General features: G+C 47.7%; 47 protein-coding genes and 1 pseudogene (1 of these 48 running past the window's edge). 26 read left to right on the forward strand and 22 right to left on the reverse strand.

Annotation, left to right across the window (positions count from 1 at the left end):
• Positions 1-261: 261 nt before the first annotated feature.
• Both NG792_RS23380 and NG792_RS23385 read left to right on the forward strand, forming a co-directional pair.
• Entirely contained in the window at positions 262-1,659 is a 1,398-nt protein-coding gene (locus tag NG792_RS23380; protein ID WP_261198552.1) for an AAA-like domain-containing protein, read from the forward strand.
• 296 nt (positions 1,660-1,955) lie between these two features.
• Positions 1,956-5,456 carry a WD40 domain-containing protein gene (locus NG792_RS23385; protein ID WP_261236982.1) on the forward strand — a complete coding sequence of 1,167 codons (3,501 nt, stop codon included), beginning with the start codon at positions 1,956-1,958 and terminating at the stop codon, positions 5,454-5,456.
• Between the two features lie 81 nt (positions 5,457-5,537).
• On the opposite strand, the gene NG792_RS23390 is transcribed toward NG792_RS23385, so the two are convergent.
• Positions 5,538-6,479, reverse strand: coding sequence for a DUF4344 domain-containing metallopeptidase (locus tag NG792_RS23390; protein WP_261198554.1), 942 nt, complete (start codon positions 6,477-6,479; stop codon positions 5,538-5,540).
• Between the two features lie 404 nt (positions 6,480-6,883).
• Between NG792_RS23390 and NG792_RS23395 the strand changes: the two genes are divergently transcribed.
• Positions 6,884-7,540, forward strand: a complete 657-nt coding sequence (locus NG792_RS23395; RefSeq protein WP_261198555.1) for a DUF3318 domain-containing protein — start codon at positions 6,884-6,886, stop codon at positions 7,538-7,540.
• Positions 7,541-7,556: 16 nt separating this feature from the next.
• Here NG792_RS23395 and NG792_RS23400 read toward each other — a convergent pair whose 3' ends face one another.
• The 4 genes from NG792_RS23400 to NG792_RS23415 all read right to left on the reverse strand — a co-directional run bounded on the left by NG792_RS23400 (position 7,557) and on the right by NG792_RS23415 (position 9,614).
• Positions 7,557-8,369 carry a 7-carboxy-7-deazaguanine synthase QueE gene (locus NG792_RS23400; RefSeq protein ID WP_261236983.1) on the reverse strand — a complete coding sequence of 271 codons (813 nt, stop codon included), beginning with the start codon at positions 8,367-8,369 and terminating at the stop codon, positions 7,557-7,559.
• Between the two features lie 38 nt (positions 8,370-8,407).
• Positions 8,408-8,971: a hypothetical protein gene (locus NG792_RS23405; RefSeq protein ID WP_261236984.1), complete on the reverse strand. Its 564-nt coding sequence runs from the start codon at positions 8,969-8,971 to the stop codon at positions 8,408-8,410.
• A 149-nt stretch (positions 8,972-9,120) separates the two neighbouring features.
• Complete coding sequence (locus tag NG792_RS23410; RefSeq protein WP_261198558.1) at positions 9,121-9,387, reverse strand: Txe/YoeB family addiction module toxin; 267 nt, start codon at positions 9,385-9,387, stop codon at positions 9,121-9,123.
• A 2-nt stretch (positions 9,388-9,389) separates the two neighbouring features.
• Entirely contained in the window at positions 9,390-9,614 is a 225-nt protein-coding gene (locus tag NG792_RS23415) for a hypothetical protein (protein WP_261198559.1), read from the reverse strand.
• Positions 9,615-9,806: 192 nt separating this feature from the next.
• On the opposite strand from NG792_RS23415, the gene trpD reads away from it, so the two are divergent.
• A complete protein-coding gene (gene trpD / locus NG792_RS23420; protein ID WP_261236985.1) occupies positions 9,807-10,898 on the forward strand; it encodes an anthranilate phosphoribosyltransferase in 1,092 nt (363 codons plus the stop codon).
• Between the two features lie 139 nt (positions 10,899-11,037).
• Here the strand turns inward: trpD and NG792_RS23425 are convergent, their stop codons facing one another.
• Entirely contained in the window at positions 11,038-11,613 is a 576-nt protein-coding gene (locus NG792_RS23425) for a retropepsin-like aspartic protease family protein (RefSeq protein ID WP_261236986.1), read from the reverse strand.
• A gap of 428 nt (positions 11,614-12,041) precedes the next feature.
• Between NG792_RS23425 and carA the strand changes: the two genes are divergently transcribed.
• From carA to NG792_RS23440, 3 genes and pseudogenes are all read left to right on the forward strand, one after another.
• Positions 12,042-13,202 (forward strand): glutamine-hydrolyzing carbamoyl-phosphate synthase small subunit, encoded by a 1,161-nt coding sequence (carA, locus tag NG792_RS23430; RefSeq protein ID WP_261237010.1) that lies wholly within the window; start codon positions 12,042-12,044, stop codon positions 13,200-13,202.
• A gap of 352 nt (positions 13,203-13,554) precedes the next feature.
• Positions 13,555-13,662, forward strand: a pseudogene (locus NG792_RS23435) (RNA-guided endonuclease TnpB family protein); the annotation flags it as partial.
• Between the two features lie 29 nt (positions 13,663-13,691).
• The gene (locus tag NG792_RS23440; RefSeq protein WP_261237011.1) at positions 13,692-14,060 is read left to right on the forward strand and encodes an STAS domain-containing protein; all 369 of its coding nucleotides are present in this window, start codon (positions 13,692-13,694) and stop codon (positions 14,058-14,060) included.
• A 129-nt stretch (positions 14,061-14,189) separates the two neighbouring features.
• Here the strand turns inward: NG792_RS23440 and NG792_RS23445 are convergent, their stop codons facing one another.
• Positions 14,190-14,333: a hypothetical protein gene (locus tag NG792_RS23445; RefSeq protein ID WP_261236987.1), complete on the reverse strand. Its 144-nt coding sequence runs from the start codon at positions 14,331-14,333 to the stop codon at positions 14,190-14,192.
• A gap of 152 nt (positions 14,334-14,485) precedes the next feature.
• Here NG792_RS23445 and NG792_RS23450 point away from each other — a divergent pair, with 152 nt between their 5' ends.
• The 3 genes from NG792_RS23450 (at position 14,486) to NG792_RS23460 (ending at position 16,577) form a co-directional block, all read left to right on the forward strand.
• The gene (locus NG792_RS23450) at positions 14,486-15,001 is read left to right on the forward strand and encodes a Mini-ribonuclease 3 (protein WP_317619523.1); all 516 of its coding nucleotides are present in this window, start codon (positions 14,486-14,488) and stop codon (positions 14,999-15,001) included.
• Positions 15,002-15,421: 420 nt separating this feature from the next.
• On the forward strand, positions 15,422-16,222 hold the full coding sequence (gene rlmB / locus NG792_RS23455) for a 23S rRNA (guanosine(2251)-2'-O)-methyltransferase RlmB (protein WP_435387609.1): 801 nt from the start codon (positions 15,422-15,424) through the stop codon (positions 16,220-16,222).
• 70 nt (positions 16,223-16,292) lie between these two features.
• Positions 16,293-16,577 carry a DUF1816 domain-containing protein gene (locus NG792_RS23460; protein ID WP_261198564.1) on the forward strand — a complete coding sequence of 95 codons (285 nt, stop codon included), beginning with the start codon at positions 16,293-16,295 and terminating at the stop codon, positions 16,575-16,577.
• A 22-nt stretch (positions 16,578-16,599) separates the two neighbouring features.
• Here the strand turns inward: NG792_RS23460 and NG792_RS23465 are convergent, their stop codons facing one another.
• Both NG792_RS23465 and NG792_RS23470 read right to left on the reverse strand, forming a co-directional pair.
• On the reverse strand, positions 16,600-17,469 hold the full coding sequence (locus tag NG792_RS23465) for an alpha/beta fold hydrolase (RefSeq protein ID WP_261236989.1): 870 nt from the start codon (positions 17,467-17,469) through the stop codon (positions 16,600-16,602).
• A 220-nt stretch (positions 17,470-17,689) separates the two neighbouring features.
• Positions 17,690-19,033, reverse strand: coding sequence for a serine hydrolase (locus NG792_RS23470; protein WP_261236990.1), 1,344 nt, complete (start codon positions 19,031-19,033; stop codon positions 17,690-17,692).
• Between the two features lie 499 nt (positions 19,034-19,532).
• Between NG792_RS23470 and NG792_RS23475 the strand changes: the two genes are divergently transcribed.
• On the forward strand, positions 19,533-21,554 hold the full coding sequence (locus tag NG792_RS23475) for a di-heme oxidoredictase family protein (RefSeq protein WP_261236991.1): 2,022 nt from the start codon (positions 19,533-19,535) through the stop codon (positions 21,552-21,554).
• Between the two features lie 132 nt (positions 21,555-21,686).
• Positions 21,687-21,815 (forward strand): hypothetical protein, encoded by a 129-nt coding sequence (locus tag NG792_RS23480; protein WP_261198567.1) that lies wholly within the window; start codon positions 21,687-21,689, stop codon positions 21,813-21,815.
• Between the two features lie 47 nt (positions 21,816-21,862).
• Here the strand turns inward: NG792_RS23480 and NG792_RS23485 are convergent, their stop codons facing one another.
• Entirely contained in the window at positions 21,863-22,507 is a 645-nt protein-coding gene (locus NG792_RS23485; RefSeq protein ID WP_261236992.1) for a DUF2834 domain-containing protein, read from the reverse strand.
• 469 nt (positions 22,508-22,976) lie between these two features.
• On the opposite strand from NG792_RS23485, the gene NG792_RS23490 reads away from it, so the two are divergent.
• The gene (locus NG792_RS23490; RefSeq protein ID WP_261236993.1) at positions 22,977-23,231 is read left to right on the forward strand and encodes a hypothetical protein; all 255 of its coding nucleotides are present in this window, start codon (positions 22,977-22,979) and stop codon (positions 23,229-23,231) included.
• A 417-nt stretch (positions 23,232-23,648) separates the two neighbouring features.
• Positions 23,649-23,882, forward strand: a complete 234-nt coding sequence (locus tag NG792_RS23495; protein WP_261236994.1) for a hypothetical protein — start codon at positions 23,649-23,651, stop codon at positions 23,880-23,882.
• Positions 23,883-23,990: 108 nt separating this feature from the next.
• Here the strand turns inward: NG792_RS23495 and NG792_RS23500 are convergent, their stop codons facing one another.
• A complete protein-coding gene (locus NG792_RS23500) occupies positions 23,991-25,385 on the reverse strand; it encodes an aminopeptidase P family protein (protein ID WP_261237013.1) in 1,395 nt (464 codons plus the stop codon).
• 176 nt (positions 25,386-25,561) lie between these two features.
• Here NG792_RS23500 and NG792_RS23505 point away from each other — a divergent pair, with 176 nt between their 5' ends.
• On the forward strand, positions 25,562-26,005 hold the full coding sequence (locus tag NG792_RS23505; RefSeq protein WP_261236995.1) for a DUF4332 domain-containing protein: 444 nt from the start codon (positions 25,562-25,564) through the stop codon (positions 26,003-26,005).
• Between the two features lie 11 nt (positions 26,006-26,016).
• On the opposite strand, the gene NG792_RS23510 is transcribed toward NG792_RS23505, so the two are convergent.
• Positions 26,017-26,640 (reverse strand): TetR/AcrR family transcriptional regulator, encoded by a 624-nt coding sequence (locus tag NG792_RS23510; RefSeq protein WP_261198570.1) that lies wholly within the window; start codon positions 26,638-26,640, stop codon positions 26,017-26,019.
• Positions 26,641-26,909: 269 nt separating this feature from the next.
• Here NG792_RS23510 and NG792_RS23515 point away from each other — a divergent pair, with 269 nt between their 5' ends.
• Entirely contained in the window at positions 26,910-28,439 is a 1,530-nt protein-coding gene (locus NG792_RS23515; RefSeq protein WP_261237014.1) for a M16 family metallopeptidase, read from the forward strand.
• A complete protein-coding gene (locus tag NG792_RS23520; protein ID WP_435387610.1) occupies positions 28,439-29,935 on the forward strand; it encodes a M16 family metallopeptidase in 1,497 nt (498 codons plus the stop codon). Before NG792_RS23515 ends, NG792_RS23520 begins: the two co-directional genes overlap by 1 nt.
• A gap of 134 nt (positions 29,936-30,069) precedes the next feature.
• Here the strand turns inward: NG792_RS23520 and NG792_RS23525 are convergent, their stop codons facing one another.
• From NG792_RS23525 to NG792_RS23545, 5 genes are all read right to left on the reverse strand, one after another.
• Positions 30,070-31,965, reverse strand: a complete 1,896-nt coding sequence (locus NG792_RS23525; protein WP_261198571.1) for a phospholipase D-like domain-containing protein — start codon at positions 31,963-31,965, stop codon at positions 30,070-30,072.
• A complete protein-coding gene (locus tag NG792_RS23530; protein WP_261236996.1) occupies positions 31,943-36,922 on the reverse strand; it encodes an AAA domain-containing protein in 4,980 nt (1,659 codons plus the stop codon). Before NG792_RS23530 ends, NG792_RS23525 begins: the two co-directional genes overlap by 23 nt.
• A 163-nt stretch (positions 36,923-37,085) precedes the next feature.
• A complete protein-coding gene (locus NG792_RS23535) occupies positions 37,086-37,598 on the reverse strand; it encodes an HmpF-related protein (protein ID WP_261236997.1) in 513 nt (170 codons plus the stop codon).
• A 122-nt stretch (positions 37,599-37,720) separates the two neighbouring features.
• Complete coding sequence (locus tag NG792_RS23540; RefSeq protein WP_261236998.1) at positions 37,721-40,462, reverse strand: valine--tRNA ligase; 2,742 nt, start codon at positions 40,460-40,462, stop codon at positions 37,721-37,723.
• Positions 40,463-40,793: 331 nt separating this feature from the next.
• A complete protein-coding gene (locus NG792_RS23545) occupies positions 40,794-41,651 on the reverse strand; it encodes a DUF4351 domain-containing protein (protein WP_261236999.1) in 858 nt (285 codons plus the stop codon).
• Between the two features lie 236 nt (positions 41,652-41,887).
• Here NG792_RS23545 and NG792_RS23550 point away from each other — a divergent pair, with 236 nt between their 5' ends.
• From NG792_RS23550 to NG792_RS23560, 3 genes are read left to right on the forward strand one after another with little or no spacing between them, the layout of a single operon-like run.
• Positions 41,888-44,182: a hypothetical protein gene (locus tag NG792_RS23550; protein ID WP_261237000.1), complete on the forward strand. Its 2,295-nt coding sequence runs from the start codon at positions 41,888-41,890 to the stop codon at positions 44,180-44,182.
• Positions 44,175-45,200 (forward strand): NAD(P)/FAD-dependent oxidoreductase, encoded by a 1,026-nt coding sequence (locus NG792_RS23555; protein ID WP_261237001.1) that lies wholly within the window; start codon positions 44,175-44,177, stop codon positions 45,198-45,200. Before NG792_RS23550 ends, NG792_RS23555 begins: the two co-directional genes overlap by 8 nt.
• A gap of 60 nt (positions 45,201-45,260) precedes the next feature.
• Entirely contained in the window at positions 45,261-45,698 is a 438-nt protein-coding gene (locus NG792_RS23560; RefSeq protein WP_261237002.1) for a secondary thiamine-phosphate synthase enzyme YjbQ, read from the forward strand.
• A gap of 515 nt (positions 45,699-46,213) precedes the next feature.
• On the opposite strand, the gene NG792_RS23565 is transcribed toward NG792_RS23560, so the two are convergent.
• Positions 46,214-46,963, reverse strand: coding sequence for a glycosyltransferase family A protein (locus NG792_RS23565; protein WP_261237003.1), 750 nt, complete (start codon positions 46,961-46,963; stop codon positions 46,214-46,216).
• A 538-nt stretch (positions 46,964-47,501) separates the two neighbouring features.
• Between NG792_RS23565 and NG792_RS23570 the strand changes: the two genes are divergently transcribed.
• Complete coding sequence (locus tag NG792_RS23570) at positions 47,502-47,873, forward strand: prefoldin domain-containing protein (protein WP_261237004.1); 372 nt, start codon at positions 47,502-47,504, stop codon at positions 47,871-47,873.
• A gap of 70 nt (positions 47,874-47,943) precedes the next feature.
• On the opposite strand, the gene NG792_RS23575 is transcribed toward NG792_RS23570, so the two are convergent.
• Genes NG792_RS23575 through NG792_RS23590 form a run of 4 tightly spaced genes read right to left on the reverse strand, consistent with a single transcriptional unit; the run spans position 47,944 to position 49,962 of the window.
• Positions 47,944-48,261 carry a gas vesicle protein GvpG gene (locus NG792_RS23575; protein WP_261237005.1) on the reverse strand — a complete coding sequence of 106 codons (318 nt, stop codon included), beginning with the start codon at positions 48,259-48,261 and terminating at the stop codon, positions 47,944-47,946.
• A gap of 4 nt (positions 48,262-48,265) precedes the next feature.
• Positions 48,266-49,009 (reverse strand): gas vesicle protein GvpF, encoded by a 744-nt coding sequence (gvpF, locus tag NG792_RS23580; protein WP_261237006.1) that lies wholly within the window; start codon positions 49,007-49,009, stop codon positions 48,266-48,268.
• A gap of 32 nt (positions 49,010-49,041) precedes the next feature.
• Positions 49,042-49,521, reverse strand: a complete 480-nt coding sequence (locus tag NG792_RS23585; RefSeq protein ID WP_261237007.1) for a gas vesicle protein K — start codon at positions 49,519-49,521, stop codon at positions 49,042-49,044.
• 33 nt (positions 49,522-49,554) lie between these two features.
• Positions 49,555-49,962 carry a gas vesicle protein gene (locus NG792_RS23590; protein WP_435387611.1) on the reverse strand — a complete coding sequence of 136 codons (408 nt, stop codon included), beginning with the start codon at positions 49,960-49,962 and terminating at the stop codon, positions 49,555-49,557.
• A 1,184-nt stretch (positions 49,963-51,146) separates the two neighbouring features.
• Between NG792_RS23590 and gvpA the strand changes: the two genes are divergently transcribed.
• From gvpA to NG792_RS23615, 5 genes are all read left to right on the forward strand, one after another.
• Positions 51,147-51,365, forward strand: a complete 219-nt coding sequence (gene gvpA / locus NG792_RS23595) for a gas vesicle structural protein GvpA (protein WP_254567340.1) — start codon at positions 51,147-51,149, stop codon at positions 51,363-51,365.
• Positions 51,366-51,549: 184 nt separating this feature from the next.
• Entirely contained in the window at positions 51,550-51,918 is a 369-nt protein-coding gene (locus NG792_RS23600; RefSeq protein WP_261198584.1) for a hypothetical protein, read from the forward strand.
• Positions 51,919-51,948: 30 nt separating this feature from the next.
• Complete coding sequence (gene gvpN / locus NG792_RS23605; RefSeq protein ID WP_261198585.1) at positions 51,949-52,887, forward strand: gas vesicle protein GvpN; 939 nt, start codon at positions 51,949-51,951, stop codon at positions 52,885-52,887.
• Positions 52,888-53,110: 223 nt separating this feature from the next.
• Positions 53,111-56,191 (forward strand): LamG domain-containing protein, encoded by a 3,081-nt coding sequence (locus NG792_RS23610; RefSeq protein WP_261237008.1) that lies wholly within the window; start codon positions 53,111-53,113, stop codon positions 56,189-56,191.
• A gap of 74 nt (positions 56,192-56,265) precedes the next feature.
• A protein-coding gene (locus NG792_RS23615; protein ID WP_261198587.1) for an ArsA family ATPase crosses the window boundary here: on the forward strand, positions 56,266-57,671 show its 5' portion. The gene runs 496 nt beyond the window's last position; 1,406 of the gene's 1,902 nt are visible here — the first part of the coding sequence; the start codon lies at positions 56,266-56,268; its stop codon lies beyond the right edge, outside the window.

The following is a 57,671-nucleotide window of genomic DNA, read 5'->3' on the forward strand; positions in this document are numbered from 1 at the left end:
AGGACAAAGGACAAAGGACAAAGGACAAAGGACAAAGGACAAAGGACAAAGGACAAAGGACAAAGGACAAAGGACAAGTGACCAATTGACAATTACTCATTCGTTACCTTTTACTCGGTTTCCTGAAATTCTAAAAAATTCGGGGTCTGTGTGTCCCCACCCGTACCCGCTGCCTTAGGCTACCTCAGCCACCTGATATAATACAAATTAATAGCTATTACCCCGGATTTTCCCTTTCTCTTTATTAAAACTTTAAGCTTTATGCAGGAAACTCCTATCAATTTTGAAGAAGCATTCAAAATAGCCGATCGAGTAATTTTTGCCAAGACGGGAAAGCATATCACCGATATCGAAATGAGAATTTTTCGGGGTGCTTGGCAAGATAAAACTTACGAAGAAATTGCGGAAAATACCGAATATGCAGCAAATTATTTACATCGAATGGTGGGTAAAGATTTCTGGCAGCGCTTATCAGATTCATTAGGAGAGAAAGTCAGTAAGAAAAATTTTAAAACTGCGTTAGAACGACATTGGAAAGCCACCTTAAACAATTCCCAAACCGGAGTAGGATCTTTGCTGAAAACCGAGGGTTGGGTCACCCCAGAAACGCTAAAGGGGTCCATTTTAGACTGTTCAGAAGGTTCGGTTCCCTTGGACTCGCGGTTTTATGTTCACCGTCCACCGATAGAAGAGCGATGCCAAGTGGCGAGCGCCCAAGCAGGGGCATTAATTCGGATTAAAGCACCCCAACAAATGGGCAAAACCTCCCTACTTGATCGCATCCTAGAAGTGGCTAGAACTGCCAACTATCACACCGTTACCTTAAGTTTTGATTTGGCGGATAGTACCGTTTTTGCGGACCTGCGGACCTTCTTGCAGTGGTTTTGCGCCAGCGTGGGTCAGTTATCCGGATTACCCAATCAATTATCGAACTATTGGGACGATATTTTTGGGTGCAATAATAATTGCACGGTCTATTTTGAGGAGTATATTTTATCTCAATTGCCATCTCCTTTAGTGTTAGCTTTAGACAAAGTTGATGTCGTCTTTGAACATCCGGAAATTGCTAACGATTTTTGTCGATTATTGCGCGCTTGGTATGATATTGCCCGCCGCAGCGATCGCCGGGGGGATATCTGGAAACAATTGCGATTAATTGTGGTGCATTCTACGGAAGTTTATAGCGCCTTGGATATCAATCATTCTCCCCTTGCCAACGTGGGCGCTGTCTTTCCGTTACCGGAATTTACAGCCTTACAAGTGCAGGATTTAGCCCAAAGGTATGGCTTAAACTGGGACAGCGAGGGAGAAGTTCGCCAGTTGATGAGTGCGATCGGGGGACATCCCTATTTAATCCGAAAATCCCTGGATTTTTTATGCCGTCAACCCATGACGTTAGACCAATTTTCCCAGATTGCGCCAACAGAAGCAGGGCCATTTAGTGACCATCTCCGCCAACATTTATGGAATCTCCAACATCATCCCGAATTGGCAGCAGCCTTTCGCGATGTAGTAATGGCAAATAAACCTGTTAAAATTCCTTCTGAACGGGCTTTTAAGTTATATAGTATGGGATTAGTTCAGTTACATGATAATAATGTTACCCCTCGATTTGAGCTATATCGTCAGTATTTTTCGGTGCGTTTGGCGGCCAATTAATAATAGGTTGAATGAATGATTAAGGGTAAAGCTATCGGATCTATAAAATTGTGTTGTAATTTCTCCCTTTGGTAATCGGATGGAACCCCACCCTAACCCTCCCCAAGAATCAGGGGAGGGGACCGGAAGTAGTAAGGCAAATCATCTTAATCCCAATTCTAATTCCCCCCCTTACTAAGGGGGGGCTAGGGGGGGTCCTCCCCATTTAATCCCAATTCTAATTCCCCCCCTTAGCAACGCCATCGGGTTAGGGGGGTCTGCCCCATTTAATCTCTATCTAACCTAGTAAATCAATCATGACAGACTCCTATATTTTCTCTGGGACCTTACCTGAAAATGCGCCAACTTATGTGAAAAGAAAGGCAGATTTTGAGCTATATGAGGGGTTAAAATCTGGACAGTTTTGTTATGTGTTGAATTCTCGACAAACGGGAAAATCCAGCTTGCGGGTCCAGGTGATGCGGCAGTTAAAACAAGCGGGAGTTGCCTGTAGTGTGATTGATATTTCAATGGACAATATCCAGCAGGGGACCGCGAATCAATGGTATGCGAATATGCTTCGCAGTCTGACCCTGGATTTGCAGCTTGAGGTGAATCTGGGGTCTTGGTGGCGCGATCGCGAGTGGTTATCCCCCCTGGGTCGATTTCGGGAGTTTATCGAAACGGTGGTTTTGGTGCAAATTCCGGGGACGATTGTCATTTTTATCGATGAAATAGACAGTATTCTCAGTTTAAATTTCCCTACCGATGATTTTTTTGCCTTTATTCGCGCTTGTTACAATCAACGGGCGGATCATCCCCCTTACAATCGCCTGACTTTCTGTTTGTTAGGAGTGGCAACTCCCTCGGATTTAATCGCCGACAAACAGCGAACCCCGTTTAATATTGGACAAGCTATTGCCTTGCATGGGTTTACTTTAGCCGAAGCCAAACCGGCATTAATGCCTGGATTATCTCAGCAGTTTACTTATCCAGAAACCGTTTTATCTCAAGTCTTAGATTGGACGGGAGGGCAACCGTTTTTAACCCAAAAATTATGTAAACTTGTGGTGGATAAAGCCCATAATTCCCAACCAGATGTTAACGGTTTAGTTCAAGCTTACTTGGTGGACAATTGGGAGTCCCAGGATGAACCGGACCATTTAAAAACAATTCGCGATCGCCTCCTTTGTGACGAAAAGCGCACCCCGCGACGATTGGGATTATATCAAAAGATACTAAGCGCGTACCCAGAAGGTTACCCAGCGGATAATAGTCCCGAACAAACTCAACTGCGCCTCTCGGGGTTAGTCGTGAAAGAACAGGGGAATTTAACCGTATTTAACCGAATTTATCAACAGATTTTTAATGCGGACTGGATTGAGAACCAGTTGGCGAATTTGCGTCCCTATTCAGAAGCGATCGCCGCTTGGTGGGAGAGTGGCGGGGAAGATTCTTCGCGCTTATTGCGGGGACAAGCGTTACAGGATGCTTTAAACTGGGCCGCTGATAAAAGTTTAAGCGATCGCGACTACCAGTTTCTTTCCGCCAGTCAAAATAGCGAGAAAAAAGCCCTAGAATTAGCCAAAATCGAAACCGAAATCACCTTAGAAGCAGAACGAAAAGCCAAGCATATCTTAGATACCGCCTACAAAAAAGGCCAACGGGTGATTACCTTTGGATTAGTCGGACTCTGTGCCATTTCTCTCCTTTCCATCACGATTATTTCTTGGGCCAATTCTCAAAAAAGACAAGCGGAAATTGCTGAAATAAAAGCCTTGAATTCTGCCTCTCAAATTCGCAATTCTTCCAATGAAAAACTCGAAGCATTAGTGAATGCAATTCGGGCCGGTCGAAAATTACAATCCAACTGGGCAACCTCAGAATTAATGACCCCGGCAGTGGTTAATTTAGAAACCATTCTGGCCAATCTTCAAGAACAGAATAGTTTAAATCGGCATCGCGGATGGGTTTGGGATGTTGCTTGGTCTCCCGACGGAAAAACCATTGCCACCGCCAGCGCTGATGGTACCGTAATTTTGTGGACAGCGCAAGGGGAATTACTGCAAACCTTAGAACATGGCGATCGCGTTTATGGACTAGCATTTTCCCCAGATGGACAAACTCTTGCTACAGCAAACGCCAATCACCAGGTCAAATTGTGGGCAATCGATGGCACTTTAGTTCATACCCTCAGCGGACATCAAGGGAGTGTTTTTGCCGTGAGTTTCAGTCCGACAGGTCACTTACTTGTCACTGGCAGTACCGATAAAACTGCTAAAATTTGGCGCATCGAACCCAACTCCCAAACTTCTCCCACCCTTCTGCAAACTATCACCGCCCATACGAAAGAAATTTCTGATATTAGTTTCTCTCCCGATGGGGAAATTTTAGCTACGGCCAGTTATGATAATCAAGTAAAACTCTGGCAAATTACCCCCAAGGGAACAGCAGAATTATTAACAACTTTAACCGGCCATCAAAGCGGTGTTTCTACCGTGAATTTTGCTCCCGATGGGCAAACTTTAGCAACCGCGAGTGGCGATGGGAGGGTTAAACTCTGGACTCGCGAGGGACAATTAATCAACTCCTACAAAGCTCATGATAATGTGGTGACTCGGGTAATTTGGTCCCCCGATGGCAATTTGCTGGGAACCGCGAGTGAGGACCACCGGGTTAAACTCTGGAGTGTCTATGACAGGACCCTGCTGAAGACTTTGACGGCCCATAGTGCTGCCGTCTGGGACATTGCCTGGTCCCCCGATGGCAAAACTTTGGCCTCTGCGAGTGGGGATAATACGACAATGTTATGGAATCCTGAAATTCGGTTAATTGAGGTGTTTCAGGGACATCAGGATTTGGTGAATACGGTGAGTTTTTCTCCCGATGGGGAGATTTTGGCCTCGGGGAGTCGGGATAACACGGTGCAACTGTGGCAACGAGACGGGACTCTTTTGCAAACCCTGCGAGGACATCGGGATTGGGTCCAGGGGGTGGCATTTTCTCCCGATGGAGAGATTTTGGCCTCCGCAAGTCGGGATAAAACGGTCAAACTTTGGGACCGCCAGGGGAAGGTTTTGCAGACCCTGCGAGGACATTCGGATTTAGTGCATAGTGTGAATTTTTCTCCCGAGGGCGATCGCCTGGTTTCTGGCAGTTGGGATGGTAGCGTTAAAGTCTGGAATCAAAACGGCAGTCTTCTGGCAACTTTCACTGGCCATCAAGGACGAGTTTTTGAGGTGAAATTTAGTCCAAAAGGGACGTTAATTGCTTCTACCAGCGCAGATAAAACGGTGAAATTGTGGGATAGCGATACTTTTAATTTAGCTGCTACCTTAGAGGGACATTTGGATGAAGTGAATAGCGTGAGTTTTTCTCCCGATGAAGCAGCGATCGCCACCGCCAGCGATGACAATACGGTGAAAATTTGGAGTCGGACTGGAGAACTATTAAACACCCTAGAAGGACATCGGGATAAAGTTTTATGGGTGAGTTTTTCATCCGATGGCAAAATTTTAGCCTCCGCCAGCGACGATCGCACGGTTAAAATTTGGAGTCGCAACGGTCGCCTCTTAACCACCCTAGAGGGACATCAAAACCGGATTGCTGGGGGGAGTTTTAGTCCAGATAGTCAGATTTTAGCCTCTGCCAGTTGGGACCAAACCGTGAAACTATGGACGATCGCCGATATTTCGCGAGAGAGTTTAGACGGTGAGGGCGATCGGTCGAAGTTAGATAAACTCTTAACCCTGGCCTGCGATCGCTTGCATGATTATGTCACCTACACCCTAGAATCTTCCCTCTGTCAAGTAAAATAAATTTATCATTCCCTTCCTAAGTTCGTAGTGACCAATTGCTATCGTTACTACCCCCGGGGAGACTCAATTTGCTCAACGGATTCACTCTTTATAATAAGGAGATAGCAACACTTCCCAACTTTGAGACTTTTGAGCATACTCATACTCGCATCCCTCTGCTCGTTCGGCGGGTAAATCTTCATTTTCTACTAAGAATTGATATTTCTCCGGATTGCTTCCATAAACTAAACAGGCCATATTATAATACCGTTGAATATCGAGGGAATGTTCTCCCCAATAGGTCAACTCTTCTAACTCTGCTTCCTCTTCCGCATCGACTGCAAATTGCCAGACTCCTGAGAGCACTGCATTTTCCCCTTCTTCGCCAGCTTGTAATAAGATTATGGCCGCAAATTCATCCACCACATCTTCTTCTCTCCCGGTAATTGGTAATGCTAACTGGTCTACCAAAGCGTGTCCGAGTTCATGAAAAAAGGTGAAGAGTCCGGCATTAACCACTTCGGCAATATATTCTTCATCGGTTTCCACTTCTTCAGTGAAAATTTCTTTATACCGTTCGATTAATTCATAACACATCGTAATTTCAACTGTAGAGGGGTCATAATAGGCATTTTCCTCCCCACATTCCATGAAATAAGTGGGAATATCATTGGGTAAAATTAAGAGTTCATTAAGAGTTTGAGCGATTTCCTCAAAAATCTGACTATCTTGGATAATTTCGTGAACTTCTTGATAGGTTTCGTCTTTTACCGGATTATGAAATATTAAAATATCGCCGGTATCTTCGAGTTCATCGGTTTGAGCAGTTTGCTGGGTTGGGGTTCGTGAATTGATTGCCGCAGTTGTTACTTTGGCATTACCCGATCGCGCTTTTACAATGGGGGTTACTGTTGCCGAGATTCCCGAGTCGGTGGGACTGGATTTTATGTTTATTTCCGTACAACTGATTAAAACCGGAGTGAGTAGAACCCAACTCATCAAGGTGACATAAATTCTGGGGAGGCGATCGCACGAAATTTTCATAAAATAGCCGCTTAACTGGGGTGATGGATTTTAGACGAGATGCCCCTTAATGTTTGTTGCATTTAATTTGCATAAATTGGGGATTATCCTGGTGGAGGATAAAAGTTTTATCATTTAAGCCTAGCAATCTCTTTTTTGCTAAGATTGCCCGGGTTTATCTCTTGCAAATTAAACGCATAACGTTTTAATTTTGGAAATTCTCGTAATTATAATAGAAGTTGCCAAATTTGTCAACCCTCCGAGGATTGAAAAAGGATTCGAGAACACTTGGGGACCCTTTTGAAGGGTATGGATGCCCCAGGAAACCGAATCAAGGGAGAGTTGAGTGGTGCTTATGGCCTAAAAATCGCTACAATCCAAGTAGATAAACTGTTTTTTGTGTCAAATTTTCAGCGGCTTGAGCAATGACCTCATATACTACGACAAAAGCTGACATGATAGAACTCCGACGGCTCAAAGGCTTACTGCCGCCGGAATTGCAAAGCTGGGTCATGGTGGAAAAAGCGATTGAAGTGAATCCACCCTTGGTTCGCAGTGAAGAAATTGGCAGCGATCAGGTGGAAATCCAAATTGACCTAGTGAAGTGGGAACAACTCGCCCTGGATCAGCGCAACTTGCTGTTTTGGCATGAAGTAGCACGCATCCAAAACGACACCATTTCTAAAGAGGGATGGGAAATGGCGGCGCTGGCGATCGGGTTAGGTGGTGCAGTGGGAGAACTGTGGGTACAGGATGGATTGCTGCTGTTGTTGGCACTGTCCCTGTGCGGGGTGGCGGGATACCGACTTTATCAGAAAAACAATGGAGATCGCACCTTAAAAGAAGCAATTGAAGCGGATGAAAAAGCGATCGCCCTTGCGACTCGCTTTGGCTATTCTCTCCCCAACGCTTACAAAAGTCTCGGTAGCGCCCTCAAAACCCTCGTGGAACTCACCCCGAAAAAACGGCAGCGTAGCAAATACGAAGCCCGGTTGCAAGCGCTCAAACGCAGTGCTGCCAAAGCCAAAGCGAAGGTTAAGGCGGCGCGGGAAACCACAACAAATACGGAAAGCGTGTACTAACCCCCAGCTTACCCCACTACAACTGACCCAACATTTTATGGGTTTGTGGGACCACTCGCACGGGTTGGAGCCACCGTTTCATCATCCTTTGCCACGCCAGCACCTTTGTGGGTGCTGGTGATTTTATGGTGTGGGTGGGGCGATCGCCAAAGTTCGCCGTTTCTCCTGCATTCAGCGGCGTCACAGGTTGCAAAAACACCGTCACCTGGGGATTAACCCCCGCCACTAATTGCGCCGCCTGTTCCAACTCCGCCTCTAAGGTGTCATCGGAAATAATAATTTTTACAAACACCTCCACTCCGGCGGCACAACAGAGGCTCAAAAATTCCTGATGCGCTTGCCAATGGGTTTCCCCACTGACACTCGGCAATTTAATATCCATTCCCACCAGATCCAAATGAGGCAAAATCCTCTGCAACTGTTGGGGACGATGACCCCCGGTTTCCAAATACAGCGGTAATCCGGTTCGTTGTTTGAGTTGCGGCAGAAATTCCACCAAAAAGGGGGTATGGAGTAAGGGTTCACCGCCGGTTAAACTGATGCTGTCATGTAAACCCGGTTGATTTTGGCGATCGATCCAGTCGAGGAACAGCGGCAGGGGGACGGGGTTGGGGTGAATTTCAAAATCGCGATCGCCAGGAGTTTTTTCAATCCGGCAGGTATCTGGTGCCGTCCAAGTATGAGCGCTATCGCAATAATTACAGCGCAAATCACATCCGCCAAAGCGAATGAAAATTTGACGAGTCCCCACATTCAATCCTTCGCCTTGAATACCAGAAAATACTTCGATCGCTCTTGTAGTGGGAGGAGCGGCAATGGAATGAGTCATGATCAATCGATGGATTCTTTACGGGATTAACGTTCTGATTAGGGGTTGCGCTTCGGTGGAAGTTCGCCGAGTTTCTGCAACTGTTGTTGCACCTCTACTTCCACTATAGAAGGGATTCGAGCGATCGCCTGGACAATTTCCCTCTCCAGTTCCGCGATCGGTGTTTGTCCCGGTTTCCCCGCAGGCATTCCCTCCAAACACTGTTGTAGCGCCGTAATCACTTCCGCCAAACTTTCCACCTGTTCCAGTTCCGGGCGTGCTTGAAACTCACCCCGCAGGCGCTGTATCTGGGTTTTCAGCACCACGAGAGATTGCTCCAACTCAGTTGAGCGCGATCGCAGTTGTCGCACTGCTGCCACCACGGGTTCCATTTCCTGGGCGATCGTCGCTTTCATCGCTTCTGGGGCCATCTTCACTTCCTCCACCCCCACCCGAGACGGCACAATCTGTCGTCGCCGATTCACCAAATTCAAGCCCAAAGAAACCGTTACCGGCAATGCCGCATAAATTACCTGTCCAGAAATAGCCGCCACCACTGACCCCACCACTATACCAGCCAGAGAAACATATTCAGCAATATTCAGCCAGTCACGCCGATCCATCAAGTCACCCCAGGTACTGAACATCCCTCATTTTAAGCCTTAACCTGGAAACTCTACCGTTCCTAGAGGAGACTCTCGTTCCTAAACCCTTGAGTTTTCCGGCACCGCCTGATAACTTGAGAGTGCTACAAGACCTCTATTGATTGTAATTACAGTTCATAATGAAATTTACAAGCCAAAATGAATATTTCTTCATCTGTTACTTTATAAATTAACCGATTTTCCATATCAATGCGTCTGGACCAAAACCCACTTAAGTCATATTTTAGAGGTTCGGGTTTGCCCAATCCCTCATAGGGGGAACGTTCAATGTCTTTTAGCAGCTCCACTATTTTCTTATGGAGCTTTTTATCCAAACTTATCCACTCAATAAAATCTGCAAAAGCAGCATTTTCAAAGACAATTCTCTTCTTCATTTCTATAGAAAATTGTCTAAATTGACTTCAGTTAAGTTTTGACCCTTATTAATGTTTTCAATACCAGCCAGTAATTTTTCTTTGTTAGTTTTTGAACTCAATAAATATTCAGTTTCATCCAGTTCAGAAACAACTATTTCTATCTGCTTATCCGAAAACTTTGCTTTAATGTCATCTAAAAATTGAGCATCAATTTCATTAGCATTTAATCTATATATTGCTGTCATGATTGTTTCCGAGTTGAGAGACATATGTTATGGACAGGACAATCCTAACATAGCCACATCTCAACCTTCAACCCAGACCCACTTGTGAAAACCCAAACCAAAACTCTCCGCAGAGCCAGCTTCTCGCGGTAAAATCGAGTCGTTTAAATCAGCAGCATCCCCAACTGCTGGCCCTGCACTCCCATTTTAACTATGACTGATTCTCCCTCCGCAACAGTACAAAGCCCCGCAACCACTCTTGTAGACGCCAACTGGTCCGAGTTATTGCAACAATTGCTCGATCGCCAATCCCTGACGGTGGATCAAGCCAGTCAACTCATGTATGGATGGCTTCAGGAAGAAATTCCCCCAGTATTATCCGGGGCTATTTTAGCTGCCCTGCAAAGCAAAAGTGTCTCGGCAGAGGAACTGGCAGGGATGGCAAAAGTATTGCAGTCCCAGTCGGCTTATATGCAAACCGGCGCAAATGGAGAAACTCGCAAACAGGCGATCGATACCTGTGGCACCGGAGGCGATGGGGCTTCGACTTTTAATATTTCCACCTGTGTTGCCTTTGTTGCCGCAGCAGCCGGGGTTAAGGTTGCTAAACATGGGAATCGATCGGCATCGAGTAAGGTAGGTTCTGCCGATGTGTTAGAAGCCTTGGGTGTGAATTTGAATGCACCAGGTAGTCAGGCGATCGCCGCTTTAGATGAAGTGGGAATCACCTTTCTATTTGCACCGGGTTGGCATCCCGCCCTGAAAGCAGTGGCCCCCCTGCGCCGTACCTTAAAAATCCGCACCGTGTTTAATTTATTGGGACCTCTGGTCAATCCCGTGCGCCCCACCGGACAGGTGATCGGCGTCTGTGACCCCCACTTAGTCGTCCCGATCGCCCATGCTTTACGACAATTGGACACTGAATTAGCGATCGTGGTGCATGGACGGGAAAAACTTGATGAAGCCGGATTAGCAGAAGCCAGTGAGTTAGCTATCCTTGCCAATGGAGAAGTCCAACTCAGTACCATCACCCCCGCAGAACTCGGGCTGGAATCAGCACCCACCGGGGCATTGCGGGGCGGGGATGTCTCAGAAAATGCCCAGATTTTGCAGTCGGTCCTCCAAGGCGCAGGGACTCAAGCGCAACAGGATGTAGTCGCCTTAAATGCCGCCTTAGCCTTACAAGTCAGCGGCATTATCCCCAGTGGGGACCATCTCCAGGGCATCACCTTAGCCAAAGAAATTCTCGCCTCCGGTGCCGCTTGGACAAAAGTAGAGCAATTGGTGGAATTTTTGAAGCAGTAAGACAGCAGCGGGTTAGAAACCGGGTTTCTTCAGAAATTTTTGGCCATTCCCAGCCAAGGTGGGGGAGAAACCCGGTTTTGGGGCCGTGAAATCTCAAACTTGACCCGTATCCTAGCTGGGGTCAAGTTTCACTCCAGCCTCAATTTTCACTCCCAGCGGCCCGAGTTCGCAATTCAATGATATTTTCCTTGATGGTGATATCGTAACTGCCAAAAAAGTTCTGCCCTAAGAGACCCATGCCTTGGAGACCCCCTTCCACTTCTGGGGGAGCGATCGTCACAACGAGTTCTTCCAGGGTCGCATCCCCCACTTGGATTTTAGAAACTCGGCCCACATCCATTTCCACATCTGAGGCACTAGCGGTGGAGATGCGAGCTTTATCGAAGGGGACTACATTTAAACTGCTGGCCATAGATGGAGTGATTAAAGTCGCACTCGCCCCAGTATCAAAGAGCATCTCAAATTTCTCTGTACCATTGAAGATAACATCAACCACGGGAATGCCTCCCTGACGACGTTTAATGGGGATTTGGAAGACTCCGGACATGGCCCCTTCTGGGACGTCTGTGGTTTGATTGGGGCAGAGGTTTCCTAATTCAATGAGGTTGCCGTTGGAATCGATGGCAAAACAACCGGGATATTCCTGAGCGAGGGCCGAAGGCCCCATCAATCCTAGAGTGGTTACAGCAAATAGGGCAGAGAGAATTTTTTTCATGAAACTTTTTCCTCTTGGCAGTTAGATCAGGAATGGAAAGGGGGCAGAGGCTAAATCCGGGCCATCCCATCAGCGCAGAGTAGGGCAATGCTCACCCTCCGCTGTAGATGAGTCAATTTGAGTTATGTCTATTATGCCCGGTTGATTCCGGAAAGCAAAAGCTTTGCAGCCAGACATTCACAGACCCTGAAGCCGAGGGGGAAATTCACCGGGGAATCAAACTTAGGTGAGAAAATGTGCCTCACGGGGTCAAAAAGAGTGAGTTGCGATCGCTTCTTTACATTACGGCGAACCCATACGCGCCAAGAAAGCAACTCATGGAATAATAGGATCTTGCGGAAGTCAAACGGCTGGGTCCCCCATTCAGACTAAATGGACCCCTTACCCTTGACTGCCGAAACATGACCCCTGAAGCTAGTGAGGTTTCTATGTCTCTTTCTGCCGATCGCCCTGCCTTGCTCGTACTGGCAGACGGAACGTCCTATCGCGGTTGGTCCTTTGGAGCCACTGGCACGACCATTGGTGAAGTGGTCTTCAATACCGGCATGACAGGGTATCAAGAGGTATTGACAGATCCCAGCTACTGCGGCCAGATCGTGACGTTCACCTATCCTGAATTAGGCAATACCGGGGTGAATCCCGACGACGAAGAATCCCAACGTCCCCAAGTCCGAGGGGCGATCGCTCGGAATATCTGCAAACGCCCCAGCAACTGGCGCTCAACCCAGTCCCTTCCCGACTACCTGACCCAAAACAATATTCCTGGGATTTACGGCATCGATACCCGGGCACTGACCCGCAAAATTCGCATGGTTGGGGCCATGAATGGCGGAATTTCTACCGAAATCCTCGACCCCACCGAATTATTAGCCCAAGTGCAAGCGGCCCCCTCCATGAAGGGATTAAATCTCGTCCCCGAAGTCTCCACCTCAACGGTTTACGAATGGACCGAAACCACTGACCCCCATTGGGAATTCAGCCCCCAAGCTCAAGGCATGAACGGGGAAACATTCACCGTTGTTGCCCTAGATTTTGGGATTAAGCGTAATATTCTGCGCCGTCTCGCCAGTTATGGATGTCGCGTGATTGTCGTTCCCGCCACCACTTCCGCCGAGGAAATCCTCAAGCACAATCCCGATGGGATTTTTCTCTCCAATGGACCCGGAGACCCGGCGGCGGTGACTGAAGGGGTCGAAACCACCAAACAATTACTCAACACTGCAAAACCCATGTTTGGGATTTGTTTAGGACACCAGATTTTGGGACTCTCCCTCGGTTCGGATACCTTTAAGCTCAAATTTGGCCATCGGGGATTAAATCAACCCGCCGGGTTAACGGGTCAAGTCGAAATTACCAGCCAAAATCACAGCTTTGCCTTGAGTGACGATTCTTTAGGGAGCGAAATTGAAATTACCCATTTGAACCTGAACGATCGCACCATTGCTGGATTGCGTCACAAGTCTCTGCCGGTATTTTCTGTCCAGTACCACCCCGAAGCGAGTCCCGGTCCCCATGATGCGGACTATATCTTTAAACAGTTTGTCGAGTCCATGCGCGAAGCTCGCACTGCCGCGAAAACTGCCAGTTAGCAGGGGGCGGAACTTAAAACCGGGTAATTCGCAAAATTCCTTGTCAATCGGCCATCGGACCGATTACAATCTAAAAATCTCAAGGCGCTGCTCATTGACAAACGGCCAGAAAGCCTTTATAATGGATCGGCGATTTGAGGAGTAAGGATTTAATCCGAGATTTGCTGGGCATCTGCGGATAATCGGATATAATATCCGACAAGATCTGAACATGGAGCAGCCACTCGCGCCTTCCCTTAGACTTTTGCGCCCTACCTTTGAGACTTCCTTGCTTGGTTGCCGAGGTCAAGTGGATTCTTGAGTTTAAGAGGGGACGAGTCTAATAATCCGAATCGACCTTAAACCATCTTGCGCTTTTGGAATCTTTCTAAAAGCTTTGCGGGATACCGCCGCTGTCACCTTCAAGGGTGATAGTGCCATCGCTGCATTGTCCAGCAATAGCCGGACAAATGTCGCGTAAATGTATGAGTATGCAGCTAGGAGGGCGTTATTCCTGAGCCACTAACCCTGACCGTTAGCCTAAGAGGCACGCGCGAAGTCGGGAACGATTACCAACTCTTCCGTCTCACTGGCTTACTTGATGCCTTTTCGGAAGCGACCTTTCGGAAGGCGATCAGTCAGTGTATTGACGAGGGTCCCACGAACATTATTTTGGATTTATCCAAAATAGATTTTGTTGACAGTTCTGGTTTAGGTGCGCTGGTGCAACTGGTAAAAAAAGCTCAAACTGCTGAAGGTACCTTGCAAATTGTCAGCAATCCCCGGGTGACCCAAACGGTCAAACTGGTTCGATTAGAGCAGTTTCTCTCTTTGCAGCCATCGCTGGACGCTGCCCTAGAGAAAATCAAAGCGACTTGAGTGTTTAACGCTCTAAATGGCTATCCAGTTCAATTTTGATACTGGATAGCTCGTTTATTGGGGAAGTTGAGGGAGACCGCCATCAAGATGGTGGTCTCCCCGAACTGATGAGAACCCGATCGCTAAATGTTATAATGCCCATATCCCTCGGCATGATTCCCAGACCCACACCAGATCAAGTTCTAGGAATACCAGGTTAAAAGCGATCGCATTGGGTAATATAGGCCCTAGGGCAGAGGGAAACTTCAGGCGATCGGCTGAACCACCCCCCATACTTCGGGGACTAGAATGTGAGGCGAGGGAGTGACCCTATTAAAATTTTTGCACTCAAGAAATAACATAAAATGGTAACCCAGTTAATCCAGTTAGGGGAGTTTGGACGTGGGATCGGGAATCATTAACTCAAGTGGTTTGGTGTGGGCAGTATGACAACAACCCCAGAAGCAACAAGCCCAGAAGCTAATCTAGTCGCTAATGTCCCCCCCTGGGCTATGACCTTTGATCCCCAGGAGTGCTTGTCGCTGATGCTCCCGGTCAAAAAATTATCCGCCCCGGAAATTCAACAGCTATCACCCATCGCCCTAGCCTATCTGGGAGATGCAGTGTACGAACTGTTTATCCGCGCCTGGTATTTACGACCACCCAAACGCCAGAAGATATATCATAATTGTGTGGTGTCGCAAGTGCGAGCCGAGACCCAAGCACAGATGCTGCGATCGCTCGAACCCTTTCTAACCCCGACCGAACTTGAGATTCTCAAACGCGGGCGCAATGCTGCCACGGGAGGGCCGAAACGAGTCGATGCCGCGATTTATCAACAGGCAACGAGCTTGGAAAGCCTGATGGGATATTTATACCTCACCGATCCCAACCGCTTGATCTTCCTATTCACCCAATTAAATCTCCAACTCCTCGAAAGGGGTGGCTCTACTGAACTATAAAGTCAGTTCCACCCATTACTATCACGCCGATTCCCACCCTTGAGCTAACCCCGCCGGGAAAGAGACTCAACACCACATCGGGATGAAGCCATCTACCCCCCAATCATAATTGTCATGCCTGGTAAACCCGAAAAATTGAAGCCCTCAGTCCGATCCAAGCGCGAATCCTATCCGAAAAAAGACAGTGGACAGGGATCATCCTATCCGAAAAAAGACAGTGGGCAGGGATCATCCTATCCGAAAAAAGACAGTGGACAGGGATCATCCTATCCAAAAAAAGCCAGTGGGCAGGGATCGTCCTACGCGAAAAAAGACAGTGGGCAGGGATCGTCCTATCCGAAAAAGGACGGGAAAAGCTACAAATCCTTTCCCTCTGGTGCTGCCCAACCAGCCCAGGAGACCGATACAGACCTCAAAGATATGATCTACGGTCGCCATACGGTATTGAGTGCCTTAGAAGGAGAGCGCCAATTGCATCGGGTCTGGATTACGGCTCAATTGCGCTATGATCCCCGTTTTCATACGGCGATCGCCACGGCTAAATCCACGGGAACGGTCATTGATGAAGTGGATTACCGACGCCTGGATCTGCTCACTCACGGGGAAAATCACCAAGGGGTTGCCGCACAGGTTTCTCCCTATACCTATTGGGAACTGCCGGATTTAATTGCCAATGCCTTAAAGGTATCCGATCGCCCGGTTCTCCTCGTGGGCGATGGGATTAACGACCCTCACAATTTAGGCGCAATGATTCGCACGGCTGAGGCGATCGGCGCTCAAGGGATGGTGATCCCGCAAAGACGAGCGGTTGGGATCACATCAACGGTGATGAAAGTCGCTGCTGGTGCATTAGAATTTTTTCCCGTTGCCCGGGTGATCAATCTCAGTCGAGCCTTGGAAGAACTAAAGGAAGCGGGGTTTTGGATTTATGGCACTGCCGCCAACGCGCCTTCAGCAGTCAGCAGCATCGAATTTAGCCGACCCACGGTTTTGGTCGTGGGATCCGAAGGGGAAGGTTTGAATTTGTTGACACAACGGCACTGTGATGAATTAATTTCTATCCCCCTCCAAGGAAAGATCCCCAGTCTGAATGTCTCTGTGGCAACGGGAATGGCGCTTTACGAGATTTTTCGTCAGCGATGGACCCAGCGTCCCAACATGGGAAATCTGAAGAAAAATACAGTTGAAAAAATAAATCCTAGGGAGTATAAAGAAATGTAAATTAACCACTTAGCTCGAACCAACACTTAATACCACCTCGTCGTCATACAACGGTAAATAGGGGAATGATATGAAGGAATTGAAAGAAATCTTGATTAGCTTGCTAAACCTTTTAGGCTGGGCCTGGTGGGTAGAGATTGCCACAGACAATCCTCGGTGTACTTACTACTTTGGGCCATTCCTGAGTAAAAATGAAGCCGAAACTGCTAAAAACGGATATATAGAAGACCTTGAACAAGAAAGTGCTCAGGGCATCTCCTTTGCTATTAAACGCTGCAAACCGAGCGCTCTCACGGTTTACGAGGAGCCGGGGGAGATGGGTAGTCGGGGAAAATCCCCGGCATATAGCGGTTAGTTTGAACGAGGAGGCTGCCTGATTATTGGGAAGAAACCTCGGATGATGCAACGACTTGGGGATGGCGATCAATCCAGTGATCAATGTCCCCGAGGACTTGCGCCGGTATTTCCCAAGGGAACAGGTGAGCGGTATTGGGATAACAGATGAATTGAGAATTTTTGAGGTGATGAGCGGTTTCCCGGCTCGAATCTGCGGTAATGTGGCGGTCCGCTTCCCCCGCCATGACTAAGCTGGGACAAGTGATTTGTTCCAGGGAACTGAGTCGGTTGTAGCCCGCTGTGAGGGCAGCATTGAGCGCATTCCGGGCAGGACCGCTGGTTTGAAGATAGGCAGACATCCCGCTATCGGCTAGGTATTGATAAGCTAGGGGAGTATGTTGCTGAATCAGGTAACGAAAGAGCGATCGCCTGCCCAAAGTTTCGATATTCCATTGCCAACTCGGGACGACTCGATTAATAATCCCGGAAACCCCGGTAAATGCTAAATCTTGCCAACTAATCGGGGGATGGGAACCCCGGGGACGGGCAGCAGAAGCAACTAACATCAATCCCGTGACGCGATCGGGGTGTCGCAACGCCAGTTCCATTGCCAAAATCCCGCCCAGGGACCAACCTAGGAGTAAAAAGCGCTCCACTTCACAGCGATCGAGCAATGCTTCTATATCCTGAAGATGGTCCGTCATTTGAAAGTGCCCTCGGGTGCGAGTCTTCCCGTATCCTCGCAAATCCGGGGCAATGGTTTGGAATCGTTGGCTCAAATGGTCCGTAAACACAGACATGGAAGCCCCATGACCGGGATGTCCATGCAAACAGAGAATCGGAAAGCCTGATCCCCGGACAATCGCGTTTAAGTGATGAGGGGAATAAGTGAGGGTTGGAGTGGATACCATGTGGAATTGCTAAGGTCAGAGGTTTTCCTTTTCATACTATCGGGATCAACTCCCTAGCGGCTACTGATTAGGAATCTAGTCGGCAAACACCCACCCGCACCCTGAAGGGTCTGGCTCCACGGACGAAGCCTGCCTCCGCAGGCTAAAGAGAAAATCGACTTTTTACCACCGGATTGGGTATGATAGCCCCTGTGGGATTGATCGCTACAAGCCCTGGGCTTCACAGTTGACCACTGCGGAAGAGATATTCAGAAATTTCAGAAATAAACTGACGGATGGTCGGTTCGCTATAGGCACCATCGTCAATCACGGTAATAATGTAAGTCTCACCGAAGAGGTTCATGGCTAAGGTGGTGCCGAGGACGCGAGAGGTTTGCCCGGTTTTTTCTCCTAACCAGTGACCGAACCCGCCTTCTAACCCAGCGAACCCAAGTTCATGGTCATATTGCCGTTCCAGGGAACGAATCAGGATTTCATCGCCGAGATGTTCTCGGTTATAGATTTGAATCATCATCTGAGTCAGATCGTCGCTGGTGGTGGTGTTGCTGCCGATCGCCACATTTTGGGGATAGATGCGATCGCCCACAAATTTAGAATAAACCCGCGTCTGTTTGAAACCCCGTTCTTCTAACACTTGATTAATGTAATCCCACCCCAAATAATCGATAATTTGATTGGGGCCAATATTACTACTGTGACCGATCGTAGCATTTAAAATAGTTTCAAGGGGATATTTTTCCCCCACCCGAAGTTCTGAGGCATCCTCCGTATAGTTAGCGCGATCGACATGAATGGGGGTATCGAATCGGAGTTTTTCCGAGGTGATTTTGTTCATTAAAGCCACGGCGATCGGCACTTTCATTAAGCTGGCGGCATCTCGCGCCGGTTCATTTCCGCGCAACCGACGGCAGATATTAGTCGTGAGGTGACAGATGGTAATTTTGACTTGGGAAGAAAGGCCGCTGCGTTCGGCAATAGGAATTAAAAATTGGGATTGTGCCACTTCCAGACGGTAGGAAACGGCCTCTAAATTGGCTTGATATTCGGCAATTTTTGCCACGGTGCGATCGCCATAGTCGGAATCAGCCGGAATTTGATGCAGGTTATCCAGGGCTTTTTCCCAGAGGGATTTGAGCGTTTGTAAGGTTTCCACGGAGGAGTTCCCGGTTTTACCCAACTCTGATGCTTGAACGGCGTAGCTGAGTGCCTCTTCCCAGTAAGGTTTGCCATTGAGTTGTTTAGCGAGATTTTGTTCTACCGTTTCCATCCGCGCCAACAGGGTATCGTATCGTTGCAACAACGGCGCAAACTCGGAAGGGTATGACCATTGATCGGTAGAGACAGGCATGGAGTCAGCACAGTTCGGATCAGAACCCGAGGGATTGTCTTCGGGAGTTGGGCGATCGCCAGCGGTGTCAGTTCCCGAGTCCGTCTCCATTGCAGTGGGAGAACAAGTAAGCGGGGGGGCTTGCGCTTGGGGTTGCGGCATCCACCACATTCCCGCCGCTAGTAGACTCAGAGAACTTGTCAGTGCGATCGCAATCCGTTTTTTACCTCTGTGCATATTGCACACCCTACCTCACCGAATAAAAACCATTGACGTTCGTTATTTTACTGAATCCTGCACCAAAAAACCGAAAACAATTCATAGAGAAGAGTTTTACGGAATCTACTGGGCATCAGTTGTAGCCGAATAGATCCCCTCAGTTCTCGGTCAAGCCGCTCCAATCCAATAAATTACAGAAAATCTCCGAGAAATTCTCCACCCTTCATGCAACAGAATTCTCTTACTTATCACCAATTAAAAATACTAACCCTTGCGACCAGGCTACCTGAAACCTTCAAAGTTCAGGCAATTTTCAGGGATAAAGAAGGCGATCGCTACCGTATTTTCCTGGCAGATTCCCTCTGTAGAGAGAGGGCAGGGACCCCAGATTTAGATTAAAGTACCCCTTTAGGGTTAAAGGCGAGCTTTTTAAAAATGTTCTAACCCCCAGGAAGCCGGAAAAATCTACAGTGCCACCGGCTTTCCTGTTGATGTTAAATACAAAATTCAAATCATCATGAAATGGTTTAGCCTAATTTTCATTCTGCCCGTTGTGGCGGTGATTGGGTTTTTAGTTTCCGGGGTCGAGGTTGTCTTACCGGCCTCCCCACCCAGTGAATCGATGACCTACACCCCCATGACCCAACCTGCACCCCCAGGCATCGGTTCCTACGATGTCCTCGGACATCCTGTCAGCAAAGAAGAAGCCGATCGCCTCTTACAAACCGAAGCGGGACGAGACTATCTCTCCCCCGAAAATGGGGCGATCGAAATTACCGAAGAACTCATCGACTTAGGGCGTGATAATTTCTACACCGCAACCTTTGGTAACGAAGTCATCTTTACCGATGTCGTAGGAATTTTAGAGGGTCCCATTAACGTCGCCAGCATGACCAAAGCGATTTTGTCCCTCAAAGGACAACCCACCACCAACCTCCAGATTCCCCTCAAAGAGGATATCACCGTCGGAGGCAAAACCTTTAAAGCCGGGACAATGCTGAATACCGGACTGGACTTGCCAAAAGGGTCCGTTCTCCCCCTGGGACTGAGTAATCATCTGAGTGGGGGTAAAGTCCGCGTCGGAGTGACTTGCGCCTTATGCCATGCCACCATAGATGGAAAAACCGGGGCCATCTTGGAGGGGGCTACCAATAATGATCTTGATGCCGGTTTATTGCTGGCAATGGCGAGTAACACTGCGGCACTCTATCGGCAGACGGGGGTCAATCCCTTGGAACTGCCTAAAGGCAGTCATACCTACATCAATAGCCAAGGGGAACTCGCGAAATTGCCGGACTCTGAAAGCTTGGAAGAAGCCGTGGATCAGGTGTTTTTGAGTTGGGCACCAGGCAATTTTGACTCCAGTGGGGATCAGATTGACAATCCTTCCCAAATTCCCCCATCCTATACCCATGATGCTTGGCCCTACAGTTGGAGTGGGGGGTCCTCGATTGGCTGGTTCCACGGGTTGAGTTCCCTGAATAGTCGGGTCTTTGCCTTTAATGCTGACCCCACAACGACTGCCGAAAACAGCGAAAAACTCTACGGTATTGATAAAGAGACCTTTTTGGGAGCCATTTTTCAAAATTCATCCGCTTCTAAATTCCGGTTACCCGAGGGAGCAAAACCCTCGGAATTCTTCGCCAGTGTTGATCCCACCCCTGATTCTCCGGGGTTTGACCAGACGATTAAAATGCCGGAATATCCGAATGCGTCGCTATTTGCCGCAAATGGGCTGATGTTGGCGATACCGGGTTTACCTGTGGGTACAGCAGCTAATGCAATGTCGGCTTGGCAAAATACCTTGGCACCTCCACCGAATGAATCCTTAACCGATGCCGCAGCAGTGCAGCGGGGGTCAGCGATTTTTAATCAAGCCGGTTGCGTGGATTGTCATAGTGGTCGGTACTTTACGAATCATGAAGTGATTCCGCAACGGGTAGTGGGCACCCAACCCGAACGGGCCAAGGCATCCTTGGGACTGAAAAAACTGTTCCAAGACCCGACGACTTATCCCCCGAGCGTCCTGGTCCCCCTTCCGGAGAATCCCCCGGTGATTCCGGTGCCAACGGATATTACACCGCAACGCGCGATTGATGTAACGTTTGGGATTACCGAACCGAAGGGCGGATACAAAGTGCAGCACTTGATTGGGTTGTATCTGACGGCTCCTTATCTCCATGATGGCGGGGTGGCAGCAGCAGGGGATGCTTTAAGGCAAGATGCTGACGGCAAGTTCGCGATCGCCAATCCCGCTCGCATTGGCTTACCGGGAACCTTGTTACAAGGGATAAATCCAGATCCCGAAGCGAGTTTAAGAATGCTGGTTGATCGTCGCTTGCGCTCCGCCCTGATTGCCGCAAACCGGGCCAACCCCAGTCTGCAACGGGCTAATATTGACGGCAGGGGACATGATTACTGGGTTGATGAAGAGGCTGGATTTACACCAGGAGATCAGACTGATTTAATTCAGTTTCTCTTATCCATTGATGATGAACCGGAAGTCTTACCCGAGCCTAAATTAGCTCAGGGGTGGTAATGGATAATCCCTAGCGGTTTTAACTGGGGATGAGGGTAATTTCTTAATTACCCTCATCCGGTGAGAAGCGTCTTACGTTGAACTATAAAATTTCAGTTAAGTAATTTAGAGTGATTCAGGGAGGAGAGGTTGATGGAAGAATTTATACGAGGGTTATTGGGCGATCGCATCACCCTAAGTTGGCTGATTTTTATCATTGCGTTTTGTGGAATAACTTACAGCATTCTGTATCGCGATTCCAATGGGCGATCGCCTGATTAAAAACCCAGGAGGGGGAGCAACAGGCTCCTTACTCCTCATCCAGAAGCTTACTCGGTTTCCGGTAAGGGAGGGCGGATAGACAGATAAACCAAAGGACCCAGTAGGGGAACGATCGCCACTGCCCAGAAAATCCGAGAATCGTGCCAACCTCGACGGGCCATATCATCGCCCAGTAAAGTAGGAAAAACTAAATACATTAGGGCAAAATCTAAACTCATTAAATATAAAAATCGACTGGTTTGCCATTGTTTGATAAATTCGTCGAAATTGCCGCTATATAAAGCATAAATGATTAGTCCGATGGTGCTAATAAGTAGAGCAATTCCTGTTAAGCGACTATCGAGCAGTTTGATGAGCCAATCTTTTTTGCCCAAAAAGTAAGGGCGACTTTCCCGCAACAGGATATAGGGCATCATTCCAATCACGCCGGATCCATTGGAAGCCAAAAAAGAGGGCCAAGCGGGGATGGGTTGCATCCGTTCATCAATAAACATCAAACAGGCATAGATTAACGGCCAAACTCCCATGAAACTAAACAGGGTAAACGCATAAGCATTCACCTCATTGAGTTGCAGTTTGACCATTTTTTCAATGAGGGTTAAGGTCCCGGATTGCTCTAAGGGCTGAAGTTGTAAAATGTAGCCAACAAAGAATGCCCAAATTATTAACAGCACAATTTTTAAAGGAAGCATAAAAGAGAACCTTTGAGGGAATAGGTTTTGGATATTATAGGGGACAGTTTGCCCGAGTTCCTCTGTCTAAAGTGGAGGTTCCAGCCGGAAGGGAAACACAGGAACTGACCCGGGGATGGTGCGTTCCCGGGGGATTTTGGTGTTTAGCAGTGTTTTGGGTGGCTGGCCCTGATTAACTTGGAGCTCTGGGATCTGTCTCCTATCTCAGGGAAAACGGATATCTTCTTAAGAAGCTGAGGAGGATGTGTCTAGAGTCCGTAAATTTTGGTAAGTACATTTACTCACCATCCGCTGAATGGCTGATTTCTATTAAGTCATTTGGCTGATGTGAAAATCAAAGGACCGGGCGGACAATGAATGGTTAAGTGATTTCACTTAGTCGCGACTGAGGTTAGGAAAGTTCAGGGGCTGATCGGTTTGCTGAATCACCAAAGGGCTGGTGAAAAAAACGGAGAAAAAGAGGGTCAATATGGGAAGCATCTGCCAAACGATTCACTTATACCCAAGTGAATGGGGAAATAAAAACATCTATCCCTCGTTGGATATTAGAAACAAAAAAGCTCAAAATACAGAGCATGGCTGGTCCCGGTGGAGAGGGGATAAAATGGATGGGGTGATGGACACGAATGAGTCTCACCCAATCTATGTCAGCAATCAAGGACCAATTAAAACCCGAAAGATTTTGACAATGGAAGGCGGCTGGTATCGATTCCACGGTCGCTAATGGAAATTGATAAAAATTCTTAAGATAGATGCGTGATTCCCTATTTTATGGTAGGGGAAGAAAAATCGTTGGATTAGGTCCAAAAGTTCCTGATGAGGTACTTTGGGTACTCTAGTGAGCAGAAAATTTCCAGGTTTAACCCAAAGCAATCCTCCTCCCAAAACTGGAGGTTAATATCCAGGATTGCTCTTGCCCATGATGGGTGAAACCCCATATCTAAAAAGGACAAACTTGACCTATAGTTAGGAAAGTTAGCAAATTTTTATGAAAAGTTGGTACCTGGCGGTACTATAACAACTTAAAGGTTTTATTCCCGATTTCAGTGAGGTTGAAGCCCGGATATAAAGCAATTTTTTAAGGACGAAAATTGCCCCTGTTTTATAGAGTAATGCAATCAGAAGAGTTTCGGATCAGCTAATGCTAACAGTCAATTTTGCACATTTCCGATTTAATCTGGCCCCGTTTTTGCTGCCCATCCAGCTATATTTTGCGCCTGGACTCCCTGCGCCGGATATTCACGCCATGTCAGTCCCTGTGACCAGACCCTATCAGGAGCGTCCAACCACAGAGGCGAATTCCGACTGTAAGGAGAACGATCAGAAAGAATGCGATCATCATCGGGGGAGTCGGGAGGAGCGTTCGGAACGCTAGTTTTTCAAGTTGTACGGCTGACTCTGCTTTGAGGAACTGAAAGCGATCGCTTCATGAGGCAGCGGGTCACCAACTGTGGCCCGCCAGTCTACCTCAGACAAGTGAGATTCAACCCCGAACAATCTGCTCGATTTTCTGCGCTTGCACCGGCAAGGCAGCGGTAAAGACTTCCCGACCCTCTTGGGTGACCATAACATCATCCTCGATGCGGATGCCTCGGACATCGTGAAACTGGGCTAATTTATCCCAGTTGACGACGCCATCATATTGCTCACGCCGTTGGGGGTCGTTTAAAATAGCGGGGACTTGATAAAATCCTGGCTCAATGGTGACTAACATTCCCGGTTGCAGAGTCCGGTTTAGACGCAGGTAACATAAGCCAAAGCGATCGCTGCGATCGCGACCCTCCTGATAGCCTGCAATATCTCCCAAATCTTCCATATCATGAACGTCCAATCCCAGGAGATGTCCAACCCCATGCGGAAAAAATAAGGCATGGGCGTCCATTTCCACCAAATCCTCGGGATTGCCGCGCAAAATTCCTAAATTGACCAATCCTTCCGCGATCGCCACCGCTGCTACCCGATGAATATCCGCATATTCAACCCCAGGACCCACCTGTTCAATGCAGCAGTCATGGGCCGCTAAAACCACATCGTAGATATCCCGTTGGGTGGGGGAAAACTGCCCAGAAACGGGCCAAGTGCGGGTCACATCTGCCGCCCAACCTGTGGCAGTTTCTGCACCTACATCCACTAGCAGCAAATCCCCGGGCTGCAACAGGTGATGGTAATGCTGATTGTGCAAGACTTGGCCCTCAACGGTCACTATACTGTTATAAGCACAGGTAAAATTCTGGGCCATAATCGCCCCTTCCATTGCACCCCGGACCATTGCTTCGGTTTGAGCGCGGCGAGTGGACATCATTCCCACGAGATGCGCCTGAACTGTACAGGCAGCCGCTTGTAACAGTTCACGAATCGCCCATTCATCGTGGATCAGCCGTAATTGAGCGATCGCCAGGGCTAATTCCCGATCGCGAGCAACGGTGGGATTGCCTTGGTCCGGAAACAATCCCACCGGGCGATCGAGGATATCCACCTGTTCCATGCGCGTCTTCAAATCAGGTGCAGCAACAGTTGCAGCATTTTGGCTGCGAGATTTTAACTCGGAAAGGGGAAATGCCTCATCCGCCGCGATCGCCTCGGCAACCTGCGATCGCGTCGGCATTTCTCCATGCCAAAGGGTACTGCCTGGGTGGGGATCATCCATAAACAGTTCCAATCTGCCCCCATCCAGCCGAATTGCCGCGTTTTCTAGGGAAAGTCCAGCAAAATATAAGAAATGACTGCTGGGGCGAAAGGGATAAACATTCGCCGGAAAATTACGGGAAGAGGGACTTCCTGACCACAAAATCACGGGAGTTGCGATTTGATTTGCCAGCTTTTGCCTGCGTTGAAGGAGGGCCGTTGTCAGGGAAGTTGCCGGAGTGGATATTTGCATGAGGGATAGTTTTGCCTTGCGATCGAGTAGGGTTTGATCATCCATCATAGGGAGTAAAGAGAACTCAGACCCAAGTCCCCTTAAGGTCGTTTTGTTAAGTTCGTAGTAACGACTAACTGGAGTCGAACCGATCGCCGTTACCCTAGTTTAAGAGGAGTCTTAATCCCATTCAACCCATGAACGCATCTAAATCGCGGCAAGTGCGCCCCTTAAAACCGACTCACTGGCCGATCGCCCAATTACCTGGGGTCAGTTCCCACGACCAAAATCTACTGGAAACTTGTGGGATTACCACAACTGGGGAACTGCTGCGGCGAGGGAAAACACCGGAACAACGGCAGGCGATCGCCTCAGAGTTAGGCATCCATCTTCAATATGTGAATAAATGGGTGGCAATGGCAGAACTTGCTTCAATTCCGACGGTCGGCTATCAATATTGTGGGTTATTGCTGCACGCCGGAATTGCCTCGATCGCCCAACTGGCTGACTTACCCATCCACCGATTGCACCAACAACTTTTAAGGGTCCAAGTTGCCAATCTCCAACGCCGGGACCTTTGTCCCTCCGTGGATGAAGTGACGCGATGGATTCAACAGGCGCGGACCCTTATCAAGGGATGAATCCGGGAGAATTACTCGTTCTGGGGTGGCGCTAACACCCCATGTAGGAAAATATCTGCCAATCCTTCCGCCATTTCCTGCATCGCTTTGGGAGAGGAATCGTTTTCCAGGAGGGTTTGTTGACTAAATCCTGCCACAGCAAACATTCCTAGAAAAACATGAGCCACCAGGCGAGGATTCATGGGACGATAAATTCCCCGTTCCATTGCGGTTTCAAAGAATGCCTCAGCGACATCGGTCATTTTGGAAATTACCTCAGCTTGGATGCGATCGCGTAACTCCGGGTGAAACTGAGCCTCCAGGAAGCAAACCCGCATCAAATCCGCATTTTTGTGAATATTCAACATCCGCCGCCGCATCACTTGCGCCACTGCCTGATAACTGCCCATTTCGCTGAGTTCCGTGAGCAGATCCGTGAGGATTTCGATCCATCCCTCCGTTGCCAACTCTACCAAAATTGCTTTTTTATTGGCAAAATGACGGAATAGGGTTCCTTCAGCTACACTGGCAGCTTGAGCGAGGTCTCTTGTGGTGGTTCCGTTGTAACCCTTTTGGGCAAATAACCGCTGCGCCGCATTTAAAATCCGAGTGCGCGTATCGGTTTCAGCAGGTTGGGAGCGAGTAAATATATTCATCGTTAATAGAAAATAGTGCTGTGGGAAATCACATCAAGAGCGTTTTTTTCTAACCCCGGAGGACTCAACGAACCCGAATCAAACAGAGGAATAACCGCCCTTGCGTTACTTAAAATGGCTGACCCTCAATCGAGGAGTCACCTCCAGACTGATGAATCAAAATCACCGCTTTTTTTTTATTGGCTATGTCAATCTCTAGGTTTCGGATGGCGATCGCAAAATGGGGAAAACCCCGCTGGACTGGGAACTGGTCCCACTCCCGACCCTTCATGATCGCCCTTTTGGTCACCCTTGTGCTTTGGTCCGGGATTTCACTAAACCCGGCACTCGGTCGAGAGCAAGTTTCCCCGACTACTACAACTCAGTCAATTCAGCCTTACTTAGACCGGGTTGCGGAAAAAATTAGCGAGTTTACCCTCGATAATGGACTCAAGTTTATCGTTTTAGAACGACATACCGCGCCCGTTGTTTCATTTCTAACATACGCCGATGTCGGGGGAGCCAACGAACCGGAAGGCAAAACCGGCGTTGCCCACTTTTTAGAGCATTTAGCCTTTAAAGGGACTCAGCGCATAGGCACCCGAAACTATCGAGCCGAAAAAGAGCTGCTCGACCAACTCGATCGCCTTGACGCTCAAATTAGAACCGCCACAGCCGCTGGAAAAACTGCCGAAGCTCAACGGTTACAAGCCGAATTTGATAAAACCGAGGCGGCTGCCGCTGAGTTAGTAGTCCAGAACGAATTGGGTCAAATTGTCGAACAATCCGGAGGCGTTGGACTCAATGCTACCACGTCTGCCGATGCCACTCGCTATTTTTACAGCTTTCCTTCCAATAAGGTAGAACTCTGGATGTCCCTAGAGTCTGAGCGTTTCCTCGAACCCGTCTTTCGAGAATTCTATAAGGAAAAGCAGGTGATTCTCGAAGAGAGAAGAATGCGCACGGATAACTCCCCCATTGGCAAAATGATTGAGGAATTTTTGCAAACTGCCTTTGTGGCGCATCCCTATGGCAGACCTGTGATTGGCTATGCAGAGGATTTAGCCAATCTGCGGCGGGAGGATGTTCAGGAGTTTTTTGAGACTTATTACGTTCCCAACAATTTGACCATCGCTCTCGTGGGAGATGTGGACCCGGAGAATGTCCGGCAATTGGCACAGACTTATTTTGGTGGCTACAAAGCCGGACCCACGCCTCCCAAGGTGGACAAAATAGAGCCTCCTCAGACGGAACCTAGACAGGTGGTGGTCCGGTTTCCCTCGGAACCTTGGTATTTAGAAGGATATCACCGTCCAGCTATCAATCATCCTGATAATGTGGTCTATGAATTGATTGCTCAAATTCTCAGTTCCGGACGGACTGCTCGCCTCTACAAATCCCTCGTAGAAGAACAGCAGGTTGCCTTGAGTGCGCAGGGTTTGAATGGATTCCCCGGCGAAAAGTATGAGAATTTAATGCTATTTTATGGCCTGACTGCTCCAGGTCATACGGTGGAAGAAGTTGCGACTGGATTGCAAGAGCAAATCAATCGGCTGACGGTGGAGGAAGTTTCTAGGGAGGAGTTAGAACGGGTTAAAACCCAAGCCCGAGCGGGAGTGTTGCGATCGCTGGCTTCTAATCAAGGGATGGCGAGTTTGTTGGTGGAATATCAAATTAAAACCGGCGATTGGCGCAATTTATTTCAGGAATTAGAGCAAATTGCGGCGGTGACACCGAAAGACATTCTGCGCGTCTCTCGTCAAACATTCCGGCCCGAAAATCGCACCGTGGGACTGCTGCTGCCAGAGGAAAAATCGTAATGAGTCAGAGAATGGTTACATCTAAGAATAAGCCCCCAAAATATTGGATTGTACTGTTGGTTTTGCCTTTAATGTTGTTGCTGTTTAATGCGGGGATTGTCACCGCAGAATCAGCGAAACATTATACAAATTTGGAGTTTGCACCGCCTCCGGAAATTGTGTTACCGCCTTTTGAGCGCTTTGAGCTAGAGAATGGGATGGTGGTGTATTTGATGGAGGACCGGGAACTGCCTTTAGTTTCGGGAACTGCTTTAATTCGCACAGGCGATCGCTTGGAACCGGCTAATCAAACTGGACTCGGCCAAATTCTGGGGCAGGTATTGCGAACTGGGGGAACTACATTGCATTCCCCAGATGAATTAAATCAGTTGCTAGAACAACGGGCGGCTTCGGTAGAAACGACCATCGATACCACCTCAGCATCGGCGAGTTTTAATGCCTTAAGTCAGGATTTGGAAGAGGTGTTTGGACTGTTTGCGGAAGTGCTTAGAACTCCAGCATTTGCCCCAGAGCAAATTGAGTTAGCTCAACGCCAACAAGCGGGGGCGATCGCCCGTCGGAATGATTCCCCCAGTGCGATCGCCTCTCGGGAATTTCAAAAGCTGATTTATGGAGAGAATAGCCCCTATGCTCGGAGCATCGAATATGAAACTTTGAGCAATATTTCTCGGTCCGATGTGGTCCAATTTTACCAGCGCTATTTCCATCCCAATAACATGATTTTGGGCATTGTCGGCGATTTTGAAACCCCTCAAATGCGAGCGCTCATTCAGCAGAAATTTGGGGACTGGAAACCGGATAAAACCGTCAGTCCAAATATTGCCGCTTTATCTCCAACTGCTCAAGCGAAACAAGGGGGAGTCTTTTTGGTGGAACGCCCTCAATTAACCCAAAGTACGATTCAAATCGGGCATTTGGGTGGGGAGTTAAATAGTCCTGATTATCCGGCGTTGTCCGTCCTGAATGGGGTACTGAATGGATTTGGGGGACGGTTATTTAAGCAGGTGCGATCGCGAGAGGGATTAACCTATTCCGTCTATGGCGTCTGGAGTCCCCGCTATGATTATCCGGGGATGTTTATCGCTGGGGGTCAAACGCGATCGGAGGCAACAGTACCCTTTATTCAGTCCGTCTTTCGAGAAATCGAACGCATTCGCAGGGAACCGATTACTGCCGAAGAGTTACAGTATGCTAAAGATACCACCCTCAATTCCTTTATCTTCAATTTCGCCGACCCGAGTCAAACCCTCTCTCGGTTAATGCGATATGAATATTACGGATATCCCGAGGATTTTATCTTCCAATATCGGCGCGGGGTGGAAGCAACCACCATTGAAGATGTGCAGCGAGTAGCACAGAAATACTTGAACCCGGATCAGTTAGTCACCTTAGTGGTGGGGAATCCAATGGAGATTAACCCTCCATTAAGTAGTCTGACTCCCGATACCTCTGTTACTTCGATTGACATTACAATTCCTGAACCCTCCAGAAGTTAAGTCCGGGTTAGGAGTGGCGATCGCATAAGAGATTCTGCTGATTTCCTCTGAGGAAAAGACTAACGACTGAAGTTGCAACTACAAACAATCAGAAACAATTTTTTGATGTTCGTAGTAACGACTTCAGTCGTTTTTTATCCCGACTTGTGATGTTTAGATTTTTTGCGAGGAGGATTTTGAGTCGGGGAAAGGTTTGCCGCCAGTTTAGCCAATTCACCAGCAATAAAAGCATCTGGTGACTCGACTGCTTCTGATGCAATCCCCAGGCGGATGAAGTCTTGCCAGACGGGTTCTGAAAGTAAATTGAGGGCAATAGTGCCATCTTGATCGGCAATCACCCCCATAACCTGCCGCCATGCTTCGCACAAGCTATCCAGTTGAGGGGAATCCGGGGTGAGTTTAGATAGCTGGGAAAGCGCCTGATTCAAGCTAGGAGAATCCGGGGACATTTGCTGCGATCGCAAGCCCTGACAAGCGATTTTCAGCCAAATTGGGAGCAATTCCAGCCACTCCCGGTCCTGAATCTGCTGTAAGGCAGTTTCCGCCATCCCCAACGCACCCCAGATACTTAGAGAGGTGGTGGCAAGGGACTCATCCTGAGTGGTAATTGCCTGCTGCCAGAGGGATTCGGCGCGTTGTTGAAATTGGGTAGAGAGGGATTGATACGCTTCGCTGACGATTTCGGGAAGGGTGACTTGATAGAGACTTTCCCCCAGTGGTAGGCGATCGCCTCCATAAGTTAGCCAATTGTGAGCGCTACAGATATAAATTTGGCGATCAATCACCACCTCTTTGGCATGGGATTCTTCCAAGGCGACAATTTGTATAGCGGATAGTCCTTCTGCTGTTTTCACCGCTGCCAATTTTGTCAGCCATTCCTGAGAAATTGGCGTAATTTTTGATAATTTCCCCGGTATAGTTCCCTGTCCCACGAGAATCCAAACCCCTCGTTTGACAAGGGTTTCTAATCCTTGCAACAGGCGGTAATTTATCCCTTGTTCTGTGAATCGAGGGGAATAGATTAAAACCTGATGGGTAGCGGTTTGGAGGGTTTCTAAAAATTGGGTATGAATCTGACTCTCAGAAATTAAAATTGCTCTGCCGGTTGGGGTGGAATTTTCTTCAACGTTATCAGTTACAGGTTCGATTGCTGCTTGTCGGACTTGTTCCAGTCTAGCTTCAACTTCTGGATTCTCCTGTGGGAAACTTTCCTCGCCTCGGGTAGAACAGATTTCAAACAATTCGGTTAGGGAAATTTTCCCCTCGCTTTGGAGTGTTTCTAGCCAAAGGGTGGCGGATTCAAGTAACTGCTGTCCCCGTCGGAGTTGCAGAGTTAAGCGCTGATTTAGGGTATCAAAAATGGCAAACAGTGCCACAGATTGCCAGCGGGTTTCCGGCGGTTGGGCGATTTGGAATGCGGTGACTTCTTTGCCGGATTCGGGACGGTGGAATCCCAATCCTTGATGGATAAGGCATTGCTGCACTTCGGCGAGGGTTAAGGAATCTACCCGGGGGATGCGGCTATTAAGGGGAAGGAAATCGCCTAAATTTGGGAGGTTTAAGGCGGATTCGCGCAGAGGATTTAGTTCAAAGGCAGTCGCCTCTAATAAAGGGTCTGCGATCGCATAAATGGGGTGACTTTCTGGCGGTTGCGGGACGGACCCTTTTTCATAAAAAGTTCGACCTTCTGGGGTGAGTTGAAGGGACCCGTCCGGGAGAATTTTTAGGGTATTTAATGCCTGGAGGTTGGCGGTGGTACTTCTAACAAAGATGGGGTCCAAACCCAAGACTTGGGCGAGTTCCACTTCGGTGGGTTTTGGGGTAATTTCTAGGCTGGCCCGGAGGATAAATTCTTCTAAAACATTAAATTTTCTCGGGGCAGTTACCATCAATTCTATACCTGTTTCCACCAAGGGATAGCAGAATTGTCTAGCGGCAATCACTGATAATCCGGGACTGGTTTTTTCCAGTTTTTCTACGGAGGTTTGCAGGGAGGAGTCAATGGGTTTAGCGGAGGATTCGAGAAACATCAATTAAACCTCCTTGATGACGCACAACATTAGAAACTTCAGAATAAATTCGGCCTATTTCCCCATGATGATGGGCAAATAATTCATGACAGCCGACGATAACGAGCAATTCCCGGGCGCGAGAAAAAGCCACATTCACCCGTTCAGATTTTTTTGCAAATCCCACTTTCCCTTCAGCGTTATTGCGGACCATACTGACAATAATCACGGACCGTTCCATGCCTTGAAATTGGTCTACAGTTCCGGTACGAATTTGGAGAGAAGGAAAGCGGTTGCTTTCCAAAATTTTCTCTTCAATGCGGTTGAGTTGAGCGCGATAAAAGGTGATAATGCCAATTTCTTTGGGGGGATGACCCTGGGCAATTTTTTCGGACCAAGTGTTTTCCATATTTTGACATAACTGCTCGATCGCCTCTATTTCTTTGGGATTAATAAAAGATGTGCCTTCTTTGCGTTCGCCAAAGGTGGAGTCTTGGGGCATTTTCACCCAGATCAGGTGTTGATGTTCCTGGATGATGGTACTATTGAGGTGATGTTTGCGGGCTTGATCTGGGTCTAAAATGCCACATTGGAGGCGGCGATCGTAAAATTGATTAATCGCGCCCATGATGTTGGGATGCATCCGATATTGAATCGTCAGCATAGTTTTAATGGACTCAGGGGCGGCATCAAATTGCAGTTTAAAAAAGGAGTCTTCTAAAAATTGCAATGCCTCTTTACTGCTGCCCATTTCTATGGCAATATCTTCGATGGTATCGTCATTCAGCATGGGCGGTAACTGACAGCGATCGCCGACTAAAACTAACCGTTTAGCTTTGAGGGCGGGAATTAATAATTCCGGTGGGGTGCATTTGCTGACTTCATCGATAATCACTACATCAAATTTATTAAATTCTTCGGAAAAGTCTCGACGGGCGGCTTGAACACAGGTAATCCCAATCACATTGGCATTATCCAGATAAATTTGCCGCAATTCAGTGCGGTCCTGTTCCGAGGGATGGCGAAGTTTGTCAATCCAATCTTGGACTAAGTTTTGATAGCGATTGAGATATTGTTCTTCCTGGTTTCCTGCCTGTTCCCAGGTTTCAAACTGGGTTCTGACTTGGTGTAAAAAGGGTAAATCACAGCAGTGTTCCTCGGCGATTTGGGGCAGGCGATCGCGCAGGGTTTCCCAAGTTTTTTGCCACCATTGACGCTTTTGCAGTAAAAGTTCTGGCAGATTGGTGGTCAGTTGTTGCTTAATTTCATGTAGTTCTAATTCACACTGTTCTAGTTGCTGTTGCAGAGGTTGCAAGTTTTGCTGTTGCTGGGTGAGATAGGCTTCAATTAGGGTATGAATATGACCTAAAATTTCAAAGGGGGCTAAGGCAGCAATAGCAGTTTCTAAGTTAGTAATTCGATTCTCCCAGGATTGCACCATTGCGGCAAATTCTGAGGGTTTTTCCCAAATTAAGGCACGGTTGGCTTGATATCGCTGGACTGCGGTTAAAATGGCGGGGGGTAAGTGCGGTTGTTGGCTTAATTGTTGTAACTGTTCTACTGCTTGTTGTAAAGTCTTTTCCCCCGCTTGACGCAATAAATCTAAGGCAGCTTGCGATTGTTCGAGTTGCGGTTTTTGAGCGGCAATCCAGTGTTGAATTTGATGCCACTGCTGTCCAATATGGCTTAATCCCTGTTCTGTTTCAGTTTTCAGGGGGAGTAAACATTGACGCGCCTGGGTGACAATTTCATCGATGGTAGTTTGCGCAATTTCTTGCAGGGTCAATTCCACTGCCTGGACTTCCCAAATGGTGGCATACTGTTGTTGCTGCTGCTGTAAAACTTCCTGGGTTTTCACCACTAAATTCTGCCGTCCCGATGTCGTCAGGTTGGGATAATTGCTGTATCCTGCCGCCAGGTCCCGCCATAAGGTGCGATCGCTCGCTGAAAAGACAATCGGCGGCTGATTCAGACTGCGGTGCAAAAATTCATGAAAATAGGAATGATTGCCTTTGGAGTTGCGAAAATTGCCCTTGGTTTCATAAGCTAAGGCTTTGAGAAACTGTTCCCAATTCGGCAGATCACTCACGGGATGATCGCCATAATTCGGCATAATTACCACATTCAAGGTTTGGGCGATCCTGAGTAAACTATTCGGAACTTGAATCAAATTACTGTTAAAGGTTCGACCCGTTTGGAGGGATTGTTTTAACAGGGTATAAACTTGGGCTGGCGCTGTTTCTAACCAAACTCCCACCTCTTTAATTACGCGGTCAATTTCTAACTTGCGATTTTGTAAATTCTGGAAGCGTTGCTGGAGCGATTTTTGCTTATTTAAGGCTTGTTCATATTCCCCTTGCAGTTGATGCAATGGGGTGGAATCTGCGCGAAATTGTTGGACGGCAGTAGCAGCAGCGACGATCGCCTCGGCAGTGTGATTAGCTTCAGTGACAACTTCCCTCCATTTAGCCAACTCGGGCGCAACCGTTTCGCAACACCAAGCAGCTAACCCAAATGCCCCGCGATCGGGACGAATCCAGCCCAATTCTTGAGTTAAAGGTAACGCCACTCGCACTGCATCAATAAAGGTTTTAACCCTACTATCTTCCAAGGTATAAGGGCGAATTTGAGCCAATAAATTCACCACTTCTGGAGATTCCCACGGCACATTGGGCGCAGTTGCTAACAACGCTGCCAAATCCGAACTGACCCGTTTTACCTCGGGATTTTGGGCTTGTGCCGCTTGATATTGCTGTTCCCAAATTGCCCGATTTTCCAGTAAAATCTCCTGACGCTCTTTCCAAAACAGGCGATCGCTGGCAAGTGCTTCTTCCGCTGCCAAATATCGCGCAAATTCCGCCGCCAAGTCCCGCATTTTGTGATAAAATGCTAAATCATTGCGCCGTTTTTCTAAGTCTGTCTCACAGTGACTCGCGGTATTTTGCAGCCAAGTTCCGATCGCATTCTCTTCTAAATACGGTGCACCTTCTTCCTGCACCTTCTCCGCTTTTCCCTTTCGCAACGCCCGCACAACTGGACTATGCACCAATCGACTCAAGGCATTATCTACTGCTAAATTCGCTTGGGATGCGATTAAAGTCCGTCCCCCTCGTCGCGCCACCTGGTAGCAAATTTCCGCAATTACTGTGGTTTTTCCCGTCCCCGGAGGACCTTGAATTAAAACCAAATCTTTGGCAGATAACACCATTTCCACCGCTGCAATTTGGTCGGGATTAGCCGCAGGTAATAGTAACTCCGCCCTCTCCAGTTTAATTGTCTGTTTGGGAACCCTTGCCTGTCCTGCATCAAAGAAAAATTGACCTAAATAGGGATTTTGACTATGACCCTGTTCCAGCCTTTTTAAAGCTGTCATTTTATGATTAATTTGGCTGAGTTCCCCAAAGGCTTCAAACAATAAATATCCAGTTTCGGGTAACTGATAGTAACCCCCCTTCATCAACTCCAGCAAGTCTGCATCCGGCTTAATTCTAATCAACCGCCGTTCTGCATCTACCGAGTCAATTCTGCCTAAAATTCGTCCATCCCGGCCACTTTTTCCCAGGGGAGAACTTTCAAAGAGGCGAAGCTGTTCGCTACGGGCTTTATAGGTGCGATTCCAGAATTCTGCTGCTGCTAATCCGGTTTCGCTGCTGCCGTCAATGGTTGCCTCACGACTGTCCAATTCAAAGCTAATCCGGCGAGTATCTGCACCATAATTGTGCGCGATAAACGGTACGCAAAACTGTCGCGACTCGGCAATCCGTCGTTCAATTTCTACATAAACCCGCCATGCCTGAAGTTGTTCCTCGGTGGGGATTAAATCTCCCGAAACCGGCAGTTTTGCCATGCGTTTCAAGGCGGAACGGGGAACGCCTAAATCATACTGATGATCTGGCAACAACCGCAGACGACAGAGAACCGTAAACCCATCCCCCCGTCCCCGAGTTTGGGGAACAAAAATCACATCAATCAGGCGTAATCCACCTCGTCCATCGGGACTGACTACTGCTATTAAAGATAAGGTTTTGTAGCGCTTTTCCAGTAGGGAAATTCCCGGTTCTTCCCGATCGCAAGCGAGAGTGAGTTGCCAACGTTCCTCTCCCGCATCTTTCCCAGTCCCCAGACGGCGCAAGTAAAAGGAGTGCGATCGCTGTTCTAACAGTTGTGAGAATAACAGTTCCGCGCGATCGCGGCGACTGCGAAAGTCCTCATCGCGATCGCTGGGTTTCTCCCCTGCCAGTTCCCGAATCACATTAGCGATCGCGGTTTTGCCAACCAACCGATACCCCCACTTTGCCTCCTCCTGCTTGGCAGTGGCAGATTTCTCCGAGGGTACTACGGTTGTCACCCACTCCACCCGAGTGATAATCTCAGCGGTAACCTGAATCTCGCGCTTGTCCCCCTGGGAACATAAATATACCGACCCTGACAGGCGAGTTCCTGCGGGGATTCCTTGGGAATTCACCGCCATTTGCAGCCACTGCAACCCCGGAGACAAATACTGCGATCGCACTTGCAACCAATCCAAGTCCGACACCACCTGACAAGACTCACCCAATTGCAGTTCCCAAGCCTTTTCTACCTGGCGATTCGGTTCAATTTCCCCAAACTCCAATCGCGCCGGAATCTCCCAAATTGCGCCTTCCCATTGGACATTTTCCGCACTTCCTGTCAATCTCACCTGATGCAAAATCGGCGCGGTATTCGCCTCACCCCTCACCGCTACTGCACCCGTTTCACCCCCGACAGTTCGAGCGATCGCCAAATTCTCTAAGCGCACTCCGGCAACCGTTACCACCACCGCAGGCGCATCCACCGCAAACAGCACAGCATCACCGCCACTCCCGCGAATCGTTACTGCACGCGCGATCGTGAATGTCCCCTTGTAATCTCCCGGTTTTAGAGAGATTTCATATCCATCCCGGACAATTTCCAGTAATTCAGCAAAATTGGTGGGATCTGCTTCAATCGATGGCACAATCACTCCTGATTCATAACGAGGCATCTCGGCGATCGGGCGATCGCCTGGGCGTGAAACTGTTGTTTCATTTTACCTAAAATTGTCTCTCCCTACCACATCCCCTGTGCAGCAATCTTATCCCACTTTTGCCAGCATTAATTATCATAAATCCGGCCACTTGTCAAGCGGTATTTTCCCTTTCTAATCTTTCCTGCTCTTCCCCATTCTCATTGCTACTCTCATCCTCCGACTCTTTCAAGTTTTGAGCCAATATCTGCAAACGGCGTTGTTCTTTTTTCAGCTTTTCTTCTAACTCTTGAAGTTGATCGCGGCGGGCTTCTAATTCCAAAGCACGGCGCGACAGTTCCTGACTTTGTAAAGTCAAAGATTGTCGCCATTGTTCAATCTCTACCGCCTGTTCCTGTAAAAAATCCGGGGTCAACCCTTTGGTTAAATATTGTTTTAGCAGATTAATCGCCCATTCCGTCGCCTCATTTATGGTGCGAATTTGTCCCGCAGTGGTAATATCTGCTAAAACGAGAATTCCCTCGCCAAACGTATTGGATTCTGTGGTTACAATTGGCTCAGTTTCCGACACCAAAGCCCAGATATCTCCAGATTTTTGACAGGCTATTAATCGCAACCCGGTTTTGCCTAAGAATCCTTTTTTTTGCACCTGGGCTAAGTATATCATTGCAGTCTGCTTTAAAAGGTCAGGGGTTAAAATGGGGGAAAATAGTCGGTTTCCAGTCCCCTCCCCCATTGGGGGAAGGGATCGCAGGGATCTCTATTTCCAAAACTTAGGGTTATTTGGGATTATTCCCCTCTTAATTGACGCAGGCGATCGCGTAAAATTTCACCCTGTTTTTCCGCTTCCGCGAGGCTGTCTCGCGCCCCTTGGACCACTTCGGGCGGGGCTTTATCCACGAATTTAGCATTAGATAAGCGTCCAGAAATTGATTTGACTTCCCCCTCAATTTTACCCAAACTTTTCTCTAGTTTGGCACAGAGTTGTTCAATATCCACCACTCCTGCTAGAGGCACTAAAACTTGAACAGTTCCTACCACTCCGGCGATGGTTTGTTCCGGTTCTTCGGCTAAAGCTGGGGTGATTGTCAAGTCTTCAACTTTGGCTAAATTTTGAATATAAGATTCCCCTTTCTGGAGAATATTCCGTTCTTTGTCGCTGTCAGTTTGCAAAATTGCTTTAATTTTTGCCCCAGGTTTAATATCCACCTCAGCGCGTAAATTCCGAATGGTCCGAATTGCACCAATGATTAACTGAAAGTCCGACTCTAATTCGCCATTCATCAAATTAGCATCAGCTTCAGGATAGGATTGCACTGCTAAGGATGCCGTTGATTCTGCTTGCGCCAAGCTGTGCCAAATTTCCTCGGTGATATGAGGGATAAACGGATGAAGTAATTTTAGAATTCCCTCTAGGACGAAGGCAAGGGTTTGTTGCGCCACCCGTCGGGAAGCCGCATCTTCTCCTTGTAACCGCGACTTGACTAATTCAATATACCAATCGCAGAAATCCCCCCAAATAAACTCATACAAGGTTTTGGCAGCATCTCCTAATCCGTAGGTATCAACTGCTTCACAGGTTTGCTGCACCGTGTGATAATAGCGCGACAAAATCCAGCGATCGCACAGTTCCAAATTCGAGGCATTCTCTCCCGGATTCCCCAACTGTTGCGGCGTCTGTCCCTCCAAATTCATCATCACAAACCGCGCCGCATTCCACAATTTATTCGTGAAATTCCGCGAGGCTTCCACCGAGGCAGACTCATCCGTTGTCCGATTATATTCTAAGCGAATATCTTGACCCGCCCCGACAACTTCTCGAATTAAGGTATAACGGAGAGAATCGGTTCCGTATTTTTCAATCAGCAGCAAGGGGTCAATCCCATTCCCCGCAGACTTGGACATTTTTTTGTTATTTTCATCCCGGACTAATCCATGAATGTAAACATCTTTAAAAGGCATTTTACCCGTGAAATGTCCCGCCATCATCGTCATCCGCGCCACCCAGAAGAAGATGATATCAAAGCCAGTCACCAGAGTTGTCGTGGGATAATAGGTGTCCAAATCTTCAGTTTTATCCGGCCATCCCAAGGTAGAAAACGGCCATAATCCAGAAGAAAACCAAGTATCCAACACATCGGGGTCTTGTTGAATTTGGACAGTTTCTCCAAATTGAGCTTTTAGTTTAGCGGTTGCTTCTTCAGCCGATTTTGCCACAACAAACGGCGTATCATCGGCAATCATTCCCCCGGTTTCACTAATGGCATACCAAGCAGGAATTTGATGTCCCCACCAGAGTTGACGAGAAATACACCAATCTTTGAGTTTTTCCAACCAATCCCGATAGACTTTCGTCCAGCGATCGGGGACAAAGCGAGGCGAATTTTCCTCATCCAGGAACGTCAAGGCGCGACTGGAGAGAGAATCAATTTTGACAAACCACTGAGTTGAAATCAGGGGCTCTACCGGCACTTTACCGCGATCGCTATAAGGAACCGTATGCTTATACTCCTCCACCTTCACCAGCAGTCCATCTGCCTCCAACTGCTGCACCACCGCTTTCCTGGCATCCTGGCGATCGCGTCCGGCAAAAGGTCCAGCATTCTCATTCAATGACCCATCTTTATTCATAATGGTAATAAACGGCAAATTGTGCCGCATTCCCATTTCAAAATCATTCGGGTCATGGGCTGGAGTTACTTTAACACAACCCGTCCCGAAACTCGGGTCAACAAACTCATCTCCCACAATCGGAATTTCCCGATTCATAATCGGCAGAGTTAACATTTTCCCAATTAACCCTTTGTAGCGATCGTCATTAGGATTCACCGCAACAGCCGTATCTCCTAACATTGTTTCGGGTCGAGTCGTTGCCACCTCTACAAATCCAGATCCATCACTGAGGGGATAGCGAAAGTGCCATAAATGACCATTCACTTCCCGCTGTTCCACCTCCAAATCAGACACCGCCGACTGACTCGCGGGACACCAGTTCACCATATATTTCCCACGATAAATCAGTCCTTCCTCATGCAAAGCGATAAACGCTTCCAGAACCGCTTTCGAGAGTCCGGTATCCATCGTAAACCGTTCCCGGGTCCAATCCACGGAAACCCCCAACCGGCGCAACTGATTGGTAATCGTATTTCCTGACTCTTCTTTCCACTGCCAAGCGCGTTCCAGGAACTTCTCCCGTCCCACTTGATCCCGCGTTTTGCCGTCTTCGCGCAGTTGCCGTTCCAAAATCGTCTGAACCGCAATACTGGCATGATCCGTCCCCGGCAACCACAGGGTATTGCGCCCTTTCATGCGATGATAGCGCACCAGCACGTCAATCAGGGCGCTTTCAAAGGCGTGTCCCATGTGTAAGCTACCCGTAACATTCGGCGGGGGAATCATGATACAGTAAGGCTCGCCCGGGTGATTCGGGTCTGCTTTAAAAACCTGATTCTCTTCCCAAAACGCTTGCCACTTGGCTTCTGTCGTCTTGGGTTCATATTGACTCTGTAAGTTAGGAATGGTGGAAGTCATCGGGAATATAAGGTGAACGGGTTACAACTGATCTATCTTAAGATTTTGCCACAAGCCTTTGACAGAAATGAACGGAAAATAATCAGCACCCCTCCAGAATCGATGGCAATTGCGACAGTTCCACAGGGACCCTGACCCCGAAAGTTCCGGACCCAGGGCGCTAGGGGAGGAGTCTATTCCATTTTTGAGGGCCCTGGCGATCGGCAAAGGGGCCGGAAAATTGGCATCAAGCTGGTTCGGGGGGGTCAGGAGTTACGCATATTTTGATAAATTACCCGAAATGTAGAGGGGATTCGCGAATCGCCTCTACATTTTTCTACAAAACCCGACCCTAGCTGTCAGTCACGGGAGGAAAAGCCGCCATCAATTCTTCCAAAGAATTCACATCTATCAGCGTGTCCGCGACTGTTTGTAATTGCTCCCAGTTCAAGCGTTGCAAGTTAGCTTCAACCGCTTCCGATACTTCCCCAAACCGACGCTGGATCATGCGTTGGATGAGTTGTCGTGTTTCTTGGCGTCCTTCTTCCACTCCTTGGTTTAAAATTTCTTGACCCCAAGGGGATTCCAATAATGCCTGGGTTGCAAAATTCAAGATTTTCTCCACGATATTTTCTCCTAATACATAGCTAGAAAAAATTCCCAACAATCGTTGTAAATCTTCCGACCGTTCTTCCTGTTGTATTCGGACAGCGGCGCGACGTAAAGTCGTTTCGTTTGCACCCCCTTTCATCACCGTTGCTAAGGGCAGTAGGGCCTTGAGTTCCGGTTGAAAGGCGACCTCGGCATCGATTTCCCAGAGGTTGATCACCTCATAGTCTTGCCTTGCCTCTAGTCCCATAATACTCGATTCATAACGAGTGGGAATGGGGGTGTTCCCGGTTGGCGGAAAAATATTGACCACCACCGGATGCACGCGCAAATCATATTTTTCTTCTGCCAGTGCCGCATAAGCCCGAATCCGCACTGGCATCCGAATATCCGGGCGAAATTGGACTTCGGTTAGGCTAATAAATTCCCCTTCTTCCTCGCTATAGGCTTTAATGAGGATATCGCTATCTCGACTGAGCCATTGAAATTCTGAATCGAGGATGACTTGGGCGACTGTACCGGATGATCGAGTCACCCATTTGACCCATCCATCGGGATAGAGTCCGATTAATTTTTTACTGCTAATATCTGCTTTTCCCATTGTTGTGTGGCGGATATTTACAGCTATAATTATAATTTAATTTATAGGAAAAATAAGGAATTTACATTTAAATAGTGATTTTCATTCTAATTTTAAATAACAAATATTTATGTTTCCGTACAGAATTTTACAGCCCCCTCCGTTCCCGCTCACCCTATAATAATTTTTGATACAAATCTTGACGCCAATCAACTAGATAGGATCTATAATCATGAGTATTAAACCAGGAATCATTTATGGCCTTAATTGATCAGGTTAAACAAGTCTGCGATCGCCTCGCGAACCAGGGATGGCGAGAGTTACTGTTACAGCATGGGTTGGATATCACAGCGGCAAACCTAGCAACGGAATTGGGGAAAATTCTCCCAAATATCAACCGCACTATTCCAGGATTTACGGATTTTGCTGATGAAGGGAATCGGGCGATCGCACCGGGATCTCCCGCCCGCAGTTTACTCTATCATGCCTTAGCTTCGGCGACGGTGGTTAACGGGGCCCAGGGCAATGAATTAACCGCCTTTCCCACCCTGGCTGAGATTGAGGCAGTGGAAAACTACGTCTATGGCGTCAAACCCCCCTCCTTAATGGAATTACGGGTCAAGGCGAATTATGGACCCTTGGCGATCGCTGTCTTTGCTTCCGAATACCGTCCCGCCTCGGACACCCCCCACCAGAAACACGCGGATTTGTGCTTTTCCCGCACAGGGGTCGCCCGAGTGGGAACCGCTGAAGCCCTGTATGACGCCAAACATCGCGGGTTTTTACCCTTTGTAGCAGGCGACTCCCAAGGGATGCGAGTGATTCCAGCCCGGTATAGTGCCTATATTGCCGTCATCCGTCGAGGCGATCGCCCGGGATACAAACCGATGCGGGTTCGCGATGGCGACGATCGCCGGTTGTTCTGGTTTCCTTTACACAAACTCTTTAGCGGTGGTGAATGTCTCCGTAATTTTAACTTAACCCTGACCCTAGAAGCCAACCATATCAACGAAAAACTTCGTCGCATCCATCTCCAACTCCAAACCCAAGGATATGACACCGGCTGGAGTGAACCGGATATCAGCAATTCCCCCTTTATCTTTACCGAAGGTATCGCCGAATTCTCACAAAATCCCGATGATGGCATAGGAACCCTCACCCCCATTGTCCATCCCCGTCTCGTCGAAGCAGCGGAATATCAAGGTAAACCTCTCACTTATCAAGTTCCGGTTAACTATGGTTTAACCCTCTCTTCCAGCTTGCTGATTCCCTCCGACAACGAAGCGCGACGCGCCCCGGAATATGTCCACGCCCGTCACCAAGTGCTACCCAATGGCACAGTCACGGACCTGAATGAACGCCCGAATGTAGCCAGTATCGTCGCCGAAGGCGGATACAATGCCTTACATTACCTGGATTTTACTGCCGATGGCTGGATCGAAGCCTTCTGTCCTGAATTAGCGATTCAACTCCCCCGCCGGGTTCCCGCTTATTCACTTGTGAGTGCCCCGGATTACTTCCCTATCTGCGATCAACGGCATCTGATGGACTGGTGGGAACAATCGGTGCCAGAAGCGGTGAGAAACAGCATTTGGCGAATTCCTCCCGAAACCTTATCCGATGAGCGAATGCCGCCAAATTTGGCCTTAACTGAAGCCAATTTTCGCCCGGAAGATGTCACCGTTACGGCGATCGTCTCCTTACCGGGAGAACCTTTTGTCAAACAGCGGCCCCTAGACCGTTTCATCCTAAATCGTCAATCCTATCTCCCGGATGCGGCGGCGGGAATCTATGCGCCCGGATGGGATGTGAGCTTTGATCGCACTCCTGAAGGCTTAGATTTCCTAGCTGCTTATGGTCTCGGCAGTCCCTTCCCCGAAGATTCTAAACTTTGTGCCGCACTTAGTACCTTTTGGCCTGCGGTCTCTCCCGACTCCGCCCGCACCTTTGAACCGATGCGAAGTTGGCCCACGGTTAGCCCGCTTACCGATGCGGAAATCGGGCAAAGCGGGGAACTAGCTTGGGATGGGGTTCCAGGACCGCGCCTGGTGCAATTGCCCGATCGCCAGGTGGTGGAATATGAGGCGATCGATCATGTGGATTACGTCACCAATGCTTTACAGGGTAAATTCACTTTAGCCCTAACGGGACAGGTCGATGTGCGAGAATACGAGGCGAGAGTGCTGACAATGGCTTATGTATATAATGCTTTAGGGATTGAAGAGGAGAAATATTTTCCTCCCGGACAGTCCGAAGCGCAAGACGCTGAAGCATTTGGGCGAATTGTCAATGAAAAGTCTAAATGGGGTGTTCTCTCCTTCCGAGAAGTCACCTCAACGGAAACGGAACTACAAGAGGCAGAAACCCAAACGGGTCAACGCTTACGGGGGAAAATATATCGGTTTGAGATGTATCGACATGGCGATATCACCACCCCGGAAGACGTTCGGAAACGCTGGGTAGAAATTCGGGAATCGGTAACTCTGTTTGTGGATGGACTGCGGGTGTTGATGAAACGGGATTCTGGCGTCTGGGAATCGAAAAATGTGTGAGGTTGACGTCGCGATCGCCGGGAGTGGTCCAGGAGGCACTGCTGCCGCCATTGCGTTGGCACAGCAAGGGTTCCGAGTGGCGATCGCCGAAGCGGAACATTTCCCCCGCGATCGTCCGGGGGAAACCCTCCACCCCGGCATCGAACCCCTGTTACAGCAGTTAGGAGTCGGCAGTCACCTCTTAGCTGCGGGATTCCTGCGTCATCCCGGCAACTGGATACAATGGGAGGGCAGTCGCCGGTTTGAACCTTTCGGGTCCGATGAAACTGGTCCTTGGCAGGGATTTCAGGCATGGCGGGCGGATTTCGATACCCTCTTGCGCGATCGGGCGGTGGAATTAGGCGTCAAAGTCCACCAACCCTGTCGCGCCTTACATCCCCTTGTTACCCAAAACCGAGTTACAGGAATCGCCACCAACCAAGGTGAGATTAGGGCAAAATTTGCAGTCGATGCCACCGGCAGTAGACAGTGGTTAGCCAAACAATTAAAGTTAGCAATTCACCCGTTTTCTCCACCCTTAATCGCCCATTATGGCTATGTGGAAGGAGACTGTCCTATCCGAGATGATGCACCGGCGATCGTAGCAGGCGACGGGGGATGGATTTGGACTGCAAAAGTCCGCCCCAAACTGTACCAATGGACCCGCCTGGATTTCACCTATAAACCCTTAGAAAAAACCTGGCAACCCCCCGAATTCCAAACCCTAAAACCCTGGAGAAAATCCGCCGTTGCCGATGTCACCTGGAGACAAGTTTCGCCCCCCGCAGGACCCGGTTATTTTCTCGTGGGAGATGCCGCCACGGTTCTTGATCCAGCCTCCTCTCATGGAGTCCTAAAAGCAATCATGTCCGGCATGATGGCAGCCCATTTAATTACCCAACTCTTACAAGGGAAAGCCTTTGAGGGTAAAGTTATAGCAGGATATAGTCAGTGGATGGAGACTTGGTTTCACAAAGATATCGAAACGTTAAAAAAACTTTACGCCTTGCTGCCAAATGCCCCCGATTGGGTAAGATGAGAGGGAAAAATCCAGGCGTTATTTATTTTGACTAAATTGCTGAAAGGAGTGCAATCTTTAATGACTATCACGAACCATTTTATCGATATTGAAACCCAAGGGGGAATCAGCATTTATAACCTAAATTCTTACATCCAAGAATTACTCACCGCCAACCCGGTTAAAAATGGTTACGTTCTGGTATTTGCTCGCCATACCACAACCGCTTTATTTATTAACGAGTACGAAGAAAGATTGCTGGATGATATCAAAGTTTATCTGGAAAAATTAGCCCCTCCCGATGCCAAATATCTCCATAACGATTTGCATCTGCGCGTCGTCCCTCCCGATGAACCTATCAACGGACATTCCCATTTGATGGCAATCACCCTCAACAATAGCGAATACATTCCCATCGTTGAGGGCAATTTAGCCTTGGGAACTTGGCAATCGGTGATGTTAATTGATTTAGATGGCCCCCGAAAACGTAACTTGCTGATTCAAATTTTCGGGGAATGAGAGTGCCCCTAAAAGGCAGGCTTACTCCCAGTGATATAAACTGATGGAGACTCTATAAAAATCATCATAAAACCCGAGGTTTTCTATAGAATCCAGAAACCATTTCCGCCATTAATCCCGTCAGTCACAGTTCCTGAGAAGGGCATATAGACTAGGAAAACCCGCCGACCCTGACGGGGGTATTCATGGCACAGAACCCAGAGTAATATGCGGCCACCATTAGCAATGGTAAGTTTTTCATCTTTGACGAAAAACTTACCATCCTCCCGATCGCACCGACAATCATCGTGGGAATTACCCTCCCCAGTAGTGCTTTAACATCTGTAGTAAACTGGTGCTGTTTGGCTTGGAGTTGGGCTTGATTTATGGTCGGCTTTTTGGGCTTTCGTTTGGACTTTTTTTCTAGGACTTCTTTCTTTGGATTCGGTCTTAGATGCCATTTCGCGATGATGTCGCCGGATCGGTATGTAATCAACTCAAGCAGATATAATCAACTCAACCCTCCATGGAATGTTTTAATTTTCAAGTCTAGCCAGACCAAACTCTTCACAAATTTCTGGCGTTAACTTCCGACGAGTCAAAAAATTAAATTTCAAGTTGTTTTCATTTCTTGATTGATTTTCGTTGGTCCCAATGATGTAAACAGCACCCGGAAATGGAAGAGGCTTAATCGGGTGATTTCTTTGGGCCATTACATCCTTGACTTTTTGATGATCTATATAGAATTTATAGGATCCGTAGCCTCTGTTATATTCTGGATTTTCGGGAACATCCATAAGGTCATAACGAAGCAAATTACAACTTCCGGAAATTCGATGAAAATTCCAGGGCTTTAGATAAATAACAGAATCATTGTTTAAATACTTATATCCTTGATTGATATACCACCCATTAGCGGAAAAATTATTTTTGACAAATTGAGCCAGATTTTTGCTCACGCAGTCATCCGCATCAACACTCATGATATGGGATGGAGAAAATTCTTTGGCTGCAATCAATCCAGCCAAAATTTTTCGACCTTTATCCGTCCGGGCTTGTGCCAAATAGTTCGGTTGATTGCTGGGGTAAGGGAAATCTACTTCAAGGTACTTAATCTTAGGATGTGAAAAATTAATTGTGGGTCGTTGGTTACAAACAACAATTACTTGGAAATCAGAGCAAGTTTGATTACAAATCGAGCGAGCAGTTCTTTCAAATAGCAGACAAACTTTTTCCCAGGAAGCCGATTTTTCCTGGCTTTTAAGCGGAACTAAAAAAACAAGCATAATTGTTTACACTCCAAATTTTGGGTTATAATTATAGTAGCACCCCGGTCAGGGCTGCCCAACCTGAGCAGCCCTGTTATAGCGATTCGCAGACTCATGAGGTACGGACATTTACACGAGTCAGAAAAGCGATCGCAATAGCCTGTACGCGTTTCACGTCAGCCACTGTGGAACTCACTTACATTGAGCTTCCCTAGGACATAGGGAAGCTTGATGCTCTCACCGACACAATTGTACCCGAACAACTCGGCTAACGGCTATATTACCATAATTAGGGGAGATGAGGGAATTAAATAGATTTCTTGCAAAATTCTAAAAAGCCCACTTTCTTCAGGGGGGTTGGACTGTTGGGGTTTTCATCTGACAGGGTGCAACAGTTGAGGATAGGTGTGGAAACTCTCATCTACAAGTTGGTTTAGAGATTTTGGCGTGGGTTGGTTATATTGCGGTGACTCCCGAATTTGCGGTCAAAATTAACCCAAAAGTGGCGATCGCCATTTAAGTTGGGTATCATAAGCTAGAGTCTGCCAGAAAACCTATGCCTAGAATTAAACCGCCCTCCTCAATGCCGCCGAAAATTAGTCCCACTCATCGCCAAAACTGCGAGGCGGGGGAACAAGTTGAACTGTATAAAATGACGACAAAGCGACAGCGGATCCAGCATGAGCTTCAGATGATTAAACAGCGCATGGAGTTGTTGAATTCTCAGTTAAGTCTATTGGATAGTCAAATTGAGGCGAAGCAAAAGGCGATGCAGGACTTGCAGCCATCTTCTGGAAAGGGTGTAGGGGCTATTCCGGGGGAAATTAAGCCCATTCAGGACCATTCAATCCCGTCTCGAACTCCCCTTTCTGAACCGATTAATCGGGGGAATTCTAACCCGTTTAAAACATTTCATCTGGAATATTAAACTCGGGTTGAATTGGGGGTGGAATCTCCATCCCCCTTGTTTTATTTTTAACAGTCCTCCCGGGTTGGGATTAATCGAGGACGGTGATGGAGAATGAAGATAAACCATCCTCGCTGATAAACTCTTCGGGTTCCCTTTCTTCTGACTGTTCCGCTTCGATTTCTTCTTCCATTGCTTGAATTTTGAGCAACAGTTCCTCTTCCTGAATTTCAAAGTCTTCTTCGGAAATATCGCCCATATCGAAGGCGAGTTGTAAGGCTAATAACTGTTTTTGAACATTTTGAATATCATCGAGTTCGCTGGTTGCTCGTTCTAGGAGTTGTTCCCCTAACCAGACGATGCCGCCAAGGGGTCCGGAGATGGGAAAAGTTAACAGTTCAAATAGCATGAGATTATCCCTCTGATTCGAGTTGGGCAAAGGTATAAGGGGCGGTAAAGTTATTATACCGAATTCGCAGGCGATCGCCAAAGTTTTTATCGATCGCCTCTACTGCTTCACTAAACTCCAGTTCCCGGTCCCAAGGAATTAAATAGGCAGCATTATAAATCATTTCTTCGGTCATTGGGTCGCTTTCACTGATTTCTTCCGCTAAGGGATTTAATCCGGTTTGAAATGCAGCAATCACCGCTTGTTTTCTAAACTTTAAGCTATTTTCTATCATCTGACCAATATTAATGACTTCTTCCATGCTTAAAGCTTTTCCTAAGCTGGCATCCCGCAATTGTTTTAAACTGGGATTTTCCTCTAGTAAGGCTTCGATTTCGCTTTTACTCTCCCAAAATACTTTGATACTGACTTCCCGCCGTCCTTCCAATTTCTGAAATAGTGCTTCCAGTTTCCCTTGATAAGGCTCAATTAAGTCTCGGATGACCGTATCCCAAGTTTTAACGACTAATCCAAACCGCAGGGGAAGTAAGGTGCGAAATCCCGCGTTCATGGCTTCTTCTAATACTTTTTCATGGCCTAACAAATTGCGTCGGGAGGTTAGATATTTGGTTTGTTTTGCTTCAGAATAGAGGAAGTTAAAGCCCTCAATGATTTGGTTATGAACAGGTTCGCGATCCAGTCCGGCGATCGCCACGGTGTCTGGGAGGGGTTGGGGCAAAATTCCGTATAGATAAAACCCTAAACTCATGTTAATTTATGTTCTAATTTATTTAACAACAGTTACAGCGGTTGAGAGGTAAGCACTAACCGTAGTTTCGCCTGAATTAAATTCAGGTTGGCTACACCTAGATCCAGGTCCCCTTGGACGACAATTCCGACATTTAAGAGTCGGTCAAGTAATTCTAAAATGGAAGCTTCTTGACTCGGTTCACCTGGATAATAGCTGCCTGGTTTTGGTAACAGGGTACCCACTTCTCCGAGATCCAAGTTCAAATCATTGGGATCAATCTCGAAAATATCACACAAGCGCAGGATTTCTTCTTCTAGTTTTTGCAAACTCTCGGCAGCAGCATCTAACTCGGTTTCATTGAGCACTTGTTCGTCCATGCGGCGAATCACCTGCGCTTCCATCAATTGACGAATTAGTTCCACCAGGGTTAAGACGAGGGATGCTAACCCCGCTTTACTGTTAATGGCGCGACGAGTGGGGAGAATTTCGCGGATTGGGGACGGGTTGGACGGGGTTTCAGCTAATGCCATAAGGGTGCGGTTTTTTTAAGGGTTTGACCAGGTTTAAATCTCCCCAATGCTTCCTCTGGGTTCGGGGTTGGTGTCAGGAATGGGGGGACTGCTGGTGAGGGCTTTGAGCGATCGCATTTCCGCTTCTAAGACTTGCAGGCGATCGTGCAATTGGCGGTTTTCTTCGATTAAATCTTGGTTTTTACTGCTCAGATACGGGTCATTTTCCCACCAGTTGATTCCCATTTCCCGCGCTTTATCCACGGAGGCAATCAGTAAGCGAATTCGGATATGAAGTAGCTCCGTTGTGGCAACAGAAATAGAAATATCCCCGGCAATTACAATTCCTTTATCTAAGACTCGTTCGAGGATATCTGCTAAAGTAGAGCCTTGGGTCGAGGTGGCAATGGTGCGATTTGAGTTGGATTGAGCGCTTGAAGGCTGTATCGGGTTAGAAGACACGATGAATTTAACTCAGTAAAGGGATGTAATTAGAGTTGTGCCCGGTTGGCTAGAGTTGGCTACATTCAGCCATTCTTCTAATATTAGGTTCAATCCAAAGCAACTCCCGGGAAGGGATGGATTGCGATCGCCCTAGCCTCCCATCGATGAGAACCATCAGACCAAATGAATATCTTCTGTTATATTTCCCTGTTTAAACTGCGATCGCCCACCTAAACCTCAGTTTTTTTCAGTTTAAAGTGCCCCCACTTTATTTAGATATTCTAACACCCCCATTCCTTTGAAACGGCTGCATCCTTGCTCTGTTTTCTTAAATTTTGTCTCTATTTGACTGTTAATGGTCACAGGTCTAACTATTATAAATCAAAGTCGGTTACCCCGCTCATATATTTTCGTAAACAATCCTAAAGAAATATTGCAATTTTTTAAGTTTTTAGTCACAGCTTCAGCGGCTCCCACCATCTGTCCATAAGGAATTCAGTCATTTTTTCCATCATAACCTTATCCTTTTCCCCCTCTTGACAAAACTCCCTAAACATGGTTTAAGAGTAAACCCTAGGATAGAGAAAAAGACTTAGATAGAGTTCCCAGACCCTCCCAGACATCCAGACCCCTAAAAATCTCTCTTTAAAGTTTTGTTAAATTTGTAATTTCCTTGATAATTGAGGTTGCCGACTGAGGTACGATAACCACAAGTAGATTTCCTCAACAAATCCCCCATCGAATCGGGGTGTGGAACTCGCGGCAAACTGAGGAGAGGATTTTGCGATCGCCTCTAACCAGAGCCCTTGAAAAAACACTCCTCGGGGAAGGATGAAACTCAGAGAAACTCTGGACTAAATTAGCCTAAAAGCGGTGGGGGTAATGAGTTAGAAGGGGGTGGAGTTCAGCACAGCGGCAAAACACCGGAAAAATGGAGGGAGGGTTGTTTCAGTTCGACTTGTACAGATAAAAAATCAAGGCGAACGGACCCTGGTTTTCATCTAATTTTAGGGGTTAAACCGCCGTAAAAGGGGTCCCTTTAAAGGTTGCCTCTTGAATGGGGTAGCAAGAGGGGGGAGAGAACCATCCCTGACATAAAAAACCAGTATTTTTATGTTAAATGGACTCAATTCAGTCAGTATTCCACCTGAATCAAGGGGTGGGAAATTCCAAGTTTTTATTTACACTCTGGAGCAATCATCATGGCAGTTGAAAAAGTCAACTCATCTTCCAGTCTAGCCGAAGTTATCGATCGCATTTTAGATAAAGGAGTCGTGATCGATTTATGGGTACGGGTATCCCTCGTGGGAATCGAACTGCTGGCGATCGAAGCTAGAATTGTCATCGCCTCGGTAGAAACCTATTTGAAATATGCCGAAGCGGTAGGGCTGACTTCACAAGCTGCTGTACCTGCTGCTTAATCCCTTGTAGGGGCTCTAAAATAGCGAGCAACCGGACATTAAACCTGCTGGCTGCCTGAAAAGCAGCAGCAGGTATTTCCCATCCCTTCACAGGGGAAGGTATTCCCAGAAGCAAAAGTTAGACGAGGCCATCTCTTTAAAATTTTTGCAAGTATTTAGGTACTATTAATCCGGAGGAAAAGTCGTGTCTTTGCGAGAACAATGGAACGCTGCTAGGGTGCAACGTCAGCAGGAAATTATAGTTCGGCAACAACAGGTTTTAGAACAACGCTATGAGACCCAAGTCAAATTAGAAGAAATCGCCGCTAATCGAGTAGAAATGGCAGCGCAAGTGAGTAAGTCTTTGCAGGACTTTTATGCCAACTTAAAAGCCGAGGTTGCCACTTTTCGAGAAGAAACGCGATCGCAACAAGAACAAATCTGGAGTGCCGAAAAACAGCAACGGAGTGCTTATGTAACCAACCTGCAAGCGTATGTTTGGGGGACAGCGCCTACCCCACTTAAACCCCGTCCCAAACCCAGTGGAGTTTCCCTGAATTCCCCTAAGCGCTAACTCAACGGACGTGATGCAAAGAGGTTATTTGTGACCACAGTTTTACAAGCCACTTCCCAGAATTTTGTCGATACACCCGCCATTCATCGTCTGACCAAACGCGCCTTGCGCTATCTCCATGCGGGATTTTCAGTTCACCTGCGCGGTCCTGCAGGCACGGGCAAAACCACCTTAGCCATTCATTTGGCTAATCTGTTGGAACGTCCGATTGTTTTAATGTTTGGAGATGATGAATACAAATCATCAGACTTGATTGGCAACCAACGGGGATACAACCGCAAAAAAGTGGTAGATAACTTTATTCACAACGTGATTAAAGTCGAAGATGAATATCGTCAATCCTGGTCAGATGCCCGGTTAACCACCGCCTGCCGCGAGGGATTTACCCTCATTTATGACGAATTTAATCGATCGCGTCCCGAAGTGAATAATGTGCTGCTCTCAGTCTTAGAAGAAAAACTCTTAGTCCTGCCAACCAGCGCCCAACAACCAGAATATATTCGTGCTCATCCCCAGTTTCGCGTGATTTTTACCTCCAATCCCGAGGAATACTGCGGAGTCCATGAAACTCAGGATGCCTTAATGGATCGGTTGATTACCCTGGATATTCCCGAACCGGATGAACTGACTCAACAAGAAATTGTTGTCCAGAAATCGGGATTAACCCGAGGGGATGCCGCAATGATTGTGCATTTGATCAAGACCTTTCGAGAACGGAGTACGACCCACGAAAAATCCTCGGGTTTACGCGCTTGTTTAATTGTTGCCACAGTCTGTCACCAAAATAATATTCCCGTCTTGCCCAGCAGTGGCGATTTTCGAGAAGTTTGTGCAGATATTTTGCTCTCTCGCGCTAAAATCCCTCATGCTGAGGGCCTCACCATTCTCGGACAACTGTTTAAAGAAATCATGGCAGCAGACAAACGTTCCGCTCCGGCGGAGGTTTTAACGCATGGTAAATTAGGATAAACTCACCGGATTTTATCTTCACCAGGACCCGAGGGACAGAATGGGTTAGAAACCGGGTTTCTTGACAATATTTTTGCCTATTCCTAACAACTCTAGGCCCGAAACCCCCTTTCTTGTCCTTTGGACCTAAATCTAAAACTGTATCCATATCCCAGGGAACAATATCGTGAGGCGAGTTTAACCTGAATGCGATCGCTCAATTAGTAGCTACGAATCCCCCCAAATGATTTTCAATGACTCGGTTGCCGTTCCACCCACCGCTAAAGAAGTTGACCTCGGCTATTCTTATCCAGATATCCCCTTATTTAATGGGACTAGCGACTGGATTGAAATTCCCTATTTAGGCGATTTTAATCCCCAGCAGTTTACGGTAGAACTGTGGGTAGACTATCAAGGAGGAATTGGCTATCGAGCAATTTTAACCTCAGTTTGTAGTTCGGCTCAGGAGGGAAGACGGGGCTATCTTTTCTGTGTGAATCCCGCTGGAAATTGGCAATTTTGGGTGGGTAGTGGGCAACCGGATGCGCCTTGGGTGATGCTGACTGGACCTAGAGCTTCAAAAGGGGTCTGGACGCATTTAGCGGGAATTTATGATGAACAGTTGCAAACGGTTTTCTTCTACATTGATGGCAATTTGGTGGCGCAACGAACTGCCATTCCTTTTCATCCAAATGAGCGTAATTCCCTGCGCGTGGGGGCCGGGGCCACGGAACAAAGTGGGGCAAGTCCTTGTTTTTTTCAGGGACGAATTGCACAAATTAGAATATGGAATCGTCCGTTAGATTCAGTGAATATTGCCACCCTATCGAGTCAGGATTTAAGGGAAGAGGGTCAAATAACTCTCACTACCCCCATTGTTTCTTCTGCGGTGGAACCTTTCCCCACTCCCTTCCAAACTAACACAGAGGTGGATGTTTTATTAGAAGCAACTTCGCCTATAAGTCCGGAAGAAATCGGGGATGAAGAGGTGGAAAATGGCAGCATAAAGGGTGGGGATATACAGACGAAGCCTGCCTACACCTCATTGATAAACCCAATTTTGGACAGTGGGGATGACACCGAACCGGAGATTTTATTACAAGAAACTTTCTCAGTAATTCCAGAAAAAGAAATCGGGAATGAGGAGATAAATGAACCGGAACCGGATGTTTTAACCCAAGAAACTCCGGCAGAACCCAAACCGGATATTTTAGGGAAAAAAACTTCCTTAGTGAGTGGGGAAGAAGAGGTAAAAATCCCGCACGAAGTAGGGGAAATGTCTCCCACTGGGATAGAATGGGAACCGGAAGTTATCCCTGCTGCGAAATCCTTCCAGTCGGCTTTAATGTTTAATGGGATTAATAGCAGTGTAGAAGTTAAAACGCCCTTTAAAAATAACCGGACTTTTACGCTATCTTTGTGGGTTAAACCCGCATTTTTGGAGCAGGGTTGGTGTGGGTTGTTCAGCAATGATTCCGGAGAGCATTTACCTCCCTTGCAACTGGGAATTGCTCCGAAAGGGGGATTGTATTATGATTCCTTTGATGAGGCAGGAACTTGTCGATATCATGATACCCTTGACGGGTTCTTTGAAAGTGCCGATCGCTGGGTACAGATTGCCTGGGTGAAAACGGGAACAGAATATCGGTTTTATCGCAACGGCGAGTTATATGCCATCCAACCTGCACCGGATGCCTTTTATCTTTACCAATCTCAAGCGCTGATTGGGATGGGAGAGAATGGGTTTGCTGGGGCAATTCGCGATGTGAGAGTCTGGAAAGTCGCCCGAACTGCCGCAGAAATTCGCCATGATTTGCACCGTCCCTTAACCGGAGAGGAACCGGGATTGTGCCATTACTGGGGGTTCAATGACGGCAATGGCGCGATCGCCTCCGATGGGGTAAAATGTGCTAACTGGGGAAAAATCATCGGGGCCACCTGGGGACAAGGCAACCCCCCTGGAAAAGGTGATAGTTCCCCTGATGGACGATTTCGGTCCGTGTTATGCTTTGCCGGGGAAACGAACTATATCGAAGTCGAAGACCCTTTCGAGAATGATACAACCTTTACAATTTCCCTGTGGTTGCAACCGGCGATCGCAGGCGCAACCCCCTATGGCATCATGGGAAAACGCTGGCGGCCCTCCGCTTTTAAGCCGGAACTCTGGGGGGTTAAGTACCAACAAACCTTATACTATCATACCTCCGATTCATCTTCTCCAAACCGGCGTCATGCTGCACCCTTGTTGAACTTTTTTGCCGGTTCTGAAGAAGACTGGATACATTTAACCTGGGTGAAAGTAGGAACAGAGTATCGATTTTATCGCAATGGGAAATTATTTGCTACCCAAGCTGCACCGGAACGGTTCTATACCGATAGCACAAGCTATTGGTTTGGTAAGTTAGGAATCGGGAATTCCGTGGCGCACTTTCGCGGAAAAATGGCGGATATTCAAATTTGGAACGTCGCACTCAGCGAGGAACAAATTCAGGAGAATTTGCAGCGTGGTGTCACGGGAGATGAGCTTGGATTGCGGCATTATTGGCCGTTAAATGAAGGGGAAGGGATGCTGGTTCAGGATATGGCGAATCCACCCAATTCCGGCAGAATTCGGGGTGCGACATGGCAGATTGAGGAAGTGGCGATCGCCCTCCCGGATCCGGAATTTCCCCTTTCGCATTTTGTGTCATCGGTACTAACTTTTGATGGAGAGGATGATGCCGTCATCCTTCCCGAACTTGGGGAAATGGATCGCACGTTTACCTTGTCCCTGTGGGTCAAACCCGCCACCGTGGACGATGAACAGTGGCATGGGATTCTCAGTAAGGAGGCGAAAGATGGGGATCAACTGGGACTCTCATTGTGTCCTGGCGATCGCGCCTTGCAGTATCACTCCCAAGGATTAGGGGAGAAAACGCCTTATACCAATGTTTTGCTCAACTTCTTTGAAACCGGCGATCAGTGGGTTCATATCACTTGGGTGAAAGCGGGAGGAGTCTATCAGTTTTACCGCAACGGCGAATGCTTTGCCACCCAACCGGCCCCCGAACGATTACAGCAGACTCCGGGAGACTACTACTTAGGTAAATCCCAGGTTTTTCCAAACCGGGATAGCTTTTTTGCCGGTCAAATTGCCGAAGTGAGACTCTGGCGGGTGGCGCGAACCGAGGCAGAAATTCACAAAGATTTTACCCATCGCTTGCAAGGGGATGAACCGGGATTAATTGCCTATTATCCCTTGAATGAAGGGAGTGGAGACTGGGTAGGCGATCGCGGACGGATTCTGGGGGCCAAATGGGAACAGATGGAGATACCCCTTGTGTAAATTAAGCGATCGCTGAGGCCGGAAAAATGGGATAATCAGATGCAGATTCATAAACCGGAAGGGGAGAAATCTCTATGAATATAACCGATAAAAATTTTGCTGTGATTACCCAGTACAATTCCCTTCACCTGGCTCTATTTAGTGGTAAAGGCGGGGTGGGAAAAACTACCCTTGCTTGCGCCTTTGCCCGACATTGGGCTAAACTTTTTCCCCAAGACTCTATCTTATTAATCTCCACCGATCCTGCTCATTCTTTAGGGGATGTGTTGCAACTTCCCGTAACCACTGCCGCCACAGCGTTACCGGACTTGGCGAATTTAAGCGTGCGATCGCTCGATGCCAAAGAACTCTTGGGAGAATTTAAAGCAAAATACGGGAAATACTTAGAATTATTAGTAGAACGGGGCAGTTTTGTTGAGGGAGAAGACTTAACCCCGGTATGGGATTTAGACTGGCCCGGATTAGATGAAATCATGGGATTGCTAGAAATTCAACGATTACTCACCGAGAAAGTCGTAGATAGAATTGTGGTTGATATGGCTCCTTCTGGTCATACCTTAAATTTATTAGGCATCAAAGATTTCTTAGATGTAGTATTAAATTCCTTGGAACTATTCCAAGAAAAACATCGCGCCATGTCTAAAACCTTTAGAGGAACCTATAATCCCGATGAAGTCGATGAGTTTTTGGTAGACCTAAAAGCGGATTTAAACGAAGGAAGAGCATTGCTGCAAGATGATAGCTTTACCGCTTGCTTAGTCGTGGCGATCGCCGAACCGATGAGTTTATTGGAAACCGGTCGATTTATTACCAGCTTGGAAGAATTATTAATTCCTTGTAGTGGATTATTCATTAACCAAATTGTCCTGAATACCACGCCCGATTTAGACCGCTATAGTGAACAACAAAAATTACTCCAAAAATTCATCAATCTACCCGGTAATCACCCGGTTTTTATCCTCCCCCAACAACCTACCGAACCCCTGGGAGCAGAAGCCCTCGATGCCCTGATTCCCCAACTTCAAGCCCTAGAACAAGTGGACTTAGCTCCCGAGGCGATCGTGCAATGGCCAGAAAAAGTCCCCCCCAGCTTCCCCGATTTTATCGCGGAAGGTCGCCAATTAATTTTAATTGGGGGGAAAGGAGGAGTAGGAAAAACCACCGTTGCCGCTGCACTGGGATGGGGATTGGCCCATCGCTATCCGGATAAAAAAATTCGCGTCATTTCCATCGACCCAGCCCATTCTTTAGGCGATGCTTTTGGTCAAAATTTGGGACATGAACCGCTCCCAATCACGAATAATTTAAGTGGGCAGGAAATTGATGCCGAGGTCATTCTGGAACAATTTCGCGAGAACTATCTTTGGGAATTAGCGCAAATGATGAGTGGAGAAGGGCCGAACCCCGGAAGCATCAAAATAGCCTATACTCCCGAAGCATGGCGGATGCTCGTCGCCCAAGCTTTGCCGGGAATCGATGA

This window comes from Laspinema olomoucense D3b, assembly GCF_025370785.1.
Classification (GTDB): Bacteria; Cyanobacteriota; Cyanobacteriia; order Cyanobacteriales; family Laspinemataceae; genus Laspinema; species Laspinema olomoucense.

What these genes read in the sequence shown, in the direction of transcription:
- NG792_RS23380 (WP_261198552.1), top strand. Translation starts at nt 262, where the DNA reads ATGCAGGAAACTCCTATCAATTTTGAAGAAGCATTCAAAATAGCCGAT.
- NG792_RS23385 (WP_261236982.1), top strand. Translation starts at nt 1,956, where the DNA reads ATGACAGACTCCTATATTTTCTCTGGGACCTTACCTGAAAATGCGCCA.
- NG792_RS23390 (WP_261198554.1), bottom strand. Translation starts at nt 6,479, where the DNA reads ATGAAAATTTCGTGCGATCGCCTCCCCAGAATTTATGTCACCTTGATG.
- NG792_RS23395 (WP_261198555.1), top strand. Translation starts at nt 6,884, where the DNA reads ATGACCTCATATACTACGACAAAAGCTGACATGATAGAACTCCGACGG.
- NG792_RS23400 (WP_261236983.1), bottom strand. Translation starts at nt 8,369, where the DNA reads ATGACTCATTCCATTGCCGCTCCTCCCACTACAAGAGCGATCGAAGTA.
- NG792_RS23405 (WP_261236984.1), bottom strand. Translation starts at nt 8,971, where the DNA reads ATGGATCGGCGTGACTGGCTGAATATTGCTGAATATGTTTCTCTGGCT.
- NG792_RS23410 (WP_261198558.1), bottom strand. Translation starts at nt 9,387, where the DNA reads ATGAAGAAGAGAATTGTCTTTGAAAATGCTGCTTTTGCAGATTTTATT.
- NG792_RS23415 (WP_261198559.1), bottom strand. Translation starts at nt 9,614, where the DNA reads ATGACAGCAATATATAGATTAAATGCTAATGAAATTGATGCTCAATTT.
- trpD (WP_261236985.1), top strand. Translation starts at nt 9,807, where the DNA reads ATGACTGATTCTCCCTCCGCAACAGTACAAAGCCCCGCAACCACTCTT.
- NG792_RS23425 (WP_261236986.1), bottom strand. Translation starts at nt 11,613, where the DNA reads ATGAAAAAAATTCTCTCTGCCCTATTTGCTGTAACCACTCTAGGATTG.
- carA (WP_261237010.1), top strand. Translation starts at nt 12,042, where the DNA reads ATGTCTCTTTCTGCCGATCGCCCTGCCTTGCTCGTACTGGCAGACGGA.
- NG792_RS23445 (WP_261236987.1), bottom strand. Translation starts at nt 14,333, where the DNA reads ATGGGGGGTGGTTCAGCCGATCGCCTGAAGTTTCCCTCTGCCCTAGGG.
- NG792_RS23450 (WP_317619523.1), top strand. Translation starts at nt 14,486, where the DNA reads ATGACAACAACCCCAGAAGCAACAAGCCCAGAAGCTAATCTAGTCGCT.
- rlmB (WP_435387609.1), top strand. Translation starts at nt 15,422, where the DNA reads ATGATCTACGGTCGCCATACGGTATTGAGTGCCTTAGAAGGAGAGCGC.
- NG792_RS23460 (WP_261198564.1), top strand. Translation starts at nt 16,293, where the DNA reads ATGAAGGAATTGAAAGAAATCTTGATTAGCTTGCTAAACCTTTTAGGC.
- NG792_RS23465 (WP_261236989.1), bottom strand. Translation starts at nt 17,469, where the DNA reads ATGGTATCCACTCCAACCCTCACTTATTCCCCTCATCACTTAAACGCG.
- NG792_RS23470 (WP_261236990.1), bottom strand. Translation starts at nt 19,033, where the DNA reads ATGCACAGAGGTAAAAAACGGATTGCGATCGCACTGACAAGTTCTCTG.
- NG792_RS23475 (WP_261236991.1), top strand. Translation starts at nt 19,533, where the DNA reads ATGAAATGGTTTAGCCTAATTTTCATTCTGCCCGTTGTGGCGGTGATT.
- NG792_RS23480 (WP_261198567.1), top strand. Translation starts at nt 21,687, where the DNA reads ATGGAAGAATTTATACGAGGGTTATTGGGCGATCGCATCACCCTAAGT.
- NG792_RS23485 (WP_261236992.1), bottom strand. Translation starts at nt 22,507, where the DNA reads ATGCTTCCTTTAAAAATTGTGCTGTTAATAATTTGGGCATTCTTTGTT.
- NG792_RS23490 (WP_261236993.1), top strand. Translation starts at nt 22,977, where the DNA reads ATGGGAAGCATCTGCCAAACGATTCACTTATACCCAAGTGAATGGGGA.
- NG792_RS23495 (WP_261236994.1), top strand. Translation starts at nt 23,649, where the DNA reads ATGCTAACAGTCAATTTTGCACATTTCCGATTTAATCTGGCCCCGTTT.
- NG792_RS23500 (WP_261237013.1), bottom strand. Translation starts at nt 25,385, where the DNA reads ATGCAAATATCCACTCCGGCAACTTCCCTGACAACGGCCCTCCTTCAA.
- NG792_RS23505 (WP_261236995.1), top strand. Translation starts at nt 25,562, where the DNA reads ATGAACGCATCTAAATCGCGGCAAGTGCGCCCCTTAAAACCGACTCAC.
- NG792_RS23510 (WP_261198570.1), bottom strand. Translation starts at nt 26,640, where the DNA reads ATGAATATATTTACTCGCTCCCAACCTGCTGAAACCGATACGCGCACT.
- NG792_RS23515 (WP_261237014.1), top strand. Translation starts at nt 26,910, where the DNA reads ATGATCGCCCTTTTGGTCACCCTTGTGCTTTGGTCCGGGATTTCACTA.
- NG792_RS23520 (WP_435387610.1), top strand. Translation starts at nt 28,439, where the DNA reads ATGAGTCAGAGAATGGTTACATCTAAGAATAAGCCCCCAAAATATTGG.
- NG792_RS23525 (WP_261198571.1), bottom strand. Translation starts at nt 31,965, where the DNA reads ATGTTTCTCGAATCCTCCGCTAAACCCATTGACTCCTCCCTGCAAACC.
- NG792_RS23535 (WP_261236997.1), bottom strand. Translation starts at nt 37,598, where the DNA reads ATGATATACTTAGCCCAGGTGCAAAAAAAAGGATTCTTAGGCAAAACC.
- NG792_RS23540 (WP_261236998.1), bottom strand. Translation starts at nt 40,462, where the DNA reads ATGACTTCCACCATTCCTAACTTACAGAGTCAATATGAACCCAAGACG.
- NG792_RS23545 (WP_261236999.1), bottom strand. Translation starts at nt 41,651, where the DNA reads ATGGGAAAAGCAGATATTAGCAGTAAAAAATTAATCGGACTCTATCCC.
- NG792_RS23550 (WP_261237000.1), top strand. Translation starts at nt 41,888, where the DNA reads ATGGCCTTAATTGATCAGGTTAAACAAGTCTGCGATCGCCTCGCGAAC.
- NG792_RS23555 (WP_261237001.1), top strand. Translation starts at nt 44,175, where the DNA reads ATGTGTGAGGTTGACGTCGCGATCGCCGGGAGTGGTCCAGGAGGCACT.
- NG792_RS23560 (WP_261237002.1), top strand. Translation starts at nt 45,261, where the DNA reads ATGACTATCACGAACCATTTTATCGATATTGAAACCCAAGGGGGAATC.
- NG792_RS23565 (WP_261237003.1), bottom strand. Translation starts at nt 46,963, where the DNA reads ATGCTTGTTTTTTTAGTTCCGCTTAAAAGCCAGGAAAAATCGGCTTCC.
- NG792_RS23570 (WP_261237004.1), top strand. Translation starts at nt 47,502, where the DNA reads ATGCCTAGAATTAAACCGCCCTCCTCAATGCCGCCGAAAATTAGTCCC.
- NG792_RS23575 (WP_261237005.1), bottom strand. Translation starts at nt 48,261, where the DNA reads ATGCTATTTGAACTGTTAACTTTTCCCATCTCCGGACCCCTTGGCGGC.
- gvpF (WP_261237006.1), bottom strand. Translation starts at nt 49,009, where the DNA reads ATGAGTTTAGGGTTTTATCTATACGGAATTTTGCCCCAACCCCTCCCA.
- NG792_RS23585 (WP_261237007.1), bottom strand. Translation starts at nt 49,521, where the DNA reads ATGGCATTAGCTGAAACCCCGTCCAACCCGTCCCCAATCCGCGAAATT.
- gvpA (WP_254567340.1), top strand. Translation starts at nt 51,147, where the DNA reads ATGGCAGTTGAAAAAGTCAACTCATCTTCCAGTCTAGCCGAAGTTATC.
- NG792_RS23610 (WP_261237008.1), top strand. Translation starts at nt 53,111, where the DNA reads ATGATTTTCAATGACTCGGTTGCCGTTCCACCCACCGCTAAAGAAGTT.